Annotated in this window: 54 protein-coding genes, 1 pseudogene and 1 riboswitch (1 of these 56 cut by a window edge); of the genes and pseudogenes, 23 read left to right on the top strand and 32 right to left on the bottom strand. The window is 62.4% G+C overall.

Annotation, left to right across the window (positions count from 1 at the left end):
• Positions 1-119 precede the first annotated feature (119 nt).
• Positions 120-968, top strand: a complete 849-nt coding sequence (locus ASD52_RS15930; RefSeq protein ID WP_025426185.1) for a protein-disulfide reductase DsbD domain-containing protein — start codon at positions 120-122, stop codon at positions 966-968.
• Positions 969-1,107: 139 nt separating this feature from the next.
• Positions 1,108-1,593, top strand: coding sequence for a peroxiredoxin (locus ASD52_RS15925; protein ID WP_025426184.1), 486 nt, complete (start codon positions 1,108-1,110; stop codon positions 1,591-1,593).
• Between the two features lie 46 nt (positions 1,594-1,639).
• On the opposite strand, the gene rnhA is transcribed toward ASD52_RS15925, so the two are convergent.
• The 13 genes from rnhA to coxB form a co-directional block, all read right to left on the bottom strand.
• A complete protein-coding gene (rnhA, locus tag ASD52_RS15920; protein ID WP_025426183.1) occupies positions 1,640-2,104 on the bottom strand; it encodes a ribonuclease HI in 465 nt (154 codons plus the stop codon).
• Positions 2,101-3,081 (bottom strand): homoserine kinase, encoded by a 981-nt coding sequence (locus ASD52_RS15915; RefSeq protein WP_025426182.1) that lies wholly within the window; start codon positions 3,079-3,081, stop codon positions 2,101-2,103. The genes rnhA and ASD52_RS15915 overlap by 4 nt, the downstream gene beginning before the upstream one ends.
• 36 nt (positions 3,082-3,117) lie before the next feature.
• Complete coding sequence (ispH, locus tag ASD52_RS15910) at positions 3,118-4,125, bottom strand: 4-hydroxy-3-methylbut-2-enyl diphosphate reductase (RefSeq protein ID WP_025426181.1); 1,008 nt, start codon at positions 4,123-4,125, stop codon at positions 3,118-3,120.
• 3 nt (positions 4,126-4,128) lie between these two features.
• Positions 4,129-4,494 carry a DUF1304 domain-containing protein gene (locus ASD52_RS15905; protein ID WP_025426180.1) on the bottom strand — a complete coding sequence of 122 codons (366 nt, stop codon included), beginning with the start codon at positions 4,492-4,494 and terminating at the stop codon, positions 4,129-4,131.
• Between the two features lie 154 nt (positions 4,495-4,648).
• Positions 4,649-5,332, bottom strand: coding sequence for an SURF1 family protein (locus ASD52_RS15900; protein WP_239637574.1), 684 nt, complete (start codon positions 5,330-5,332; stop codon positions 4,649-4,651).
• A 52-nt stretch (positions 5,333-5,384) separates the two neighbouring features.
• Positions 5,385-5,768 (bottom strand): DUF983 domain-containing protein, encoded by a 384-nt coding sequence (locus ASD52_RS15895; protein WP_025426178.1) that lies wholly within the window; start codon positions 5,766-5,768, stop codon positions 5,385-5,387.
• A complete protein-coding gene (locus tag ASD52_RS15890; RefSeq protein ID WP_057211512.1) occupies positions 5,765-6,259 on the bottom strand; it encodes a L,D-transpeptidase family protein in 495 nt (164 codons plus the stop codon). Before ASD52_RS15890 ends, ASD52_RS15895 begins: the two co-directional genes overlap by 4 nt.
• A gap of 99 nt (positions 6,260-6,358) precedes the next feature.
• Complete coding sequence (locus ASD52_RS15885; protein ID WP_025426176.1) at positions 6,359-7,237, bottom strand: cytochrome c oxidase subunit 3; 879 nt, start codon at positions 7,235-7,237, stop codon at positions 6,359-6,361.
• A gap of 64 nt (positions 7,238-7,301) precedes the next feature.
• Entirely contained in the window at positions 7,302-7,901 is a 600-nt protein-coding gene (locus ASD52_RS15880) for a cytochrome c oxidase assembly protein (RefSeq protein WP_025426175.1), read from the bottom strand.
• Positions 7,902-7,913: 12 nt separating this feature from the next.
• Positions 7,914-8,054, bottom strand: a complete 141-nt coding sequence (locus ASD52_RS39335; protein WP_025426174.1) for a hypothetical protein — start codon at positions 8,052-8,054, stop codon at positions 7,914-7,916.
• Complete coding sequence (locus tag ASD52_RS15870; RefSeq protein WP_025426173.1) at positions 8,054-9,010, bottom strand: heme o synthase; 957 nt, start codon at positions 9,008-9,010, stop codon at positions 8,054-8,056. Before ASD52_RS15870 ends, ASD52_RS39335 begins: the two co-directional genes overlap by 1 nt.
• 98 nt (positions 9,011-9,108) lie before the next feature.
• On the bottom strand, positions 9,109-10,797 hold the full coding sequence (ctaD, locus tag ASD52_RS15865; protein WP_025426172.1) for a cytochrome c oxidase subunit I: 1,689 nt from the start codon (positions 10,795-10,797) through the stop codon (positions 9,109-9,111).
• Between the two features lie 20 nt (positions 10,798-10,817).
• Positions 10,818-11,702: a cytochrome c oxidase subunit II gene (gene coxB, locus ASD52_RS15860; protein ID WP_025426171.1), complete on the bottom strand. Its 885-nt coding sequence runs from the start codon at positions 11,700-11,702 to the stop codon at positions 10,818-10,820.
• Between the two features lie 355 nt (positions 11,703-12,057).
• On the opposite strand from coxB, the gene ASD52_RS15855 reads away from it, so the two are divergent.
• Positions 12,058-12,588, top strand: a complete 531-nt coding sequence (locus ASD52_RS15855) for an invasion associated locus B family protein (protein ID WP_025426170.1) — start codon at positions 12,058-12,060, stop codon at positions 12,586-12,588.
• A 142-nt stretch (positions 12,589-12,730) separates the two neighbouring features.
• Here the strand turns inward: ASD52_RS15855 and ribB are convergent, their stop codons facing one another.
• The 3 genes from ribB to ASD52_RS15840 form a co-directional block, all read right to left on the bottom strand.
• Positions 12,731-13,831, bottom strand: a complete 1,101-nt coding sequence (ribB, locus tag ASD52_RS15850) for a 3,4-dihydroxy-2-butanone-4-phosphate synthase (protein WP_025426169.1) — start codon at positions 13,829-13,831, stop codon at positions 12,731-12,733.
• 113 nt (positions 13,832-13,944) lie between these two features.
• Entirely contained in the window at positions 13,945-15,045 is a 1,101-nt protein-coding gene (aroC, locus tag ASD52_RS15845; protein WP_025426168.1) for a chorismate synthase, read from the bottom strand.
• 222 nt (positions 15,046-15,267) lie between these two features.
• Positions 15,268-18,447, bottom strand: a complete 3,180-nt coding sequence (locus ASD52_RS15840) for an EAL domain-containing protein (RefSeq protein WP_057221513.1) — start codon at positions 18,445-18,447, stop codon at positions 15,268-15,270.
• Positions 18,448-18,744: 297 nt separating this feature from the next.
• Here ASD52_RS15840 and ASD52_RS15835 point away from each other — a divergent pair, with 297 nt between their 5' ends.
• Entirely contained in the window at positions 18,745-19,005 is a 261-nt protein-coding gene (locus ASD52_RS15835; RefSeq protein WP_025426167.1) for a DUF1344 domain-containing protein, read from the top strand.
• Positions 19,006-19,162: 157 nt separating this feature from the next.
• Here the strand turns inward: ASD52_RS15835 and ASD52_RS15830 are convergent, their stop codons facing one another.
• The 4 genes from ASD52_RS15830 to ASD52_RS15815 all read right to left on the bottom strand — a co-directional run bounded on the left by ASD52_RS15830 (position 19,163) and on the right by ASD52_RS15815 (position 22,544).
• A complete protein-coding gene (locus ASD52_RS15830) occupies positions 19,163-19,747 on the bottom strand; it encodes a histidine phosphatase family protein (RefSeq protein ID WP_025426166.1) in 585 nt (194 codons plus the stop codon).
• Positions 19,748-19,796: 49 nt separating this feature from the next.
• Entirely contained in the window at positions 19,797-20,615 is an 819-nt protein-coding gene (gene fabI / locus ASD52_RS15825; protein ID WP_025426165.1) for an enoyl-ACP reductase FabI, read from the bottom strand.
• Between the two features lie 205 nt (positions 20,616-20,820).
• Complete coding sequence (locus tag ASD52_RS15820) at positions 20,821-21,879, bottom strand: DnaJ C-terminal domain-containing protein (protein ID WP_025426164.1); 1,059 nt, start codon at positions 21,877-21,879, stop codon at positions 20,821-20,823.
• Between the two features lie 212 nt (positions 21,880-22,091).
• On the bottom strand, positions 22,092-22,544 hold the full coding sequence (locus ASD52_RS15815) for an RT0821/Lpp0805 family surface protein (protein ID WP_025426163.1): 453 nt from the start codon (positions 22,542-22,544) through the stop codon (positions 22,092-22,094).
• 140 nt (positions 22,545-22,684) lie between these two features.
• Here ASD52_RS15815 and pdxH point away from each other — a divergent pair, with 140 nt between their 5' ends.
• Positions 22,685-23,305, top strand: coding sequence for a pyridoxamine 5'-phosphate oxidase (pdxH, locus tag ASD52_RS15810; protein ID WP_025426162.1), 621 nt, complete (start codon positions 22,685-22,687; stop codon positions 23,303-23,305).
• A 118-nt stretch (positions 23,306-23,423) separates the two neighbouring features.
• On the opposite strand, the gene ASD52_RS15805 is transcribed toward pdxH, so the two are convergent.
• Complete coding sequence (locus ASD52_RS15805) at positions 23,424-24,473, bottom strand: polysaccharide deacetylase family protein (RefSeq protein WP_025426161.1); 1,050 nt, start codon at positions 24,471-24,473, stop codon at positions 23,424-23,426.
• Positions 24,474-24,797: 324 nt separating this feature from the next.
• Between ASD52_RS15805 and ASD52_RS15800 the strand changes: the two genes are divergently transcribed.
• Positions 24,798-26,063 carry a D-alanyl-D-alanine carboxypeptidase family protein gene (locus ASD52_RS15800; protein ID WP_025426160.1) on the top strand — a complete coding sequence of 422 codons (1,266 nt, stop codon included), beginning with the start codon at positions 24,798-24,800 and terminating at the stop codon, positions 26,061-26,063.
• A gap of 14 nt (positions 26,064-26,077) precedes the next feature.
• Here the strand turns inward: ASD52_RS15800 and tldD are convergent, their stop codons facing one another.
• Both tldD and ASD52_RS15790 read right to left on the bottom strand, forming a co-directional pair.
• The gene (gene tldD / locus ASD52_RS15795; RefSeq protein ID WP_057224828.1) at positions 26,078-27,493 is read right to left on the bottom strand and encodes a metalloprotease TldD; all 1,416 of its coding nucleotides are present in this window, start codon (positions 27,491-27,493) and stop codon (positions 26,078-26,080) included.
• A 77-nt stretch (positions 27,494-27,570) separates the two neighbouring features.
• Complete coding sequence (locus ASD52_RS15790) at positions 27,571-28,770, bottom strand: winged helix-turn-helix domain-containing protein (RefSeq protein ID WP_025426158.1); 1,200 nt, start codon at positions 28,768-28,770, stop codon at positions 27,571-27,573.
• A gap of 113 nt (positions 28,771-28,883) precedes the next feature.
• Here ASD52_RS15790 and ASD52_RS15785 point away from each other — a divergent pair, with 113 nt between their 5' ends.
• The 5 genes from ASD52_RS15785 to ASD52_RS15765 are packed head-to-tail and all read left to right on the top strand — an operon-like array spanning position 28,884 to position 33,441.
• The gene (locus tag ASD52_RS15785; RefSeq protein WP_025426157.1) at positions 28,884-29,564 is read left to right on the top strand and encodes an ABC transporter ATP-binding protein; all 681 of its coding nucleotides are present in this window, start codon (positions 28,884-28,886) and stop codon (positions 29,562-29,564) included.
• A complete protein-coding gene (locus tag ASD52_RS15780; protein ID WP_025426156.1) occupies positions 29,558-30,163 on the top strand; it encodes an energy-coupling factor transporter transmembrane protein EcfT in 606 nt (201 codons plus the stop codon). Before ASD52_RS15785 ends, ASD52_RS15780 begins: the two co-directional genes overlap by 7 nt.
• Before the next feature lie 36 nt (positions 30,164-30,199).
• Positions 30,200-30,763 (top strand): biotin transporter BioY, encoded by a 564-nt coding sequence (locus tag ASD52_RS15775; protein ID WP_025426155.1) that lies wholly within the window; start codon positions 30,200-30,202, stop codon positions 30,761-30,763.
• 4 nt (positions 30,764-30,767) lie between these two features.
• Positions 30,768-32,270 (top strand): class I adenylate-forming enzyme family protein, encoded by a 1,503-nt coding sequence (locus ASD52_RS15770; protein ID WP_057224791.1) that lies wholly within the window; start codon positions 30,768-30,770, stop codon positions 32,268-32,270.
• Positions 32,254-33,441: a thiolase family protein gene (locus ASD52_RS15765; protein WP_025426153.1), complete on the top strand. Its 1,188-nt coding sequence runs from the start codon at positions 32,254-32,256 to the stop codon at positions 33,439-33,441. Before ASD52_RS15770 ends, ASD52_RS15765 begins: the two co-directional genes overlap by 17 nt.
• A 12-nt stretch (positions 33,442-33,453) precedes the next feature.
• On the opposite strand, the gene ASD52_RS15760 is transcribed toward ASD52_RS15765, so the two are convergent.
• Complete coding sequence (locus ASD52_RS15760; RefSeq protein WP_025426152.1) at positions 33,454-33,855, bottom strand: thioesterase family protein; 402 nt, start codon at positions 33,853-33,855, stop codon at positions 33,454-33,456.
• A 16-nt stretch (positions 33,856-33,871) separates the two neighbouring features.
• On the opposite strand from ASD52_RS15760, the gene ASD52_RS15755 reads away from it, so the two are divergent.
• From ASD52_RS15755 to dxs, 5 genes are all read left to right on the top strand, one after another.
• Positions 33,872-34,846 carry a zinc-dependent alcohol dehydrogenase family protein gene (locus tag ASD52_RS15755; protein ID WP_025426151.1) on the top strand — a complete coding sequence of 325 codons (975 nt, stop codon included), beginning with the start codon at positions 33,872-33,874 and terminating at the stop codon, positions 34,844-34,846.
• Positions 34,847-34,909: 63 nt separating this feature from the next.
• A complete protein-coding gene (locus ASD52_RS15750) occupies positions 34,910-35,839 on the top strand; it encodes a histone deacetylase family protein (protein WP_025426150.1) in 930 nt (309 codons plus the stop codon).
• A 2-nt stretch (positions 35,840-35,841) separates the two neighbouring features.
• On the top strand, positions 35,842-36,093 hold the full coding sequence (locus tag ASD52_RS15745; RefSeq protein ID WP_025426149.1) for an exodeoxyribonuclease VII small subunit: 252 nt from the start codon (positions 35,842-35,844) through the stop codon (positions 36,091-36,093).
• A 110-nt stretch (positions 36,094-36,203) separates the two neighbouring features.
• Complete coding sequence (locus ASD52_RS15740; protein ID WP_025426148.1) at positions 36,204-37,127, top strand: pirin family protein; 924 nt, start codon at positions 36,204-36,206, stop codon at positions 37,125-37,127.
• 236 nt (positions 37,128-37,363) lie between these two features.
• Positions 37,364-39,277: a 1-deoxy-D-xylulose-5-phosphate synthase gene (gene dxs / locus ASD52_RS15735; protein WP_057224789.1), complete on the top strand. Its 1,914-nt coding sequence runs from the start codon at positions 37,364-37,366 to the stop codon at positions 39,275-39,277.
• An 84-nt stretch (positions 39,278-39,361) separates the two neighbouring features.
• Here dxs and ASD52_RS15730 read toward each other — a convergent pair.
• Positions 39,362-40,227, bottom strand: a pseudogene (locus tag ASD52_RS15730) (methyl-accepting chemotaxis protein); the annotation flags it as partial.
• Between the two features lie 115 nt (positions 40,228-40,342).
• Here ASD52_RS15730 and ASD52_RS15725 point away from each other — a divergent pair.
• Positions 40,343-41,113 carry a TlyA family RNA methyltransferase gene (locus ASD52_RS15725; RefSeq protein ID WP_025426145.1) on the top strand — a complete coding sequence of 257 codons (771 nt, stop codon included), beginning with the start codon at positions 40,343-40,345 and terminating at the stop codon, positions 41,111-41,113.
• Positions 41,110-42,360, top strand: a complete 1,251-nt coding sequence (locus ASD52_RS15720) for a class I SAM-dependent RNA methyltransferase (protein ID WP_025426144.1) — start codon at positions 41,110-41,112, stop codon at positions 42,358-42,360. Before ASD52_RS15725 ends, ASD52_RS15720 begins: the two co-directional genes overlap by 4 nt.
• 54 nt (positions 42,361-42,414) lie before the next feature.
• Here ASD52_RS15720 and mcpU read toward each other — a convergent pair whose 3' ends face one another.
• The 3 genes from mcpU to ASD52_RS15705 form a co-directional block, all read right to left on the bottom strand.
• On the bottom strand, positions 42,415-44,493 hold the full coding sequence (gene mcpU, locus ASD52_RS15715; RefSeq protein WP_244497471.1) for a methyl-accepting chemotaxis protein McpU: 2,079 nt from the start codon (positions 44,491-44,493) through the stop codon (positions 42,415-42,417).
• A gap of 361 nt (positions 44,494-44,854) precedes the next feature.
• Positions 44,855-45,607 carry a crotonase/enoyl-CoA hydratase family protein gene (locus ASD52_RS15710; protein WP_025426141.1) on the bottom strand — a complete coding sequence of 251 codons (753 nt, stop codon included), beginning with the start codon at positions 45,605-45,607 and terminating at the stop codon, positions 44,855-44,857.
• An 11-nt stretch (positions 45,608-45,618) separates the two neighbouring features.
• Entirely contained in the window at positions 45,619-47,400 is a 1,782-nt protein-coding gene (locus ASD52_RS15705) for an acyl-CoA dehydrogenase (RefSeq protein WP_025426140.1), read from the bottom strand.
• 197 nt (positions 47,401-47,597) lie between these two features.
• Here ASD52_RS15705 and ASD52_RS15700 point away from each other — a divergent pair, with 197 nt between their 5' ends.
• Complete coding sequence (locus tag ASD52_RS15700) at positions 47,598-48,587, top strand: transporter (RefSeq protein WP_025426139.1); 990 nt, start codon at positions 47,598-47,600, stop codon at positions 48,585-48,587.
• A gap of 63 nt (positions 48,588-48,650) precedes the next feature.
• On the opposite strand, the gene ASD52_RS15695 is transcribed toward ASD52_RS15700, so the two are convergent.
• Positions 48,651-49,082, bottom strand: a complete 432-nt coding sequence (locus ASD52_RS15695) for a BA14K family protein (RefSeq protein ID WP_025426138.1) — start codon at positions 49,080-49,082, stop codon at positions 48,651-48,653.
• A gap of 410 nt (positions 49,083-49,492) precedes the next feature.
• On the opposite strand from ASD52_RS15695, the gene ASD52_RS15690 reads away from it, so the two are divergent.
• Positions 49,493-50,560, top strand: coding sequence for a GH25 family lysozyme (locus ASD52_RS15690; RefSeq protein WP_057211590.1), 1,068 nt, complete (start codon positions 49,493-49,495; stop codon positions 50,558-50,560).
• 47 nt (positions 50,561-50,607) lie between these two features.
• Here the strand turns inward: ASD52_RS15690 and ASD52_RS15685 are convergent, their stop codons facing one another.
• On the bottom strand, positions 50,608-51,702 hold the full coding sequence (locus tag ASD52_RS15685; RefSeq protein ID WP_057212461.1) for a hybrid-cluster NAD(P)-dependent oxidoreductase: 1,095 nt from the start codon (positions 51,700-51,702) through the stop codon (positions 50,608-50,610).
• Between the two features lies 1 nt (position 51,703).
• Entirely contained in the window at positions 51,704-52,948 is a 1,245-nt protein-coding gene (locus ASD52_RS15680) for an aromatic ring-hydroxylating dioxygenase subunit alpha (RefSeq protein WP_025426135.1), read from the bottom strand.
• A 105-nt stretch (positions 52,949-53,053) separates the two neighbouring features.
• Positions 53,054-53,256: riboswitch (cobalamin riboswitch) on the bottom strand.
• 316 nt (positions 53,257-53,572) lie between these two features.
• Between ASD52_RS15680 and ASD52_RS15675 the strand changes: the two genes are divergently transcribed.
• The 3 genes from ASD52_RS15675 (at position 53,573) to ASD52_RS15665 (ending at position 56,819) form a co-directional block, all read left to right on the top strand.
• Positions 53,573-54,172: a DUF6656 family protein gene (locus ASD52_RS15675; protein ID WP_025426134.1), complete on the top strand. Its 600-nt coding sequence runs from the start codon at positions 53,573-53,575 to the stop codon at positions 54,170-54,172.
• Between the two features lie 86 nt (positions 54,173-54,258).
• Positions 54,259-55,233 carry an L-threonylcarbamoyladenylate synthase gene (locus tag ASD52_RS15670; protein WP_025426133.1) on the top strand — a complete coding sequence of 325 codons (975 nt, stop codon included), beginning with the start codon at positions 54,259-54,261 and terminating at the stop codon, positions 55,231-55,233.
• Between the two features lie 152 nt (positions 55,234-55,385).
• A complete protein-coding gene (locus ASD52_RS15665) occupies positions 55,386-56,819 on the top strand; it encodes an FAD-binding oxidoreductase (RefSeq protein ID WP_025426132.1) in 1,434 nt (477 codons plus the stop codon).
• 9 nt (positions 56,820-56,828) lie between these two features.
• On the opposite strand, the gene ASD52_RS15660 is transcribed toward ASD52_RS15665, so the two are convergent.
• Positions 56,829-56,858, bottom strand: partial view of a DUF1217 domain-containing protein gene (locus tag ASD52_RS15660; protein ID WP_025426131.1) — the 3' portion only. Its footprint extends 2,421 nt past the window's final position; 30 of the gene's 2,451 nt are visible here — the last part of the coding sequence; its start codon lies beyond the right edge, outside the window; its stop codon occupies positions 56,829-56,831.

Below are 56,858 nucleotides of genomic sequence, written 5' to 3'. Positions count from 1 at the left end.
GCGACCGCCAAATAATGCACGTACCGCGTTTACCCTGTTCTGCTTGATCAAACATTTATGATCTCCACGCCCAAAGGGGCGTCTGGAGCGTTGCCGGCAAAAGCGATATTGCTTTGGCCATGATCAAACGTCCCACATATCAGAACATGGTCCAGCGCATCGGCACGGCAAGCCTTCTCCTCGCATTTTTTCTGCCTGCCAGCGCCCAGGCGGCGACCAGCGAATGGATGACATCAACCGGCGGCATGATCCGCATTGTTGCCGCGCCATTGCAAAAGGATGGCACGATCCCGGCGACGCTCGAGGTCAAGCTGAACCCCGGCTGGAAGACCTATTGGCGCGAGCCCGGCGCTAGCGGCATTCCCCCGCAGATCACGCTTGATCCGGCCGAAGGAGTCGTTCTTGAAAAGATCGGCTTTCCCGTGCCCAAGACCTTCGACGACGGGGTGGTGCGCTATGTCGGCTACGACAAGTCAGTCGCCTTCCCCTTGACGCTGAAGCGCCTGCACGGCAAGGGAGACGTGAAGATCCGCGCCTCGGTGTTCCTCGGGATCTGCGAGGACATCTGCATCCCGGTGCAGGGCGAACTGAATCTGACGCTCAAGCATGACGACTTCGACAACCCGCTCGATGCCGCCCGCATCGACGGTGCAGTCGCCGCCCTGCCGGAACCGCCCTCCGAGGATTTCAAGGTGACAACCGCCGTTTATGACGAGCACAAGGCAGCGGTGCGCCTCTCGTTGAAGCTACCGCCGGACACCGGCAAGGAGCACCGCGAACTGTTTCTTGCCGGCGCCTCAGGCGTCTCCTTCGGCAAGCCGGCAATCACTCAGGCGGAAGGTGCGGAGCTAAAGGCCGAGATCCCCGTTCGGCTCTCCGGCAAGGATAAGACGCTGAAGGGAAAGCCGGTCATCCTCACCGTGCGCGCCGGCGGGCGCAGCATGGAAACGACCCTTGCCTTTGATTGATGCGCCTCTATAGTCTTGCCGGTTTCAGGCGGTTGGGTCCAAAAACAATCGCCGGAGACACCCGGACGCACAACTCAAGCCGCGACAACGCCCTGCCGGAACGCCGGTCTGGCCATGCGCGCAACGCAAGGAGAATGCCGTGACCATTGCCGTCGGAGACAAGCTGCCCGCTGCTACCTTCAAGGAAAAGACCGCCGATGGTCCGGTGGAAGTGACGACCGAACAGCTTTTCAAGGGCAAGCGCGTCGTGCTCTTTGCCGTGCCGGGCGCCTTTACCCCCACCTGCTCGCTCAACCATCTGCCCGGCTATCTCGAAAACCGTGACGCGATCCTGTCGCGCGGTATCGATGATATCGCCGTGGTTGCCGTCAACGACCTGCATGTCATGGGTGCCTGGGCGACATCGTCGGGCGGCATGGGCAAGATCCACTTTCTCTCGGACTGGAATGCCGCGTTCACCAAGGCACTCGGCATGGATATCGATCTGTCCGCCGGCACGCTCGGCGTCCGCTCCAAGCGTTATTCGATGCTTGTCGAAGACGGCGTGGTGAAGACGCTCAATCTTGAGGAAAGCCCGGGCCAGGCGACCGTATCGGGCGCCGCCGCGATGCTGGAGCAGCTCTAGGCTTAGACGTCACTGCGAATGAAAAACGGGCCATGCGGCCCGTTTTTCATTTTGCGAGAGGATCCGGACGGCGCCCCTTCTTGTAGGGCTCCATGCCCTTGCGGGCGAGTTCGTCGGCGCGCTCGTTTTCCGGATGGCCGGCATGGCCCTTAACCCAGTGCCAGGTGACTTTATGGCGGCGGTTGGCCTCGTCCAGCGCCTGCCAGAGTTCGCCGTTCTTCACCGGCTTCTTGTCCGCGGTCTTCCAGCCGTTTTTCTTCCAGCCGTGGATCCACTTGGAGATGCCGTCCATCACATATTTGCTGTCGGTATGCAGGTCGACCTCGCAGGCGTTCTTCAGCGCATCCAGCGCCGAGATCGCCGCCAGAAGCTCCATGCGGTTGTTGGTCGTTTCCGCCTCGCCCCCGCACATATCCTTTTCCACCTCGCCGTAGCGCAGCACCGCGCCCCAGCCGCCCGGCCCGGGGTTGCCCGAGCAGGCGCCGTCCGTAAAAATATCAACGTGTTTCATGCAGAGGTCTCTTCGATCCGGAGGCCGTATTCGGCGCTGGAAACGATCGCCCGGTGGAACCGGATCTTGGTCAAATATTCGAGCGGATCCTTCTTCACCACCAAGGCGCCGGCCGGCGTCATCAGCCAGTCGTAGAGGCGCGTCAGGAAGAAGCGCAGTGCCGAACCGCGGCAGAGCAGCGGCAGGGCTTCGACCTCATCCGCCGTCAGCTTGCGCACGCTCTCATAACCCGAAAGCAGCGCCATGCCCTTGGTGATATTGTAGGAGCCGTTCTTTTCGAAGCACCACGAGTTGAGGCAGACCGCCACATCGTAGGCGAGATAATCGTTGCAGGCGAAATAGAAGTCGATCAGGCCGGAAAGCTGGTCGCCGAGGAAGAAGACATTGTCGGGGAACAGATCGGCATGGATGACACCATCCGGCAGCGATTTCGGCCAATGGCTCTCGAGATGCGCAAGCTCGGCGGAAATCTCGTCCTTAAGGCCGGTCTGCACCTCGTCGGCGCGCGCCTCGGAATTGACCCATAGCGGCCGCCAACCGCCGACCGAAAGCGCATTGGTGCGCCTCAGGTCGAAGCCCTGGCTAGCGACATGCATCTCAGCCAACGCCCTGCCGACCTCGCGGCAATGCTTGGCCTCCGGCTTGCGAAGCCACATGCCTTCGAGGAACGAAATCATGGCGGCCGGACGGCCGGACAATTCGCCCAGCAGTTCGCCGTCGGAGCGCGGCAGGGGCAGCGGACAGGAAAGCCCGCGATCGGCCAGATGATGCATCAGCCCCAGGAAGAACGGCAGGTCACCTGCGTTCACCCGCTTCTCGTAGAGCGTGAGGATATAGGCGCCCTTTGTCGTGTGCAGCAGGAAGTTGGAGTTTTCGACCCCCTCGGCGATGCCCTTGTAGGACGTCAGCTGGCCGACGTCATAGGCCTCGAGAAAGGCGCTCAGGTCGTCTTCCGTGATATCGGTGTAAACTGCCACGGTCGTTCACTTTCAAATGCGGGCAAGATATGCGGGTTATTCGCCGTTGACGAAGGCCATGTCGGCGGCGGTCAGCGGCACGTGCCGGATCTCGCGGTTGACGAGGAAGTTCTCATTTTCCTCGACGGTGTCGGCAAGTTCAACGACGGCGTCGTAGCGCTCGCGGAACGCCTCGATGATCTCGTTGACGATGACCTCAGGCGCCGATGCGCCGGCAGACAGGCCGACGGTCGAGATTTCGCCGATCGAATCCCAGTCGATTTCCGCTGCCCGCTGCACGAGAACGGACTTTTTCGCGCCGGCTTTCAGCGCCACTTCGACCAGGCGCTTGGAGTTCGACGAGTTCGGCGCACCGACAACCAGGAACAGATCGCAGCCGGGTGCCGCCTGCTTGACCGCTTCCTGGCGGTTGGTGGTGGCATAGCAGATCGAGTCCGCAGCCGGCGCAGTCAGATTGGGGAAGCGCTCATGCAGCCGCTTGATGACCCCGGCAGTGTCGTCGACGGAGAGTGTGGTCTGGGTAACAAAACCGAGATTTTCCGGATCCGGCGGCATATAGACGTCCGCATCCTCGATCGTCTCGACGAGCGATACCGCGCCTTCCGGCAGTTGCCCCATGGTGCCGATGACTTCGGGGTGACCGGCATGGCCGATCAGCACCACGTGGCGGCCCAGCCGGTTGTGGCGCATCGCCTGCTTGTGCACCTTAGAGACCAGCGGACATGTGGCGTCGAGATAGAAGAGATTGCGTGTATCGGCATCCGCAGGCACCGATTTCGGCACGCCATGGGCGGAAAACACCACCGGCTGCTTGCGATGCTCCGGCGGGATCTCGTCGAGTTCCTCGACGAAAATGGCACCCTTGGCTTCCAGCCCTTCGACCACATAACGATTATGCACGATCTCGTGGCGAACATAGACCGGCGCGCCGAATTCCTTCAGCGCCAGGACGACGATCTGGATCGCCCGGTCGACGCCGGCGCAGAAACCGCGCGGCCCGCAAAGGCGAATGGTGATCGGGGATTTTGCCGCGGATGATGCCATGGATCAGGATGCCAGTAGAACGAAAACAAGGGCTGCAATCGCCGGGCCGCCCTGGATCAACAGGATGCGCGGCTTGACGGACCACGCGCCATATATAGCGGCAACGATCACGCACACAAGGAAGAACACCTTCAACTCGAAGGCAAATGACGCCTCCGGCTGCAGAAGAGACCAGAAAAGACCAGCCGCGAGAAAGCCGTTGTAAAGCCCCTGGTTGGCGGCGAGCACCCGGGTCGCTTCCGCCTGCTCCACCGTCATGCGGAACACCGAACGTCCCTCAGGCCTCGTCCACAGAAACATCTCCAGCACGAGAAAACCGAGATGCAACAGCGCCGTCAGCGCGATCAGGATCGTCGATATCAAACCCATTCCACATGTCCCCCAACTGCGTCGGTCAGGGATAGCACGGCGCTACAGCCTGTTTCCTTAAGTCCTATTCGATTTAAGGATAAAAACATGCAGCAAATCAAAGTGCTACAGCGACCTTTGCGATAATAAGACGCGCGGCGCTGTAGAGGCCCGCCTATGGCTTGCGCCGCATCAGAAAAACGCCGCTGACGACGACCAGGGCTCCGGCAAGACCGTACCAGGTCAGCGCGTATTGCAGATGGCTGTTCGGCAGGTCGAACTGGGTAACGCCGCCGATCGGAAGCCCACCCGGATTGGGCGTAGCATCGGCGTCGACGAAGAACGGTACGACCTTCTCGGCGGGAAGCCCGACCGAAGATGCCATCGTGTCGAGGTCCTTCCAGTAAAAGATATTCTTGGCGAGGTCATTGTCCGGGACCAGCGACGACGGCTTTTCGGCGAGCTTCGGCCTTGCGAGGCCATGGATGGCCACGGACGCCGGAAGCTCGCCCGCGAGACGGGTCGACGAATCCTTCAGTTCGAAGGGAACGAAACCGCGGTTGACGAACAAGGCACGGCCGTCCTCGATATTCAGCGGCGTAAAGACATAGTAGCCGGTGCGACCGTTGTAGGTCGCGAAGAAGTGCCGCTCCTTGCTGTGGTCGAAGGTGCCGGAAACATTGACGGTGCGATAATCGATATCGCCGCCTTCGGCTGAAATCTTTTCGACCTCGGCAAGCGTCACCGGCGGCGCCGACCGCCGTTCAGCGATCGCTTGAAGCAGGCCCTCTTTCCAGTGCAGCCGCTGCATCTGCCAGGTGCCGAGCGAAATGAGGATGGCGAAGACGATAGCGAGCACGGCGAATGCGCCGAGGCGCGCAACAAGGCTGCCCTTCTTCCTGGTCTCGATCTCAGCCACGGTCGATCTCGCCGGGCCGCGCGTTGTTGCGATACTGCAGGTTGATAAGGATGCCCTTCAGCATGCGCGTCAGGCCGAGGCTGAGCACGATCGCCAGCGGTATCCAGAGCAGGAAATGCAGCCAGAGCGGTGGATTGAGGTTTACCTCCATCCACAGTGCCGCACCGACGACGATGAAGCCGACAATCAGGATGACGAAGACGACAGGACCATCGCCGGAATCGGCGAAACGATAGTCGAGATCGCAGCTGGCGCAGGCGGGCTTTACCGTCAGGAACCCATCGAACAGCTTTCCCTGGCCGCATCGCGGGCAATGGCCTTTGATACCTGCCATGACCGGGTCGACCGGCGGATAGAGGGCTTTGTCGTCACTCACGGATTGATCTCGATCGGGGTGTTGTTGGGAACCAGGTCCCAGATTTCATCCATTTCGGCATTCGTAACCGCAATGCAGCCGTCCGTCCAATCGAACATCTGCGTCATAAACGCCAGCCAGCCGAAATAATTGCGCTGGCCGTGGATCATGATCATGCCACCGGGGTCGACGCCCTTAGCTGCCGCTGCCTTGATATCCTCGGGTCTCGGATAGGAGACGTGCATCGACAGGTGATAGCCGCTCTTGTCGTTGCGCCAATCGAGGACATAGAGGCCTTCCGGCGTTCGCCGGTCACCTTCGCGTTCCTTGTGACCGATGGGATTGCCGCCAAGAGCGACCGAATACTGGCGCAGCATCTCTCCACCCCGGTAGAGCTGCAGGATGCGCTTCTCCTTGTGCACCACCACGCGGTCGGCCGGATCGCCGGCAGAGGCTGAAAAGCATCCTGCCAGAAGCCAGGCCGTCGTCACCGCAGCCACGCGAATATTCATGTCGGCTCGCCCCATCGATTCCGCCGTAATGCAAACAAAAAATAAGGCGGCTGCATGGTCGCAGCCGCCTTATCGAGAAGAGCTTGCGCTCAAATCTTCTTACATGTGAGCGACCGGCGCGCCCCAACCACCCCAGATGTAGATGGAGAAGAAGAGGAACAGCCAGACGACGTCAACGAAGTGCCAGTACCAGGCCGCCGCTTCGAAGCCGAAGTGCTGCTTCGGCGTGAAGTCGCCACGCAGCGCGCGCAGCAGGCAGACGAGCAGGAAGATCGTACCAACGAGAACGTGGAAGCCGTGGAAGCCGGTCGCCATGAAGAAGGTCGCGCCGTAGATCGAGTCCTTGAAGGCGAACGGAGCGTGAGCGTATTCGTAGGCCTGGACGTAGGAAAACAGCACGCCGAGCACGACCGTCAGCGACAGGCCGTAGACGAGGCCCTTGCGGTCGTTGTGGAGCAGTGCGTGGTGCGCCCAGGTGACCGTCGTGCCGGAAAGCAGCAGGATGACGGTGTTGTAGAGCGGCAGATGCCAGGGGTCGAGAACCTCGATGCCCTTCGGCGGCCAGACACCACCGGTGAAGGCGGCGCGGGTTGCCTGAATGGCTTCGCCCGGGAACAGGCTGGCGTCGAAGTAGGCCCAGAACCAGGCGACGAAGAACATCACTTCCGAAGCGATGAACATGATCATGCCGTAGCGCAGGTGCAGCGAGACGACGCGGGTGTGGTGACCCTCGTGCGCTTCCTTCACCGTGTCCGACCACCAGCCGTACATGGTGTAGAGAACGACTGTGAGGCCGATGAAGAAGACCCACGGATTGGCAAGGTCAGCGCCGAACAGCTTGAAGGAGCCGCCCGAGAGATAGCGCATGTAGCCGACACCGCCGAACGCCATGACGAATGCGCCGATCGAGGCAAGCAACGGCCAGGGGCTCGGGTCGATGATGTGGTAGTCGTGATTCTTCTGATGTGCATCGGCCATGTCAGTAATCCCCGATAGGTCTTTCTCTTGTCGCCCTTTCGGCATAGCCGAAACGGGCCTCCAGTCAAAGTTTGTTCTCAGTTTCGCCCGTCTTCACCTGTGCGACCGGCTTCGACGGCTCGCGTGGGTAGAAGGTGTAGGAAAGTGTCAGTGTCTTGATGTCCTTGGTCTCTACCGCCTTGACCATGTCCGGATCGACGAAGAATACCACCGGCATCTCCATCTCCTCTCCCGGCTGCAGTGTTGTCTCGGTAAAGCAGAAGCATTGAACCTTGTTGAAATAGGCACCGGCCTGCATCGGCGTGACGTTGAACGTCGCCTGCCCGGTCGTCGGCTTCGACGAAAGGTTCTTGGCGCGGTACATCACCTGTACCGTCTCGCCGATCCGCACATCGATGTCGCGTTGAACCGGCCTGAACTCCCACGGCAGGCCGCCGGAGGTATTGGCGTCGAAGGTCACCTTGACCTTTTCGTCGAGAATGACATCCGATGCCTGCTCGACGCGCTGCGTCGTGCCGTTATAGCCGGTGACGCGGCAGAACATGTCATAGAGCGGCACGGCCGCATAGGCCATGCCGGTCATGCCGACGACGAAGGCAATGCAAGTACCGACGATAGCGCCGTTGGAGCGCTGCTTCTGCTGAGGGTCCTGAGAGGTCGTCATATCGCGCTTCCCTCAGTTGACCATGCCGTTGCCGAACTTGATCAGCGTGACGACGTAAAAGAGGACGACCAGGCCAGCCAGCACGATACCGAGCGCAATGTTGCGGCCGCGGCGGGACTTCTTCTGGGCTTCGTTCAGCTTGACGGTTTCCATCAGGCAACACTCCCGGCATTCAGCCAGATATTGACGATCAGGTGATCCGCCATCAGGGCGGAGAAGATCACGAACAGATACATGATCGAGAAGGCGAAAAGCTTCTTGGCGGGCAGCATGCGCTCATCCGCCTCAGGCATGCGCAGCACGCCGATCGAATACCAAACGAAGCCCAGGCCTAGTGCCGCTGCAACCGCGCCATACCCGATGCTCGCAAAACCGAGCAAGGTGGGACAGATGCCGATCAGGGCCGTCAGGACTGCATAGATGACGATCTGCTTCTTGGTGGTTGCCTGGCCGCAGACGTTGGGCAGCATCGGCACGCCGACGGCGCCGTAGTCGCCCATCTTGAACAGCGCCAGCGCCCAGAAATGCGCTGGCGTCCACAGGAAGGTGATGAGGAACAGGACGATGCTTTCCACCGATACGCCGCCGGTCACGCACGCCCAGCCGATCATCGGCGGGAAGGCACCGGCAGCACCGCCGATGACGATGTTCTGCGGCGTCGAGCGCTTGAGCCACATCGTATAGATGACGGCGTAGAAGAAGATGGTGAAGGCGAGCAACCCGGCTGCGAGCCAATTGACGGCGAGCCCGAGGATGATCACGGAAAAGGCGGAGAGCGTCAGGCCGAAGGCGAGGGCTTCCTCGGGCAGGATCTTGCCTGCAGGGATCGGGCGCTTGGCCGTGCGGGTCATGACCGCGTCGATGTCGGCGTCATACCACATATTGAGCGCGCCTGAGGCGCCGGCGCCAACAGCGATGCACAGGATGGCGATGAAACCAATGAAGGGATTGATATGTCCGGGTGCAAGCACGAGGCCTGCAAGCGCAGTGAACACAACGAGCGACATGACGCGGGGTTTCAGAAGCTCGAAATAATCGCGTGCAGAGGCCTCGGACAGGCGCGGTGCACCACCCCTGCCAACTGCTTCGTGATTGTCGATGACCGTCATGTCTCGTCCTTGATCGTCTTTTGCCCATACGGGCCGTCTTTTGCCGGTTCTCCGGCGGGGTGAAGCCGCCGGGATCGGCGGCTTCTGTTTCTTTCCCATCACTTGATGCGCGGGAGTTGTTCCCACTGGTGGAACGGCGGCGGCGAAGACAGCTGCCATTCCAGCGTGTTCGCACCCTCGCCCCACGGATTGTCGCCAGCGACGCGCTTCTTTGCGAAGGCTTCAGCGACACAGAAGAGGAAGATCAGCACGCCGACGGCTGCGATGTACGAGCCGTAGGACGACACCATGTTCCAGCCGGCATAGGCATCCGGATAGTCGATGTAGCGGCGCGGCATGCCGGCGAGACCCAGGAAGTGCTGCGGGAAGAAGATCAAGTTCACACCGATGAACATGACCCAGAAGTGCAGCTTGCCGAGGAACTCGGAGTACATGTAGCCGGTCATCTTCGGGAACCAGTAGTACCAGGCAGCGAAGATCGCGAACACGGCGCCGAGCGACAGAACGTAGTGGAAGTGAGCAACCACGTAGTAGGTGTCGTGCAGCGAACGGTCGAGACCGGCGTTGGCGAGCTGAACGCCCGTGACACCACCGACGGTGAACAGGAAGATGAAGCCGATCGCCCAGACCATCGGGGTCGTGAAGCGGATCGAACCACCCCACATCGTCGCGATCCACGAGAAGATCTTCACGCCGGTCGGAACAGCGATAACCATCGTCGCGAAGACGAAGTAACGCTGCGTGTCGAGCGACATGCCGACGGTGTACATGTGGTGCGCCCACACGATGAAGCCGACGGCGCCGATCGCGACCATGGCGTAGGCCATGCCGAGGTAGCCGAAGATCGGCTTACGCGAGAAGGTGGAAACGATGTGGCTGACGATGCCGAAGCCCGGCAGGATCAGGATGTACACTTCCGGGTGACCGAAGAACCAGAACAGGTGCTGGAACAGGATCGGGTCGCCGCCGCCTTCAGGCGCGAAGAAGGCCGTGCCGAAGTTGCGGTCGGTCAGCAGCATGGTGATGCCACCTGCCAGAACCGGCAGCGAGAGCAGAAGCAGGAAGGCGGTGATCAGAACCGACCAGGCAAACAGCGGCATCTTGTGCAGCGTCATGCCCGGAGCGCGCATGTTCAGGATCGTGGTGATGAAGTTGATCGCGCCGAGGATCGACGAGGCACCGGCGATGTGCAGGCCAAGGATCACAAGATCCATCGCCGGCCCGGGCATGCCTGATGTCGAGAATGGTGGATAGATCGTCCATCCGCCCCCCGCACCATAGGCGCCTGCCGGACCTTCGACGAACATCGAAAGCAGAACCAGCAGAAAGGCCGGAATGATCAGCCAGAAGGAGATGTTGTTCATGCGCGGGAACGCCATGTCCGGCGCGCCGATCATGATCGGAACCATCCAGTTGGCGAAGCCCCCGATCAGCGCCGGCATGACCATGAAGAAGATCATGATGAGCGCGTGCGCGGTCGTGAACACGTTGAACATGTGCTTGCCGCCGTCGATGGCAGCATCGCCCTCGAAGCCGTAAACCATCTGCGCCAGACCGTGGAAGATCTGGATGCCCGGTTCCTGCAGCTCGGCGCGCATGAACACCGACAGCGTGCCGCCGATGATGCCCGCGATGATCGCGAAGATCAGGTAGAGCGTGCCGATGTCCTTGTGGTTGGTTGACAGAAACCAGCGCTGAAAGAAGGTCAACGGCTTGTGCGCGTGGTCTGCGTGACCATGATCGGAGTGATCATGGCGTTGGTCGTGATGAGCGGCTGTTCCAGCCATGGGTCGAGCTCCCCTTCCGATTACTGTGCGGCGTTGGCAGCGACGTCAACGGCCTTGGCCGCGCCGTCGATGGACGCCATGAGCGCCTTGTTCGCATCGCCGATATTGGTTGCGGCGGCAGCGAGCCAGGCGTCGTATTTTTCCTGCGAAACAACGCGGATGGCGATCGGCATATAGGCGTGGTCCTTGCCGCAGAGCTCGGAACACTGGCCGTAATAGAGGCCTTCGCGGTCAGCCTTGAACCAGGTTTCGTTCAGGCGGCCGGGAACGGCATCGATCTTAACGCCGAAGGCAGGCATTGCGAAAGCGTGGATGACGTCGGCAGCCGTGACGAGCACACGAACGGTCTTGCCGACCGGAACGACGACTTCGTTGTCGACGGCGAGCAGACGCGGGTATTCGGCCTTGTCTTCCTTGCCGAGACCCGCACGATCTTCTTCCTTCATCAGCAGACTGTCGAAGGAGAGCGGGCTTTCGCCGACTTCATATTCATAGGACCAGTACCACTGGTTGCCCGTCGCCTTGACCGTCAGGTCCGGATTCTGCGGCGGCGTCAGCTGCGCGGTCAGAAGCTGGAAGGACGGGATCGCCAGGAATAGCAGGATGATGACCGGACCAACGGTCCAGACAACTTCGATAGCGGTGTTGTGGCTGGTCTTGGAGGGAACCGGGTTGACGCTCTCACGGAATTTGACCACCACGACAATCAGCAGCAGGAGGACAAAAAGAGTGATCGGAATGATGAACCACAGGGTATAGTGCTCAAACCACGTGATCTCTTCCATAATGCCCGTCGCAGCCGTCTGAAAGTTCGTCTGCCAATCGACAGGCTTGTCAGCGAAGGCGCTCGAAGCAAAAAGCAGACAGGCAAGCGCTGCCATAACTGCATAAGCCTTATTTTTCACAATATGTCTCCCCAATGCGCTTGATCAGGATCAAACCGGAACGCAGAATCCCTGCGATACTGCAGCGCTTCAAACCACAGTTTGCCCAACGCCGCAACATCTGTGCAATCAACCCCATGCGGCATTTTTGCACAAATGCGACTTTTCTCACAGGCACCCCTCGGAACCCCCAGCGAATCGACTTATATGTCCCGGTCTGCGCCACTGACGGCGCTATCACGCCACATCAGCGCGACAATGGCGCTCCGCGAGCCCAATTTCCGCCATATGGCGCTGGAATGTACCCCACAGGGCTTTTCATTTTCTCCCGCGCGCTTCAAGAATAGCCCTGATGATTCGACGTTTTGAGGTTTACATGGGCCTGCCCCTTTTCTCCCGACTGTCGGCTCTTGCCGCTCTCGGATTTGCCGTCCTCGCCCTTCCTACGGCGAGTGCTGCCCAACAACCCGCTGGCGCGCCCGGAACGGTCAAGTCCAACCATGGCGCATGGTCGATCGTCTGCGATCAGCCGGCAGGTGCGTCAACCGACCAATGCGCCCTGATGCAGAACGTCATCGCCGAGGACCGGCCGGAAGTCGGCCTCTCGGTCGTCGTGCTGAAGACCGCCGACCGCAAGGCGAAGATCCTGCGCGTTCTGGCGCCGCTCGGCGTGCTGTTGCCGAACGGCCTTGGCCTCAACGTCGACGGCAAGGATATCGGCCGCGCCTATTTCGTGCGCTGCTTCTCCGACGGCTGCTATGCCGAGGTCGTGCTCGAAGACGAACTGTTGAAGACCTTCCGTTCCGGCGCGACGGCAACCTTCATCGTCTTCCAGTCGCCGGAAGAAGGCATTGGCATTCCGGTCGACCTCAAAGGCTTCGGCGAAGGCTACGACGCCCTGCCGTGATGGCACTCGCCACAGACCGATTTTCAAAGCCGCGCCTCGTGCGCGGCTTTTTCGTTTCGAACACCAAGAACCGCGCAAAAAAAGCAAAAGCCCGGATGTTCGTCCGGGCTTGCGAGGTGTGCAGACGTGCAATCGCTCAGCGTCAGATGATGTCTGTCGCGGCGATCTTGATGCCGAAGCCTTCGAGGCCGACATAGTGGCGCTCGCGTGAGGCGATGAGCCGGATGGAGCTGATGCCGAGATCCTTCAGAATCTGTGCGCCGAGGCCGATCTCCAGCCACTCGCTTTCACGAGCCTGCGCCTCGTCATGGGCTTCGCGTTCATGCTTGCCCTTGCGGGCGGTCTGCGACACGCCGACGCCGACCGAGCCTTCGCGCAGATAGACGATGACGCCCCTGCCCTCTTCGGCCATGCGCTTCATGATCCGGTCGATCTGGCAGTCCTTGCCGAAAACGTCGGCACCGACATTTTCAAGGTGCAGGCGAACCGGAATGTCGACGCCGTCGCGGATGTCGCCGAAGACGACGGCGAGGTGTTGCATCGGATCCCAGGGGAGCGAGTAGGAATGTCCCTTGGCCATGCCGTAGGGTGTCTCGATGTCGAACGAACCGCCCTGCTCGATCAGCGTTTCCTTGCGCTGACGGTAGGCGATCAGGTCGGCGACGGAAACCTGCTTCAAACCGTGCTTTTCGGCAAACGCGCTGACCTGCGGGCCGCGCGTGACGGTACCGTCGTCATTGACCAGTTCGCAGATGACGCCGATCGGCGGCAGGCTTGCGAGCTTGCAGAGATCGACGGCCGCCTCCGTGTGGCCCGAGCGCATCAGAACGCCGCCTTCGCGGGCAACCAGCGGGAAGATGTGGCCCGGCCGCACAAAATCGGTCGGGCCGACATTGGGGTTGGCAAGGTTGCGCACCGTCAGCGTGCGATCGTCAGCGGAGATGCCGGTTGTCGTGCCGTGTTTGAAGTCGACCGAGACGGTAAAGGCGGTGGTGTGCGCCGAGTCGTTCTCTGCCACCATGGCATTGAGATTGAGGCGCTTTGCCTCTTCGCGCGGCATCGGCGTGCAGACGATGCCCGAGGTGTGGCGCACGATGAAGGCCATTTTCTCCGGCGTGCAATGGACCGCGGCGACGATCAGGTCGCCTTCGTTCTCACGGCCGCCATCGTCGGTGACGACGACAATCTCGCCGGCTTCGAAGGCACGGATGGCATCAACGACACGCTTCTGGTCATAGGACATCTTGTTCTTCCCGAATTACTTACAGCGGCGCGCCTGTCTAGGAGCGCAAGGGTCGCCGTAACACTTTGAGTTGCTGCATAATTTTGCCCTTAAATCGATCCCGATTTAAGGAGTTATGCAGTAAGCCGGCCGGTCTGGCCGCGGTCACGCAGGTAGTGATCCGCAATCGTGCAGGCAACCATTGCCTCGCCGATCGGCACGGCGCGGATGCCGACACAGGGGTCATGACGTCCCTTGGTGCGCACATCCACCTCGTTACCGTCACTGTCGATCGAACGACGCTCGGTGAGGATAGAAGAAGTCGGCTTGATCGCAAAGCGGGCGATGACCGGCTGGCCGGTCGAAATGCCGCCAAGGATGCCGCCGGCATTGTTGGACAGGAAGACCGGCTTGCCGTCTTCGCCGATGCGCATCTCGTCGGCATTTTCCTCGCCGGTAATTTCGGCGGCGCCAAAGCCGTTGCCGATCTCGACACCCTTGACGGCGTTGATCGACATCAGGTTTGCAGCGATGTCCTGGTCGAGCTTGGCGTAGATCGGCGCACCGATGCCGGCCGGCACGCCCTCGGCCACCACTTCGACGACGGCGCCGATGGACGAGCCGGACTTGCGGATGCCATCCAGATATGCCTCCCAGACGGGCACGATCGCCGGGTCCGGTGCAAAGAACGGATTGTTGTTGACCTCGGCCCAATCCCAGTTGGCGCGGTCGATCTTGTGCTTGCCGATCTGGACGAGTGCAGCGCGCACGACCAGCCCCGGCACCACCTTGCGGGCGATGCCGCCGGCAGCAACGCGCGCCGCCGTTTCGCGCGCCGACGAACGGCCGCCACCGCGGTAATCGCGAATACCGTATTTGACGTCGTAGGTGTAGTCGGCATGCCCCGGGCGATAACGCTTGGAGATCTCCGAATAATCCTTCGAACGCTGGTCGGTGTTTTCGATCAGCATCGAGATCGGTGTGCCGGTGGAAATCATCGTCTCACCGTCCTCATCCAGCATCACACCGGAGAGAACCTTGACGAGATCGTCCTCACGGCGCTGCGTGACGAAGCGTGACTGGCCGGGTTTGCGCTTGTCGAGCCAGGCCTGAAGTTCGCCGAGCGTGAAACGAATGCCGGGGGGGCAGCCGTCCACCACACAGCCAAGCGCCGGGCCGTGGCTTTCGCCCCAGGTGGTGACGCGGAAGAGGTGACCGAAGGTATTGTGCGACATAAGGCAACCGAACTCTGAGAAGCAACGGACGTACATGTTTCATGTACGGGCGCCCCTCTCTTAGTGCAAAGCCGGGACAGGGGGAAGTCTTTCCGACCACCGCTTAGGCACGTCGCGATCTTTCAGATCAACCCGTTGCGCTTCAGTTCTCTTGTTCCTGGGCGTGTCGCGCGAAACCGCGGCATATTTTTGCGGGACATATATCGGGAATTTGCAAGCGCCTCAGGAAGCGAGTCTCAACCCCCGATCTGTCGCAAATGCCAAGAAGTTCTCTGCGCTCAGCGGCTTCGAGAAGGCATAGCCCTGCAGCAGATCGCAGCCGAGAATGCCGAGCATCTCGGCATGTGCCATGGTCTCGACCCCTTCTGCCACCGTCTCGATGCCGAGCGAGCGAGCGATATCGATGATCGACCGGATCAACGCCTGTTCGGTGCGGGCGCCGAGAACCGGGACCACGAGCTGCCGGTCGATCTTCAACCGCTTCGGCTTGATCTTGAGCAGGCTGACGATAGACGTATGGCCCGTGCCGAAATCGTCGATCTCGATGTCGATACCGAGCTTCTTGATACCCTCGATATTGGCGGTGACGATGTCGTCGCTTTCATCGAGGAAGATCGACTCCACCAGCTCGAAGGAAATCTGCCCCGGCACGATGCTCAAGCCTTCGAGCGAGGCGAGTAGCCGCTCGTCCTGCAGGCGCTTGGCCGAGACATTGACGGAGATCTTCGGCACCCGCAGACCGGCAGCCGCCCATCGCATCTGGTCGGCCAGCGATTTCTCCAGGACGAGGCGGTCAAGCGCCGCGGTGACGTTCAGTTCATCGGCGATCGCCAGGAACTTGTCCGGCGTCAGAATGCCCTGGCGCGGATGGCGCCAGCGGATGAGCGCTTCCACACCGGAGAGTGCCAATGTCGAGGCGTCGAACTGCGGCTGGTACCAGGGCACGAACTCGTCGCGCTCGATGCCTTCGAGGATTTCATCGGCGACGCGCTTGGCGGTGACGACTTCAGCCTGGAGCATCTGGGTAAAGAACTGATAGCGGTTGCGGCCGTTTTCCTTCGCCCGGTAGAGCGCCATGTCGGCATTGACCAGCAGCTTGCGTGCGTCGGCATGCGCCTGGCGGGCCACGGCGACGCCGATGCTGACGCCGAAGCGACAGGGAAATCCGTTGTAATCGACGGGCTGGCGCATTTCCGCGATGATCCGATCGCAGAGCGCCGCAAGTTCGGCAGCGCCCGGCGCGCCGGTGACGACGACGACGAATTCGTCGCCCCCGATGCGCGCCACCATGTCACCCGGCGCCATGTTGGAACGCAGGATCTCCGACGCATGAACCAGCATCGCATCGCCGGCCGCATGGCCGAGCGTGTCGTTGATCTGCTTGAAACGGTCGAGGTCGATGTGAAGGATGGCAATGCTCTGGAGCGCATCGGTGTTCTGGCCGGTCAGACGCTCAAGCGCCTTGTCCAGCATCCGGCGATTGCCCAGGCCCGTCAGCGGATCGTGCAGCGAATTGTGCTCGATGCGGATGCGTGCCTGTTCGAGCTCGGCATTCTTGGCGTCGGCCATCGCCTTGGCGGCGCGCAATTGCTCGGTCATCACCACGTCGTCGGTCACATCAAGCGCGATGCCGACCAGTTTCCTGCGCCCCTCCGGCGAGACATGCAATTTGCCGACCGAACGAATGTGGCGGACAGCGCCCTCCGTCAGCACCACGCGGGCCTGGTGTACATAGGTTTCGCGCGCGCCGATCGCCGTGTTGACCGCCGATAGCGCGGATCCGCGATCGTCGGGATGCAGCGCGTTGAGCCATGTCGCTTCGTTCGTTGCGCCGTCGGTGTAGACCAACCCGTAGAGCTGGTGCATGCGCTCGTCCCAATAGGTGACGTTGCTGTCGAGATCCGCTTCCCACATGCCGCAGCGATAGCTGTCGAGCGCCAGATCGAGCCGACGCGACAGCTTTTCCAGATCCTGCTCGCGCTCGTAAAGCCCCATGAGGGCCTGCTCGAGCTCCAGGTTCTGCTGGTCAACCTGGGCCTTGGCAGCCCCAAGCCTTTCATTCTTGAGCACGTCATCGGTGACATCCCAGCTGATGCCGGTGATCTTGGACCGGCCATCAACCCCCTGATGGCCGGAGCCGACATTGCGGATATGGCGTATGCTGTCGTCGGCCAGCACGACCCGATACTGCGAGCGGTACTCCAGGCCCTCATCAAGGCTGCGGAAGAGCGCGTTGGCGGCGATACCGACATCATCCGGGTGCACGGTCGAGCGCCATTCATCGTAGGTCGGCTCGTCATCATGGACCGTAAGCCCATGCAGATGGAACATGCGATCGTCCCAGGAGCGCTCCTGCGTGGCCTGGTCGATCTCCCATATGCCGATCTTGGAAGCTTCGAGCGCCAGGTTGAGACGATGCGAAAGCGTCATCACCTCGCCTTCGCGCGCCCGGAGCTTGGCGATGTTGCGCTGGCGCTCGTTGACCAGCCCGCCGGCCAGCAGAATAGGAATGACAACGACGGCGACCGCCGCCGCGATCGCCAAGCGCAGGTCCCTGCTGTTTTGGGGCAACTTTTCCCAGCCGCCGATCGGTGTCGCCGCCAACTCCCAGACACCACCAGGCAGAGTGAGCTGGCGTTTGGCCGGTGCCATTCGAAACACACTGTCGTCACCGAAGAAGGCATCCTGGATACGCTCCGGTTCCGACACGTCGCGGATTGCGAGATGCACGTCGACATGACGGTGGTCGCCGGTGAATTCCGGCGTTTCGACACCTTCCTCAAGCAGGCGGGCGGATCGGTAGAGAGCCCTTTCATCGAGGATTGCTTCAACGTAGCCCCATCGCTCCATGCGCCCCTGGATCTTGGCGAAGACCGGCAGGAAGAGTTCAAAGCCGTTGCGCCCGCTCGGCAAACGGATCGGCCCGATCATGACCGGTTTTACCGTGGACGATGCGCGCTCAACGGCGCGGCGAGTCGCCCCGAATTTGTTGAAGTCGGTGCCGACGAACCATTGCTGGCTTTCGCGCGGAAAGGCGATGCGAACAACGCCGCCCGGGGCCGCCGACGCACGCACCATTTGCGGATTCTGCAGCAGCAATTTGGTCGACATGATGGTGAAATCATCGGCGGTCATCTCGGGATGGACACCAATGCTGTTGGCGAAACCGTTGAGGGCCGCAATATTGGTATTGACCTCCGACTGGAGGCGATTGGCAATGAGGTTCAGTTCATTCTCGACGTCGATCCTGAGATCACTGCGGGCGTTTTCGCGGTTTTGGCGCTCATAGACATGGCCGCCGCTAAAGACGACGATGCCCGCGATGGCGGCCGGTATCAGCGACGGTTTCGCAAATCTGGCTGCCGCCCGAATGCGTTGGCGCAGAACGTCAACAATCTTCACTCTATTCCCCTCGATCCCCAACCGAAGGTAGCGATCGAGTCTTAAGATTGGCTTTCGTCACATTTCTTTGGAAAACCCTACAATTCATGGGGATACAGTGCTGATGCACCGCCGGCTCAGCCGGCGGAATGCTTGAAAACTGCACGTTTGGCGTTCAGTCTCCATCAACCGGCCGGGCATCCCCGAAATGGAGGGAAAGCCTGTCAAAAGCTACGGTGCAAGGCAATTTTTGCCACAATCGGGGATCAAAGGGTGATGACAAGAATAATCGCAGATACATTGAAAAGGGCAAGAAAGATGCGTTTTGTCATTGCCGCGCTCATGGCTACCGCCGGCTTGCTTGCGCCTTTGTCGGCCGTTGCCGAAAGTGCCGATGTAGAGGCCGTTATTACCGGGGTCGATACCGATCGCCTCAGCCTTCAGCTCGACGACGGCAAAAGCTATCAGGCGCCTGAAGAATTCAATTTTGAAGGTCTCACCGCCGGCGTCAAAGTTCTCGTGTTCTACACTGAGGTCGACGGCAAGCGCGTGATCAACGATCTGGAAATCGTTCAGTAAGACTATTTAAGAACCCAAGTCCCGCCCCTTGAGGGGCGGGTGTGCTGACCCGGCTTCGTCAGAGCTTTCCAGGAAAGGTGCGAAGCGGTTTTCCGTCAGGAAATGCGTGGAAACAAAAAGGTAGAGCATTTCTACCGGTCCGTTCAGGACGGAAGCCTCAGATCCAGCCGATGGAATTTCCGGCAATCCGCAACAGACGATCCTGCGGGATGGCAGCAGAAGCCGCCTCATCTTCGTCCATCTCACCAAAAAGCTTGAACAGCGCACGGATGACGCCGCCATGGCTGACGCAGACCGTCGGCTTGCTCACGTCCTTGAGCCATGCGGCAATCCGCCAGGACAGGATCTCGTAGCTTTCGGCATCATTGCCGGGCGGGATGAAATCCCATTTCACTTTGCGTCGCTCGGCGATGCGCTCCGGCACGGACCGTTTCAGCTCCGGTAGCGTAAAACCTTCCCAATCGCCGAAGGAGACTTCCTTCAGCCGGTCGTCGGTGCGGTAAGCGGTGGGATCAAGACCCATGGCCCGGCGAAGGCGCTCCATCGTTTCGCGGGTGCGACCGAGGGGGCTCGCGACGAAGTCGAACTGCGCGGCGTCGGCGCCGAGGATGGCACCAAGCGCAAGCCCGTTTCCGGTCGCCTGCTGGCGGCCGGTATCGTTGAGAGGGATGTCCTTCTGCCCCTGGAGGCGGCTTTCCGCATTCCAGTCCGTTTGTCCGTGACGGATCACATAGATCAGCACAACATTTCGCTCCGGGCAGGAGGCTGTTCGGGCCGGTCGGCGGCGCCGATCAATCCTTGATGACGGAGATATCCGGAGCGTCTACCGCCTTCATGCCGACGACATGGTAGCCGCTGTCGGCGTGGTGAACCTCACCCGTGACCGAGCGCGACAGGTCGGACAGCATGTAGAGGCCGACATCGCCGACTTCCTCGATGGTGACGGTGCGACGCAGCGGTGCGTTGTACTCGTTCCACTTCAGGATGTAGCGGAAGTCGCCGATACCGGAGGCGGCCAGTGTCTTGATCGGGCCGGCAGAGATCGCATTGACGCGGATGTTCTTCGGGCCAAGGTCGACCGCCAGGTATTTGACGCTCGCTTCGAGCGCGGCCTTGGCGACACCCATGACGTTGTAGTTCGGCATGACCTTTTCGGCGCCGTAGTACGTCAGCGTCAGCATCGAGCCGCCGTCCGTCATCAGCTTTTCAGCGCGCCGGGCGACCGAGGTGAAGGAATAGACCGAGATCTGCATCGTCTTGGCGAAGTTTTCCGGCGACGTGTCGACGTAGCGCCCGGTCAGTTCGTCCTTGTCGGAGAAACCGATCGCGTGAACGACGAAGTCGATCTTGCCCCAGTGCTTTTCAAGCGTCGAGAAAACCTCGTCGATGGTGGCTTCGTCGCTGACATCGCAGTGGCCGGCCATGAAACCGTCGATTTCCGCCAAGAGCGGCTCGACGCGCTTCTTCAGTGCATCACCCTGATAGGTCAGAGCAACTTCGCCGCCCTGGCCATGGATGGACTTCGCGATCCCCCATGCAATCGAACGGTTGTTCGCGACGCCCATGATGACGCCACGCTTGCCCTTCATCAAACCCGATGCCTGAGCCATGCATTGTCCCCAATACTATCTGCCGGCATCGACGATGGCCGACGCCAGACTTCACAAAATTCAAAAACGCCAGATCTGCGCTGTCAGCGCGCGTGCGGCAAATTGTCGAGAATTGCCTATGGCATAGCCGCTCCGGTGGTTCAAGCGCGGCCGGGATCAGGAACTGTTAGTCCCCGTAATATTGGTTCAGTGTGTCAGCAAACCGTCACAAATAAAAGCCGTCGCGCAGCGATTTCATGAGGTCGGTGACCTTGTCATCAGGCGTGTCGCGCAAAATGAGCCGCAACTCGACCAGCAGATCGCCGCGCGCGCCATAGGCACCCGGCAGCCCGAAGCCGTCGACGCGAATGACCTTGTCCGACCCGGACCAGGCCGGAACGACAACGGTCGCCTCACCGATCGGCGTAGCGATGACATGCTCGCAGCCCAGCACGGCGCTCTGCAGATCGACGGACAGTGTCGTGAACAGATCGAGTCCACTGGTTCGGAAATCGCCGCTCTGGTCGACGCGCAGGGTGACGACGACGTCGCCGCGTGTCATGCGGGTGACGCGATAGCCCTGCTCCGCCAGGCGGATCGTCTGTCCGTCGACGGCACCCGGCGGTATCTGGACCTTGAAGGTTTCACCGTCGGGCAATTCCAAGGACAGGCGTTGACGATCGATCAAGTCCTGGATGGTGACGGTCAGATCGACAGCGAGATCTGGAACCTTGTCGGCGGGTTTGGCCGCCCGGCCGCGAATGCGTCTGACGATGGCGGCCACCAGCTCGGCGGCGGGTGCTGCGGCACGCTGCATCAGCGGCGGCTCCGTCTTGGCGACCGCCTCCTGCTTCGGCTCAGTGACAGGCTCGGGTTTCGGCTCGGGGGCAGCGGCTGGCCTTTCGGGTGCTTTGGCCGCTGCCGGCTTCGGCGCGGGCCTGGCGGCGCTGGTACGGCTCTCTGTGCCGAAGATCCGCGAGACCGCCTCTTCGGCGGTTTCCGCATCGACCGGCTGCTCCTCCGGCTCGGGGCCGCGCATCTTCGCCTTCATCGCCTCCATGCGGCGCAGCTCGGCTTCGCGCCGGGCATAGTCGTAGCGGCTTCTCAGCTTCGGGTCGCGCAGCAGCTCGTAGGCCTTGCCTGCTTCGGCAAAGCGCTCGGCGGCAGTCGGGTCGTCCTGATTGTGGTCGGGATGGATGGCCTTGGCGACCGAGCGCCACGCCGCCTTGATTTCGTCCTGACCGGCGGTGCGCCGGACGCCGAGAATTGCATAGGGATCACGCATGGCTTGCTACCATCTTCTCTGATCGGCGGCCTCTCCCGGATGCCCGCCTTATGCCTCAAACCGGGGATCAAGTGCTGTGGCACGTCCCGTTCAGCGGCGAGGATGGGCAGAACTTGCTAAATATCGGTTAGCCGGGGCGACGACGGAGCAGGTCAAAACGACGATCGAACCGTTCCTGCCGCGGTTTGCCGAAACGTGGTTAACGCAGGATTTCAGGAGCGCGGACCGAAGCTGGTGAGATACCACTCGCCATCGCTGAGCTTGCAGGTGCTGCCGTCGAACTTGGCAATGCCCTCATAGGAATGGCGGGTCGTGGTGAAACGACGGCAAAGCATGCCGCTGGCGTTGTCTTCCTGAATGCTGCTGATGACGCCGGCGCTGCCGGACGTGGCGTTTGCCCAGGGAATAGGGTTGAGCGACCCCTGCCCGAGTTCGGCTGAGGTCACGGCGTTGCGAATCAGGACCGCATCGGAAAGGCCGTCGGAGGTTTTGGCAACGGGAACGGTACCGGTTGAAACGGTGCGATCGACACCACTGCCGAACATGTCGAGGCCGGCTCCCATGCAACCGGACATAATGAGCACGGGCAGGCAAATTGCCGCGCCACGCATCACCGAGAAGGAATACCCCTTCTTGCCATCGATCCACTTTGCTATGTCTTGCACGGCAATCCTGTCAGACTCGCAAGAGCCGCACGTTTCCCGAGGAAGTCAACAAGCAGGCTCTGACATTTTCGATGCGGAAACACCGCTCGGGCTCATCCCGAAGCGTTTCCGCGCCAGACATCACGGCGTTAGAAGGCAATATGGCGGTGAATGAGTTAACAAGCGGTGACTTCACGGAAGCAAATGAGCCCTTTTCCCTTTTCGGCACATGGCTGAAAGACGCGGAAGGCAGCGAGATCAACGACCCGAATGCCGTGGCGCTGGCGACCGTCGACCCCGACGGGTTGCCGAATGTGCGCATGGTTCTGCTCAAGGATTTCGACGAGCGCGGCTTCGTCTTCTACACCAATTTCGAAAGCCAGAAGGGCCGCGAAATTCTCGGCGCCCGCAAGGCCGCCATGTGTTTCCACTGGAAATCGCTCCGGCGCCAGGTACGGCTGCGCGGGCCTGTCGAAATCGTCTCGGAGGCCGAGGCGGACGAATATTTCAAGTCGCGACCGCGCGGCAGCCGCATCGGCGCCTGGGCTTCGAAACAGTCCCGTCCGCTCGAAAGCCGCTTCGCGTTGGAAAAAGCGGTTGCCGAATACACGGCCCGCCATGCGCTTGGCGAAATCCCCCGTCCGGAATACTGGTCCGGCTTTCGCATCCGCCCGACCTCGATCGAGTTCTGGCACGACCGGCCATTCCGACTGCACGACCGCCTGGAGTTCCGTCGCGAGACACCGGAAGGTGGCTGGGAAAAGGTGCGGATGTACCCATGATGGACGCGGTAGGCGGCGGCTGGAGCATTTCCAGGAAAAGTGTGCAGCGGTTTTCCGCCCGGAAATGCGCAAAAGTGAGAAGCTTGAGCGCTTCCGTTTCGTCTAAAGCGGAAAGATTCTAGCTTCGACCGAGCCGAAATGGAATGCCCGAGGCGAGCGCCGAAACGTAACGGGCACGCTGGAAATGGCCGTTAAGTGAAATGCGCGGCAAGGCGTCTAGCGGCGTCGCCGCCGCGACCGTGCCCGGCATGGTGGTGACCGCAACCGTAAAGCCGAGATCGGCTGCAAGCCTTTGATCGCGCGGCGAGACAGCCGGGCGATCCCCATAGGGATAGGCAAAGCTGCGCGGCCTTTGGCCGACAATGGCTTCGACGCGGGCGGCGGATGCCTCGATCTCCTGGCTTGCCTGTTCATCACCGAGCCGCGCGACGGCGCGGTGGCTTATGGTGTGCGCCCCGAGGCTGGCGAGCGGGTTTTCAATCAGGAGACGGAGACCGGCTTCGTCGAGCGTCAGCGTTTTGGTGATAGCCAACGCATCGATCCCATGTTCCAGCGCCGCCGCGTCGAGCTCGGCAACCGAAACAATTTCCTCGCGACTGTGGATGTAGGCGGCCATACGGCCAAATATCGCGTGCTTGTCGGCGCTACTTTCAGCCTTGAGTACCTCCACGCCGCTACCGAAATCAAACCGGAACTGCGTGGTTGCCGAGAGCAGATCGGCCAGCGTTTCCCACCAGAGCGTATGGGTGCGGTCGACGAACCCGCCGGTCACGAAAACGGTGAACGGCACGCCGTGCCGCGTAAAGACCGGCTGGGCATGGTCGAGATTGTTGCGATACCCGTCGTCGAGGGTGAAGCAGGCGAAGGGCGCTGCACCCTCGTCGGCAAGCGCCGTCGGCAAATCGTCGAGCGCAATGAAGCGATAGCCGTCCCGCTTCAGCCGGGTGATGGCCCTATCGAGAAACTCCGGGGTGATTTCGAGATGGGCGTTCGGATCAAAGGCCCGGGCAACCCGCGGGCGGACGTGATGCAGGGTGAAAATAGCGCCGCGCCGACGGGCATCAGGCATCAGGCCAGCGCGGCTTAGACCGTGCGCCAACTCAAGCCCACCGGCGATTGCCGCGCGCCGCGCCCTCGTCCTGATGCTTGCCGTGATCCCACCCGCCATATCAGTCCATTCAAATCAGCCTGTATCGATCACTGCAGAACTCCTTGCGCCTCGGTCGATTTACGGAGAAGATCGTCTGGAGGGTTTCAAGCGTTACAGTGTCCCTGGCGCGCCAGACCTGGTGCACCACCATGGAGGTTAATGGCGGGAGCGTTAAACCTTGCTGAAGGACGTCGGCGTTAATTTCTGGTTTACCACCCCGACGAAAGTCGCAGGAAGAAATCGCATTCTGCCTCAAAGTTGCAGCAAAGACACGGCCTTGTCACAAAAAGGCACAGCGCGCCTGTCCGACGGCGCATTTCGATGGGGACTGACATGAAAGCTATCCGCCGCCTCCTTTTGGCGATGTGCGCTCTCGCTCTGGGGTCTGCGACGGCGTTTGCCGGCAGCGCTTCGTTGGTGCTCGATGCGCGCACGGGCAAAGTCCTGTCGTCGGAGAATGCGGACACGCTGAACCACCCGGCATCGCTCACCAAGATGATGACGCTGTACCTCACCTTCGAGGCGCTCCGGCGCGGCGACATGAACTGGGACAGCAAGATCAAGGTATCGAGGGCGGCGGCGGCCCAGCCGCCGATGAAACTGGGCCTGAAGCCGGGTAGCACGATCACCGTGCGCGAAGCAGTCTATGCCATGATCGTCCGCTCGGCGAACGACGCAGCCGCCGCGATGAGCGAAAGGCTCGGCGGTTCGGAGCAGAACTTCGCCAGGAAAATGACGGCCAAGGCGCGCCAACTGGGCATGAGCCGCACCGTCTTCATCAACGCATCCGGCCTGCCCGCAAGCAGGCAGGTGACCACCGCACGCGATATGTCGACGCTCGCGGTGGCGCTGATACGCGATTACCCCAGGGAATACCGGCTGTTTGCCACGCCGAGCTTCACGTTTCGCGGTCGCAAGATTCGCGGCCATAACAACCTGATGTACCGCTATGACGGCATGGACGGCATCAAGACCGGCTACACCAATGCCTCCGGCTTCAATCTCGTCAGTGCCGTCAGGGACGGCAACCGCCGCGTCATCGGCGTGGTGATGGGCGGGCGCACGGCGCGCAGCCGCGACGACAAGATGGCGGCATTGCTCAACCGCCATGTCGGCAAAGCCTCCAATGGCCGCCAGTTGGTGGCCGCTGCCAAGACGCGGAGTGCTGCTGCAGCTGAGGTCGAGGTCGCATCTGCCGCCACGATGTCGGACGTGCCGCTGCCCTTCACGGCAGCCCATCGTGCCAAGGGCGACAGCGTTGCGGCATTGATCGCCGCGTCATCCACGACGGTCGTGCCGGCCGAACGGCCGACGGCCATGGTCGAAGAGGAAAACGCCGCTGTCGTTCCAGCCGCCGGCCGCTGGCAGATCCAGATCTCGGCGGCACCTTCGGCTGAAGCGGCCCGCGCGCTTCTGGCACAGGCGCAAGCAGCCGGAGGCGACATGCTGGCGGAGGCGTCTCCCTATACGGAAGCGGTGGGCGAAGGCGCCGGCACCATCTATCGCGCCCGCTTCGTCGGCTTCAGCAGCCGTGATGCTGCCGCTTCCGCCTGCAGCGCGCTGAAGAAGCGCTCCTACGACTGCGTGCTGCTGCCCTCGCGAGGCTAAGGGAGCCATCGGCCTTAGGCCTGCGTGCCGCCGACGGTGATCTGGTCCATGCGCAGATGCGGCTGGCCGACGCCGACCGGCAACCATTGCCCGGCCTTGCCGCAGTTGCCGATGCCGGTGTCGAGCTTGGTGTCGTTGCCAACCATCGTCACGCGCTTCATCGCGTCGGGGCCATTGCCGATCAGCATCGCGCCCTTGACCGGCGCGCCGATCTTGCCGTTCTCGATCATGTAGGCCTCGGTGCAGCCGAAGACGAACTTGCCGGAGGTGATGTCCACCTGGCCACCACCGAAGGAGACGGCATAGATGCCCTTCTTCACCGAGGCGATGATTTCCTCGGGCGTCCGGTCGCCGGACAGCATGTAGGTGTTGGTCATGCGCGGCATCGGCACATGGGCATAACCCTGGCGCCGGCCGTTGCCGGTCGGCTGCATGCCCATCAGCCGGGCGTTCTGCCGGTCCTGCATGTAGCCAACGAGCTTGCCGTCCTCGATCAACACGTTGTAGCCCGATGGCGTGCCCTCATCATCGATCGAGATCGAGCCACGCCGGGCCTCGATCGTACCGTCATCGACGACTGTCACACCCTTGGCAGCAACCTGCTCGCCGAGCAGGCCGGCAAAAGCGGAGGTCTTCTTGCGGTTGAAGTCGCCTTCAAGGCCGTGGCCGACGGCTTCGTGCAGCATCACACCCGGCCAACCCGAGGCCAACACCACGTCCAGGGTACCGGCCGGCGCATCGATCGCGTCGAGATTGACGAGCGCCTGGCGTAGTGCCTCGTCGGCACCCTTCTTCCAGTTCTCCTCGGTGATGAAGTCGCCGAAGCCGCGGCGTCCGCCGATGCCGTAGGAGCCGCTTTCCTGACGGTCGCCATCGCCGGCAACCACGGAGATGTTGATGCGCGTCATCGGCCTGATGTCCTGAACCCGGTGGCCATCGGCGCGCAGGATATCGACCAGCTGCCAGCTTGCGGCGATCGAGGCCGTCACCTGCCTGACCTTGGGATCGCGTGCACGCAGATAGGCGTCGATTTCCTGCAGAAGCGCGACCTTCGCCTCAAAGCTCGGCTCGCCGATCGGGTTTTCGTCGCCATAGAGCTTCGTGTTGGTGCGTTGCGGCGCTGCGGCATAGGAGCCGGCATAACAGCGCGTCACCTGGCCGACTGCATCGGCGGCACGGCGAAGTGCTGCCAGCGACAGCTCACCGGCATGGGCATAGCCGACCGATTCGCCGGCGACCGCACGCAGACCAAAACCCTGGTCGGTGTTGAAGCTGCCGCCCTTCAGCCGGCCGTTGTCGAAGGAGAGCACTTCGGCCTGGGCATGTTCGAGAAACAGCTCACCATCGTCGGCGCCGGCAAGCGTCTCCGACAGAACCTTGCGGATCGCTGCCTCGTCGGCATCGAAGAGGCTCATCAGATCGGTGTTCATAGTCGTGCGCTCCCGCGTCATAAGTTCGATGGCCTCCATTTAGGAAGGCGAGCGGTTCAAGCCAAGAAAAATATCGATCAGGAGAGCGAAGCGTTCCAGCCATCGAGGCGTTCGATGCGCTCGACCCCGGCGAAGCGGGCGACGCGTTCGAGTTCTGCATCTATGCGCTCCATGCGCCCAGAGGACGGCTTGACGCCACGCTCCAGCCAGAGCCGGCGCACATCGAGACTGCCGCGCTTGCGGTCGGCCTTCATGTCGATGCGGCCGATCAGGCGATCGCCTTCGATCAGCGGGAAGACATAGTAGCCGTATTCCCGCTTCGGCTCAGGCACGAAGATCTCGATGCGATAGAAGAAGCCGAACAGCCGCTCGGTGCGATTGCGGTCGCGCAGCAACGGATCGAACGGGCTCAGCACGCGCACGCGGCCCGGCGGGTCGGGAATATCGCCAAGCTCGTCAGGAAAACCCGCAAGCGCATAGGACGACCGTGGCTTGCCGCCGTCGATCGGCTCGATCGACACGTCGATCAGTTCGTCGCGATGTTCCGCCACCCAGGCCTTCGCTTCGTCCGGAGAGACCAGATCCCAGAACGCGGCGATTTCGCCGTGGGTGGCAAAGCCCAAGCGTTCAAGGGCGCTGCGGCAGGCCCAGTCTATGAACTCGTGATGCTCCACCTCGCCATCCTGGTGGTGCGGCGGGATCACCCGCTCTGTCAGGTCGTAGACCTTCTGGAAATTCTCGCGCCTGGCGATCGCCAGCTTGCCGGTGCGCCACAGCACCTCAAGCGCAGTCTTCGACGGATGCCAGTTCCACCAGCCGCCGGACTCGTGTTCGGCCTCCTTGAGGTCGCGGGCAAGCACGGGACCGCCCTTGGCGATGCGCTCGTAGGTTTCGTCGCAGCCTTTTTCAAATCCCTCGCCGCGCCACTTGCTCCAACGGTCGACGATGGTCTCGCCTTCCCATTTGAAGCGGTGCTTCCAGTAGCGGTAGAAGCTGCTGGGGATGATCGAAGCGTCATGGGTCCAGTGCTCGAACAGTTCGCGGTCGTCTTCAAGCAGCGATGTCAAATGTTCGCGGCGATAGGTCTGGTTGCGCGAGAACAGGATCTGATGATGGGCGCGTTCCACCGTCGCGATGCTGTCAACCTGAACGAAGCCGATGTCATGGATCAGCTTCAGTAGGCCATCCTTGCCGAGCGCGCGGTGCGGCGCGCCGGAAAGGCCCTGCTTTGCGAGGAAGATGCGCCGGGCATCGCTATTGGAGAGCCGAATCGTCATGGGAGAAAGAGTAGGCTTTTATTCCCATATTTCAAACGGAACCTTGGCGCAAAGCGCATTGCCCTTGTCCGCCGACTTGGCCTATAGAGCAACCGCAAACCGCGAGGGACGGGATGGACATCCGCTTTACCGATTGCTCGGTCCGCTTCGGCGAACGGGTGGCGCTGCAGCCGCTGACGCTGACGATCACCGAAAGGCGTGTCGGCATTATCGGCCTCAATGGCTCCGGTAAGACAACCTTCGCGCGGCTGATCAACGGTCTAGTCAAACCTTCTGCCGGCAGCGTCACCGTCAATGGCCTCGATACGGTCAAGGACGAGCGCGCCGTGCTTTCCGAAGCCGGCTTCATCTTCCAGAATCCGCAGCACCAGCTGATCATGCCCGTCGTTGCCGATGACATCGGCTTCGGCCTGAAGAACCGCGGCCTCAAAGGCGAGGAAATCGACAAGCGGACGCAAGCGGTGCTGTCGCGCTTCGGCGTCGAGCACCTGGCGCGGCGCCGGGTTCACGAACTCTCCGGCGGCGAGACCCAGCTGATCGCCATGGCCAGCGTCGTCGTCACCGATCCCAAAATCCTGATCCTCGACGAGCCGACCAACCAGCTCGACCTACGCAACCGGCGGCGCGTCGCCGACACGATCGCGACACTTGACGAAGACACGCTGGTCATCACCCACGACCTGCCGCTGGTCGAAAATGTCGAGCGCCTGCTGCTCTTCCACGAAGGACGGCTTGCCGCCGATGGCGCGCCGCAGGAAACGATCCGCCACTACCACGAGATCGCCGGATGCTGACGAGCCTGCACATCGAGGGCAACAGCTGGCTGCACCGGCTGCCGGTGCGTGCGAAGCTTTTGGCACTGGTGGCGCTCAGCATCCTGCTTTTCCTCACCAGCTCGCTCGTCGTGCAGCTGATCGCCTTTGTGATTTCCGGCGGGCTCTATCTCTCGGTCGGCCTTTCCTGGCGCGAAGCGCTGAAACGCGTCGGCTTCGTCTTCTTCACGATCTTCTTTCTCGCGGCCGTGAACCTCTTCCTTCTCCCCTTGAACGAAGTCGCCGTCTTGACCCTGCGCCTGATGGCCCTGGTGCTTTTCGCCGCTGCCGTGACCGCAACGACGACGATCGGCGGCTTCATGGACGAGATCACGGTGCTGCTGACGCCCTTCGAACGCCTGGGCTGGGTGCGCGCTGCCGATGTCAGCCTGGCGCTTGGGCTCGTCCTGCGCTTTGTGCCAGACATTTTCACGCGCTATCAGGCCATTCGCGAAGCACACCGGGCGCGTGGGCTGCCGGTGCGACCGTTGACGATCATCGGACCACTGATCATCCTGACGCTCAAAGATGCGGATACGATCGCCGCGGCGATTGACGCGCGTGGTTTTCGCCGTCAATAAATTCGCGCATCCTAATAAGCAAGGAACCGGAACAGCATGAACACCAGAGATCTCGTCCTTATCGCCCTCTTTGCCGCGATCGTCGTCGTGCTCGGCCTCATTCCGCCGATCACGCTCGGCTTCATTCCCGTGCCGATCACCGCGCAGTCCATGGGCGTGATGCTCGCCGGCTGCATTCTCGGCGCCAAGCGCGGCGCTTTCGCCTTCCTGCTCTTCATTCTGCTCGTCGCCATTGGTCTGCCGGTGCTATCAGGCGGTCGTGGCGGTCTCGCCGTCTTTGCCGGCCCGTCTGGCGGCTTCATTCTCGGCTGGGTCGTTGCCACCTTCGTCACCGGCCTGATCGCGCAGCGCTTCGTCCGGGAAGGCCAGGCTGAACTGCACCAGTTCGTCGGCTTCTTCCTCGCCTCGGTAATCGGCGGCATCGTCGTGCTCTATGCGATCGGCATGCCCTGGGTATCGGCCGTCACCGGCACGCCGCTGCTCGCGGTTGCCACCGGTTCGCTCGCATTCCTTCCCGGCGACCTGCTGAAGGCCGCCATCGCGACGCTTGCCGCACGCGCCGTCTTCGCCGGCTATCCGCTGCTGCCGGTTCGCGCCTGAACCGATGCCGTTTGCCGCCGCCATTGCGCGCCACGCGGAACAAATCCCGCAAGTCCCGGCCTTCCGCATGGAAGGCCGGGTTTTCACATTCCGGGAGCTTGCGCTTTGCGCCGGCCAGCTCGTTTCCGCGTTCGGGAGATTGACGGCAGACTCCGGGAATAAAAACGTCCTGCCCGCCACCACAAAGCTGATCGCACTGGAGATCGGCAACCATCCCCTTTTCGCTGCCGCATTCGTCGCCGCAACATCAGGCGGGCATTGCGTTGTTTTGATCGACCCACATCTGCCGGAGACAACGCGGGCGGCAATGCGTGAGCAATTGCGCCCCGACATCACGGTTCGCGCCGACGGCGAGGGGCTGCGGCTCGATGCGACCGCTTCCGGTCAAAGCCTGCTTTTCGCCGCCGGTTCAGACGAAGACATGACGCCGATCGCCATCGGCGCCGATGACGAGCCGTTTCTCGTCGTCTTCACTTCCGGTACCACGGGCATGCCGAAAGCGATCGTGCGCGATCGCGGGTCCTGGCGGCGCAGCCTGAAGATGGGCCAGGATTTTTTTGGCATTAACAGCGACACGCGCACCTTCGCCCCCGGCCCGCTCGCCCATGGGCTGACGCTCTATGCGTTCGCCGAAACGCTTGTTGCCGGCGCCGAATTCGTCGGCATGGCGCATTTCGATGCGGCGCGTGCGTCCGAGACCATCGCCTCGCAGGATGTCAGACGGCTCGTGCTGGTACCGACGATGCTGAGGCGGCTCTGCGCATCGCCTTCCCATGCGGCATTGGCGTCGGTGCAGAAGATCACCGTTGCCGGCGCCAAGCTGACACCCGCCGATCGCGCAGCCGCTGCGACACCGTTTTCGCAAGCTGACATCGTCGAGTATTACGGAGCATCCGAACTCGGCTTCATCAGCGTTGCCGGTCCCGGCGACACAGCATCGGCGACCGCCGTCGGACGCGCCTTTCCCGGTGTCGGCCTAATCGTGCTCGACGAGAGCGAAAAGCCGCTACCGTCAGGCGAAGCCGGCACGATCTTCGTCAACAGCGACCTGATTTCGAGCGGCTATATCGGCACCGGAGATGGTGCGGGCCTCAGGCGTGTCGGCAGGCTCGCAACCGTCGGCGACCTCGGATTCCTTAGTGCCGACGGCACGCTGCATCTCGTCGGGCGCTCCGGCGGCATGGTGCTTTCCGGCGGCAACAACATCTATCCGCAGGAGGTCGAGGCGACGCTTGTCGGGCATGCCGATGTGCATGCGGCGTTCGTTCTCGGACTGGACCATCCCGATCTCGGCAGCGAACTCGTCGCCGTCATCGAGCCGAATGGTGCAACAATCGACCGAGCGGCGCTCGACCGTCATCTCGACAGCCATCTGCCGCGCTATAAACATCCACGACGGATCTGGCTTTGCCATACCTTACCGATGACGCAATCTGGTAAGGTGGCCGCCGGGACTCTCAAGCAATGGATTGTGGACGGACATGACGCCCTTGAGCCCTTCGTCTGACCCATCGCGCACACCGGTGATCGTGGCGGCCCTGCGTACGCCTGTTGGGCGCGTGCGCGGCGTGCTCGCGGAGGTCGAGCCGGCACGGCTCGCTGCGCCGTTGATCACCCGCATCCTCGCCGATGTCGGCCTGGCGGCGGAGGCGCTCGATGACGTCATCCTCGGCAATGCCGCCAACTGCGCCGGCAACCTTGGACGGCTGGCGGCACTTGAGGCCGGACTTCCGGTATCGACACCCGGCCTGACCATTGACCGGCAGTGCGGCGCCGGGCTCGAGGCCATCACCCTTGCCGCCCGTCTCATCCAGTCGGGCGCCGGTCGCTTCTACCTTGCCGGCGGCACCGAAAGCGCCAGTCGCGCCCATATTCGCCTGAGGCCGCCGACGACCCCTGGCGAAGAGCCTCAACCGATCAAGCGTTCGCGCATGGCACCGGACGAGATCGGTGACCCTGACATGGGCGTTGCCGCCGAAAACGTCGCCACAGCCTGCAGCATTTCCCGCGAAAGACAGGATGCGTTTGCGCTCGAAAGCCAGCGACGCGCCGTCGCCGCCCAGGGCGCGGGCCGGTTTACGCGCGAGATCGTACCGATCGAAACGACTGCGGGGATCGTCGAGGCCGACGAATGCCCGCGCGCCAATGCATCGCTCGAAACCCTGCAGCGGCTGAAACCCGTCTTCGTCCAGGACGGCACGGTGACCGCCGGAAATGCCTGCCCGATCAACGACGGCGCAGCGATGGTTCTGGTGACCAGCCTTGCCGAAGCGCGACGCCTGGGGCTTTCCTTTGCGCTCGAATTCATCGATGCGACGACCGCCGGTGTGCATCCCGATCTGCTCGGGCTCGGCCCGGTGCCGGCGATGGAAAAACTGAAAGCGCGCAATCCGGCGCTTGATGTCGATGCGATTGATTTCATCGAATTCAACGAGGCCTTCGCCTCGCAGGTGCTCGGCAGCCTAGATCAACTCGATATTTCGCCGGAACGGGTCAATCTCGACGGCGGTGCCATCGCCCTCGGCCATCCCTATGGCGCATCCGGCGCGATCCTCGTGGTGCGGCTGTTCACGCAGATGCTGGCAGTCCCGCGCGAAACGCAGGCACTGGCGATGATGGGCATCGGCGGCGGCATGGGCGGCGTCGCGCTGTTCCGCAGCCTGCGGCCTACCGAATAGGTTCGTGATGGTTCAGAGAATGTAGCTGCCGAGCCATTCGCGCGTTGCGGCCGGCACCGGCAGCGGCGTGTGCCGTTCGCGATCGACGGCAACCCAGACAATCTCGAGTTCTGCCGCAAGCTGGCCGGCCGCCTCGACGCGCACGGCAAAGCTCACCGAGCTTCCGCCGATCTTGGCGACAGTAACGATGAAGCGCGCCGGCTCGTCATAGCGCAGGCCGCGATGGAAGACACAGGCCGAGCGGCGAACGAGATAGGCAGGCTCATGGACGACCGACGGCCGGTGCCGCCAGAGTTGGGAAAGTGCCGCTTCGGCATGGGCATAGTAGGCGGCATTGTGCATGTGGCCATGCATGTCTATATCGCGAAACGGAATGCGGATTTCCGTGACGTTTTCCCGCTCCCTGCCGTCCATGCGAGGTCCTCTTAGAATGCGCTCCACCCTCGTTAGCCAGTTCGGCGATCCGCGACAAGTGATTGCGCTCGTCGATGCCGAGCGAATCCCGCCGGGGCACGGCGGGGTCGAGATCGCGCTCTCCCTGTCGGCCATCAATCCCTCCGACCTCATTCCCGTCACCGGCGCCTATAGTGCCCGGACGACCCTGCCCTTCGTGCCCGGCTTCGAGGGCGTCGGCACCGTCAGCCGCATCGGCGCTGGCGTTACGACCTTGAAGCCCGGCGATCGCGTGATCCCGATCGGCGCAAGCGGCCTTTGGCAGCAATATCTGGTACGGCCGGCCGAATGGTGCTTTGCCGTGCCTGACGATATCGACGACCGCCAGGCGGCCACCAGCTACGTCAACCCGCTGACGACGATCCGGCTCATCGAAGCGCTCAAGTCCCATTTCGGATCGGTGAACGGCCAGAGAATCGGCGTGACCGCAGCGGGTTCGGCCATCGGCGGCATGCTGCTGAAGCTCATGTCGGGCGAAGGCGCAAAACCGATAGGGATCGTGCGCAGCCAACGCAGCGCCGAGCGGCTTGCGTCCGACACACCCGGCAAAATCGTCATCGCCGATAAAGGGCATATCCCTTCGGGCCTTGCCTTCGACGCCATTGTCGACGCGGTCGGCGGCCCGTTTGCCGGCGAGCTCATCGGCCAGACGCTCCAGCTCGGCGCCGCATTCATCCAGTATGGCGCGCTTAGCGGTGTGCCCGTGCCGATACCGGCAATCCAGGCTCGGCCGGATGTACGCTTCTCCTTTCTGTGGCTGAGAACCTGGGTGCACGCCGCCGGTCGGCCAGCGATCGAAGCGGCTTTTGCGCAGAGTTTTGCCGGTCTGCGCACCGGGCTTTTCTCAAGCCGGATTGCGCAAACCTACCCGCTCAGTTGCCTGGATGAGGCCTTGGCGCATCAGGCGGATCCTCGCCGCGACGGCAAGCTGCTGCTTGATACGCGCTGTTGAAAATCAGTGCTTTCGCTTGGGCGCGCCATGGACGTTGGCAGGTTGGAGCACTAGTTTCGGCGCATGACCACGCTGCTCTATGAAAATCCGATCTTCCTGGAACACGAGGTTCCGGAAGGTCACCCTGAAAGGCCGGACCGGCTGAAAGCGCTGAACCTTGCGCTCGAGCACCCGAATTTCGCCGACCTCAAGCGCATAAAGGCGACGAAGGCGAGCGAAGACCTGGTGCTGCTCGCCCATCCGGAGGAGCATCTGCGCACCGTCAAGCGCGCCATCCCCGAAGAGGGCATCGCCAATCTGGAAGCTGACACCTATGCCAGCCCGTTCAGCCTCGAGGCGGCATTGACCGGCATCGGCGGTGCGGTTGAGGCGGTCGATGCAGTTTTCACGGGCAAGGCCGACAACGCTTTCGTCGCGGCGCGTCCGCCCGGCCACCACGCCGAGAAGAACAAGGCCATGGGCTTCTGCTTCTTCAACACCGTCGCGATTGCCGCCCGCCACGCACAGGTGGCGCATGGGGCAGAGCGCGTGGCGATCGTCGACTGGGACGTGCACCACGGCAACGGCACTCAGGACATCTTCTGGGACGATCCGTCGGTGCTTTTCTGCTCCACTCATCAGATGCCGCTTTATCCCGGCACCGGGGCCAAGGACGAAACCGGCGTGAAAGGCAACATCGTCAACGCGCCGCTCTCGCCCAATGCCGGCAGCGAGCATTTTCGCGAGGCGTTCCGCTCTCGTGTGCTGTCGGCGCTGACGAACTTCCGGCCGGATTTCATCCTGATCTCGGCCGGCTTCGATGCCCACTACCGCGATCCGCTGGCGCAGATCAACCTTGTCGCCGAGGACTTCGACTGGGCGACGGGCCGCCTGCACGAGATCGCCGACCGCAGCGCCGGCAACCGCATGGTCAGCCTGCTCGAGGGCGGCTATGACCTGCAGGGACTGGCCGAGTCGGCCGGCATGCATATTTTGAGATTGATGAGAGGGTAACCATGACCACCACCACGCAACCGGACGTTTCGGCCCTCTCCTTCGAGCAAGCCGTCGAAGAGCTGGAGCGCATCGTCTCGGCACTGGAACGCGGCGACGTCGCGCTCGACAAGTCGATCGAGATCTATGAGCGCGGCGAAGCGCTGAAGAAGCACTGCGAGGCGCTGTTGAAGGCTGCCGAAGACCGGATCGAAAAAATCAGGCTCGACCGTGCCGGCAAGCCGCAGGGCGTGGAACCGCTCGACGCGGAGTAAACGACGGGGGATTGGTCAACGTCCGGAAACGCTGCGTCTTCGCCTAGCGCCTACCCGCAACGTGCGTTAGGCGCTAGGCTCAGACCATACGAACAACGGGAGCGTGCACCATGTCCTTCTTTCCAGGCCCCGACCCGCTCGCCGGCGACAAGCCCGCCTGCGACGCCATCGAACACCTGATCATCCCGCGCACCAGCGACATCGGCGGATTGCAGGTTCGCCGCGCACTACCGACAGCGAAGCGGCGGCTTGTCGGGCCGTTCATCTTCTTCGACCGGATGGGACCGGCGCTGTTGCGTGCCGGCGAGGCGATCGACGTTCGGCCGCATCCGCATATCGGCCTTTCGACCGTGACCTATCTGTTCGACGGCGAAATCAAGCATCGCGACAGCCTCGGCACCGAAATGGTCATCCGCCCCGGCGACGTGAACCTGATGACCGCCGGCCGCGGCATCGTTCACTCCGAGCGTTCACCGGAAAACCAGCGCGGGCATGAACGCTCGGTTTCCGGGTTGCAGACCTGGCTGGCGCTCCCCGACCACAAGGAAGAGATCGACCCGATCTTCGACCATACCGAACGGCACATGCTGCCGCAGCTCAATGACGGCGGCATAGATGCCCGGGTGGTGATCGGCAGCTTCGAAGGGCAGAAGTCGCCGGTCTCGGTCTTTACCGACACGATCTATGTCGACCTCAACATCGCGCCCGGCAAAAGCGCGCCGTTTGCCGCCAATTGGGAAGAGCGTGCGATCTATATCCTCTCAGGCGAAGCGATCATCGCCGGCGACCACTTCGCCGACAATCAGCTGCTGGTCTTCCGGCCTGGCGACGAAATCACCGTCACCGCCGGTCCGCTCGGCTGTCATGTCATGCTGTTCGGCGGCGCAGCACTCGGCTCGGCCCGCCACATCTGGTGGAATTTCGTGTCATCGTCAAAGGACCGCATCGAGAAGGCCAAGGAAGAATGGCGCACCGGCCGCTTCGACATCGTGCCCGGCGACGAGGAGGAATTCGTGCCCCTTCCCACCGGTTGAGGGCATCGAACAACCGCGACCGCTTGCCGCTTCCAGTTGCCGCATGCTTCCTTAAATCGATTTCGATTCAGGGAATCATACGGTAGTGTCTAGGACAACGACGCAGGAAAGCCTAATTTTGCATTCAGCAACAATTGCGTCTAAAGAGCCGCTTTAACGGTACCACCAACTATCGCGCACCCGATCCGTGCGGTGCGCATGAGGCATGCAGCGTGACACAACTGCCAACGAACCCGATGCCGGCAACCCCCTTGCTCGACAAGGTGACCTTTCCCGACGATCTGAAGAAGATCGACGACAAGGATCTGCCGCAGCTTGCCGGCGAAGTTCGTGCAGAGATGATCGATGCGGTCTCGCGTACCGGTGGCCATCTCGGCGCGGGCCTCGGCGTCGTCGAGCTGACGATCGCCATCCACAAGATATTCAACACGCCGCATGACCGGCTGATCTTCGACGTCGGCCATCAGTGCTACCCGCACAAGATTCTGACCGGCCGTCGCGATCGCATCCGCACCTTGCGCCAGGAAGGCGGCCTGTCCGGCTTCACCCGTCGCGCCGAAAGCGAATACGACCCCTTCGGTGCCGCGCACTCCTCGACGTCGATTTCCGCCGGCCTCGGCATGGCTGTCGCCGCCGACCTCGACGGCAAGAACCGCAATGTCATCGCCATCATCGGCGACGGTGCGCTTTCGGCCGGCATGGCCTATGAAGCGCTCAACAATGCGGGCGCGCTCGATGCCCGCCTGATCGTCATCCTCAACGACAACGACATGTCGATCGCGCCACCGACCGGCGCGATGAGCGCCTATCTGGCGCGCCTCGCTTCCGGCCGCACCTACATGGGCATCCGCGAAGTCGGCAAGAAACTGACGGCCTATCTCGGCAAGACGGTCGACCGGGCGATCACCCGCGCGGTCGAGCATGCCCGCGGCTACGTCACCGGCGGCACGCTGTTCGAGGAAATGGGCTTCTATCATATCGGCCCGATCGACGGTCACTCGTTCGAGCACCTGCTGCCGGTACTGCGCAACGTTCGCGACAACGCCAAGGGGCCGGTGCTGATCCATGTGGTGACGCAGAAGGGCAAGGGCTATCCGCCCGCCGAAGCCGCTGCCGACAAGTATCACGGCGTCAACAAGTTCGACGTCATCACCGGCGCGCAGGCCAAGGCAAAGCCGAACGCGCCCGCCTACACCTCGGTCTTCGCCGAAGCCCTGACGCAGGAAGCCGGTTTCGACGACAAGATCGTTGCGGTCACCGCCGCCATGCCATCCGGCACCGGGCTCGACAAGTTCGCCCTCGCCCACCCCAAGCGCTGCTTCGACGTCGGAATCGCCGAACAGCACGCGGTGACCTTTGCGGCCGGTCTGGCATCTGAAGGCTACAAGCCGTTTGCCGCACTTTATTCCACCTTCCTGCAGCGCGGCTACGACCAGGTGGTCCACGACGTGGCGATCCAGGGCCTGCCTGTGCGTTTTCCGATCGACCGCGCCGGTTTCGTCGGCGCCGACGGGCCTACCCATGCCGGCTCCTTCGACACGACCTATCTCGCGACCCTGCCCGGCTTCGTCGTCATGGCAGCCGCCGACGAGGCAGAGCTGAAGCACATGGTGCGGACCGCTGTCGCCTATGATGCCGGCCCGATCTCGTTCCGCTATCCGCGCGGCGAAGGCGTGGGCGTCGAAATGCCGGAGCGCGGCCAGATCCTTGAAATCGGCAAGGGCCGCGTGGTCAAGCAAGGCTCCAAGGTGGCGCTGCTTTCCTTCGGCACGCGCCTTGCCGACTGTTTGTTGGCCGCCGAAGATCTCGACGCGGCGGGTCTTTCGACGACGGTTGCCGACGCGCGCTTTGCCAAGCCACTCGACCACGACCTCATCCACCAGCTTGCCCGCCATCACGAAGTGCTTGTGACCATCGAGGAAGGCGCAGTCGGCGGTTTTGCCAGCCACGTGCTGCAGTTCCTCGCAGAAGACGGCCTGCTCGACGGTGGCCTGAAGGTGCGCCCGATGGTGATGCCTGACATCTGGATGGAGCAGGCAAAGCCCGAAGCGATGTATGCCTTGGCCGGCCTCGACCGCGCCGGCATCGTTTCTACGGTGTTCAAGGCACTCGGCCAGAAGCAGGATATCGGCATCGGCGCTGCCGGCTAAGGCTACGCGATCGAAGGCAGTCCGAAACACCAAAGCCCCGGCGATGAACCGGGGCTTTTGCTTTCTTGTGTGTCGTGGCGACGATCAGAATTCCTGCCAATCGTCCTGCGCCACCGCCGCATTGCCGTAAGACACGGGGCGGGCGGCACTCGCCGAGCGTATCGGTGCAGATGGCGCCGCCATAGTGGTGCCATGGTGCGCAGATCGCTTGGGGCGGTCATGCTGTTCGTGCGGCCCGGCAGCGTGAAGCGGGCGATGAGCTCGCGCAGACGGCCGGCCTCGCTGGCGAGCTGGGCGCTGGCGGCATTGGCCTCTTCGACCATCGCCGCGTTCTTCTGCGTCACCTGGTCCATCTGGTTGACGGCGGTGTTGACTTCGCTGAGCCCCACCGACTGTTCGCGCGCCGAGATGGCGATCGCGTCCATGTGCTGGTTGATGGTGGCCACATGGCCGCCAATCGCCTTCAGCGCCTCGCCGGTATCGCGCACCAGCTTGACCCCGCCTTCGACCTCGACGCTGGAATTGCGGATAAGCTCCTTGATCTCCTTGGCGGCCTTTGCCGAGCGCTGGGCCAGCTCGCGCACCTCCTGGGCAACGACCGCAAAGCCTTTGCCGGCCTCGCCCGCCCGCGCCGCTTCGACACCGGCATTGAGCGCCAGGAGGTTGGTTTGAAAGGCGATCTCGTCGATAACGCCGATGATGTTGGAGATCTGGCCGGAGGAGCTTTCGATCCGGCGCATCGCTTCCACGGCACTCGCCACCACGACGCCGGATTTGGCAGCGCTTGAATTCGCCTCTCCGGCCACGATGCGCGCCTTTTCGGCCCGCCGCGTCGAGCTCGTGACGTTGGCGGTGATCTCGTCGAGGGCCGCCGCGGTCTGTTCCAGCGATGCGGCCTGCTGCTCCGTGCGCCGCGACAGGTCGTCAGCACTTTCGCTTATTTCGCGTGATGTGATTACTTCCCTGTCTCCTTGGGGGTTTTATCACCACGTCTTACCCGCTCTGCCGAGCAGCCGTGCAGCGAGGGGGCTTGCCAATAGGCCGCCAACCCTCCATGAGAAACACATGTCAGAAGAACGCCAGAATGAAGAACACAAGAACAGAGTCCGCCTGGACCAGCTGCTGCTCAACACAGGACTGGTGGCTAGCCGTGCCCGTGCCCGCGACGCGATCCAGCGCGGCACCGTCAAGGTCGACGGCCGCACGGTCACCAAGCCGTCGTTGGCCTTTGCCGAGAGCGTGACCATCACCATCGATGACCCGGCGCAGGACTATGTTTCGCGCGCAGCGCTGAAGCTTGCCGCAGCGCTCGATCATTTCGCGCTCGATCCGACCGGTGAAAGCTGCGTCGATATCGGCGCCTCCACCGGCGGTTTCACCGAGGTGCTGTTGAAGCGCGGTGCCGATCACGTGGTTGCCATCGATGTCGGTCATGGCCAGATCCATCCGCGGATCTCGGGCGATCCGCGCGTCACCAGCATCGAGGGCCTCAACGCCCGGGCGATGACCGAGGACGACATCGACAACCGTGAAGTGACCTTCATCGTTTCCGACGTCTCCTTCATTTCGCTGAAGCTCGCCTTGCCGCCGGCACTCGAGATGGCGCTTCGCGGTGCGCACTGCATCCTGCTGGTCAAGCCGCAATTCGAGGCCGGTCGCGATGCGATCAGCAAGGCCGGACTGCTGAAGGATCCCGACAGCGCGCCGGCGGTTGCCGCCGAACTCGAGCGCTGGCTGGTCGAAGACATGGGCTGGCAGAGCCTCGGGCTGATCCCCTCGCCGATATCAGGCGGCGACGGCAACGTCGAGTTCCTGCTGGCCGGGAAAAAGCCATGAGCACGCAGACCCTGACCATCGCCCGTCTCGGCGCGCAGGGCGACGGCATTGCCGAAACCGAGGCTGGTCCGGTCTATGCGCCCTTCACGCTGCCGGGCGAGAGCGCGGCCCTTGCGGTCAACAAGTCTCAGGGCACGCTGATCTCGCTGCGCGAAGCATCGCCTGACCGGGTCGAACCGCACTGTCGCCACTTCGGCCCGGACGGTCAGAACGGCACCTGCGGCGGCTGCACGTTGCAGCACGCGGCCGACGGCCTCTACCAGACCTTCAAGCGCGACCTGGTGATCAACGCCTTGAAGTCGAAGGGATTGAAGCCTGATGTCGCGCCGCTGATAACAGCCCAACCCGGCGAGCGCCGCCGCGCCGTGTTCACGGCGCGCAAGACCGAAAAAGACCTGCTCCTCGGCTTCAACCAGGCGGAAAGCCACCACATCGTGGCGATTTCGGAATGTCCCGTCACGAGCCCGGGCATCGTCTCGCGGCTCGCCACCATCGGCAAGATCGGCGCGGCCATGGCCGTCAACGCCGAACCGTTCCGCATCACCGTTCTCGAAACGCTTTCCGGTCTCGACCTTTCGGTCGACGGCATCAAGGGATTTGGCGATCGCGAGCGCCGGCGCACCGTCGAGACGGTTCTCGGAGAACGCGGCATTGCCCGCGTCAGCCTCAATGGTGAGATCATCGTCGAGCCGACGAAGCCGGTGATCGAATTCGGCGGCGTCTCCGTCTCGCCGCCGCCCGGCGGCTTCACCCAGGCAACGCTTGCCGCTGAAGAGGCGATGGCAGCACTGGTGCTCGATCATATCGGCAAGGCAAAGCGGGTTGCGGACCTCTTTGCCGGCAGCGGCACATTCGCCCTGCGCATCGCCCGCAAGGCCCGCGTGCACGCGGTCGAAGGCGAGGACAAGGCGCTGAAGGCGCTCGACTTCTCCGCCCGCAACACGCAAGGGCTGAAGCCGGTGACGATCGAGAAGCGCGATCTCTTCCGCCGCCCGCTCATGGCGCAGGAACTGAAGGTTTACGATGCCATCGTCTTCGACCCGCCACGCGCGGGCGCGGACGTGCAGTGTCAGGAAATCGCCCGCTCCGGCGTCAAGAAGATCGTCGCCGTCTCCTGCAATCCGACAACGCTTGCCCGCGATCTCGCGATCCTCGTTGCTGCCGGCTACCGCATCACGTCGGTCACGCCGATCGACCAGTTCCTCTGGTCGGCCCATGTCGAGGCAGTCGCAACGCTCGAGAAATAGAAAAAGGCCCGGATGTCCGGGCCCTTTCTCATCGTTCAGACCGATGCACCCGACCTATGCCGCCCGCCGACGCGACGTTGGTGTCGGCGCATAGGCGCTCTGGGTATTGCCGAGGTTGAACTGGGCCAGAAGCGCATTGAGCGAAGCGGCTTCCGAAGCCAGGCCATGGCTTGCCGCCGTCTGCTCTTCCACCATTGCCGCGTTCTGCTGCGTGCCCTGGTCCATGGTGTTGACTGCCGTGTTGATCTCCTGAAGGCCGGTCGACTGTTCGCGCGTCGCCGTGACGATCGCGCTCACATGCTTGTTGATCTCCTGCACTTCGGCAACGATCGTCTCCAGCGCCTTGCCGGTGTCGCCGACCAGCGTCACGCCGCTGCGCACCTGGTTGCCCGAGGTGGTGATCAGCGCCTTGATCTCCTTGGCGGCATTGGCCGAACGCTGTGCCAGTTCACGCACTTCCTGGGCAACGACGGCAAAGCCCTTGCCGGCATCACCGGCACGGGCCGCCTCGACGCCGGCATTCAGCGCCAGCAGGTTGGTCTGGAAGGCGATGTCGTCGATGACGCCGATGATGTTGGAGATTTCGCCCGACGATTTTTCGATCGCATGCATCGCCTCGACGGCGTTGGCAACGACCTCGCCGGACTTTTCGGCACCGGCCCGGGTGCGGGCGACCAGCACGCCGACTTCCTCCGCCCGGCGGGCAGAATCCTTGACCGTGGTGGTGATCTCTTCAAGCGCAGCTGCCGTCTCTTCGACCGAGGCTGCCTGCTGCTCGGTGCGGCGGGCCAGATCGTCGGCGGCCGAACGGATTTCCGTCGCACCGGCGTCGATGCCGCGGGCATTGGCACCAACGGCGCAGAGCGTGTCGTGCAGCTTGGCGACCGAGTTGTTGAAGTCGGCGCGCAGACGATCGAGACGATCGGCAAACGGATTGTCGATGCGGTAGGCGAGATCGCCGTCGGCCAGGCGGCCGAGACCGCTTGCCAGGCCATCGACGGCCTGCTGCACTTCGGCAGCATCACGGGCATCGCGAGCCTGGCGTTCCAGGCGCTCGCGCTCCGACAGTGAACGGTTGGCGTCGGCCTCGTCTTCGAGGCGGGCACGCTCGACCGCATTGGAACGGAAGACGGCGACTGCGGCGGCCATCGAGCCGATCTGGTCGCGGCGATCTTCGCCGGGGATTTCGACGTTGAGATTGCCGGCGGCAAGCTTCTCCATCGCGCCGGTCATGTCGGTGACGGGGCGGATGACAAGGCGGTTGAGGAAGGTTGCGAGGAAGACGAGCATGACGCCGACGGCGAGAATGGTCGCGACGGTTGCGGCAATGCGGAACTGGTCGATCGCGGAATAGGCGACATCGGCGTCGATGACGAAGCCGACATACCATTCGACCGAGGGCAGGCCCTGAACCGGTACGAAGCTGACGATCATCGGCTTGCCATCGAGTTCGGTGTTCATGATGCCGGAGCTGATCGTCGGGGTGTCGATCGGGAAGGCGTCGGCAAGCGTCTTGGTGACGAGCTTGGAATCCGGGTGAACGAGGATCTGGCCGTCCTTGCTGGCGAGGAAGGCGAAGCCTTCGCCGCCGACGTCGATGCCCTTGACCATCGAGACCAGCGTTTCCAGTGAGAAGTCGCTGCCGGTGACGCCGTAAAGCTTGCCGTCGCGCTTGACCGGAACGGCAGCGCTGATGATGAGGTCGCCGGTCGAGGCGTCGACATAGGGCTCGGTGAGAACACGCGCGTCGGCTTTGACGGCCTGCTGATACCACGGGCGCTGGCGCGGATCGTAGCCCGCCGGCATCGGATTGTCCGGCCAGGTGATGAACTTGCCGCTCTCGTTGCCGACATAGGTCGAGATGAACTCGTTGGTCAGCACGTCGTTCTTGAGGATCGGCTGGACGCCGTTGTCATCGGTCGTCCGACCGGCGGCGTCGGCCACCATCGCCGTCAACGTGACGCGACCGTTGAGCCACTTGGCGACGCTCTGTGCGGCCTGGACGCCGGAGGACGAGATGTTTTCTTCGACCGCCTTGGTGGTTGTGTCGTACTGAAGCGTGTCGATATAGACGGAAAAGCCGGCAAAGGCGGTAACAACGACACCGGACGCGGCGACGAGAATGCGCGTCATGAGGTTCGATCGCTTGGACAAGATGGGCTCCTAACAGGGGCCGGCGTGCTTCGCCGGACATGAGCTCTCGATGATTTTCACGCGCAGCATCGCTCAGCCGCCGGAGTGGCGGTTGGTCAAGCCTCGGGAAAACGTTGAACATGCCAAAAAGGCGGGGCCAGCCATGCCTCATGCGGCCGGGGCCACCCTGGTGAGGGTAGGCCTATCGCGCCGCACGCTAGCGATCGCTATTTAAGAAGCGATTAAAATTGTCATATGCAAGTTCGGGATGCCGGCGGCAACGCGATCTTCACACAGGGACGGTTAAAGGACCGCCCCGACTTTGCTTGTCCGGCACCGAAAGGGATGCCGGGAAAACGTCCTAGCGACGCATGAAGGCCTCGAAAGCAGCCCTTGCCTCGGCGCTTTTCAGCTGCGCTGCGAAGTGCTTCGCCTCTTCGTCGATACGCGTGAGCACATCACTGCGGTCACCGCGGACGAGATCACGGGCGATGCGCAGCGCCTCCGGCGGCTTCTTGGCAAGGCGGGCGGCGAGCGAAAGCGTCTCTTCCTCGACGGCATCCTGGCCGACGATCTTCCAGATCAGTCCGGCTTCGAGCGCGTCGCGCGCTTCCAAGGGTTCGCCGGCGGCAAGCAGAGCGAAGGCACGCTGATGCCCCATGATGCGCGGCGCAATCAGGCTCGACGCCGCTTCCGGCACCAGGGCCAGATCGACGAAGGGCGTCTTAAACACCGAGCGGGCGGAAGTGATGGTCAGATCACAATGCAGGTGGATCGTCGTGCCAATGCCGATGGCAAGCCCGTCGACACCGGAGACGACCGGCTTGGCCGCACCCGCGAGCGCCTTCAGAAAATCGATGACCTCGGTGCCCATGCTGCCGCCCATGGCAAACGCCAGAAAGTCGGCCATGTCGTTGCCGGCGGAAAAGCAGCCTTCGGTGCCGAGGAACGCGGTCACGCGAACGGCCGGATCGCTGCCGGCAACCGTCAGCGCATTGGTCATCTTCGCGTACATGTCGCGCGTGATGGCGTTCTTCTTTTCCGGCCGGTTGAAGCGGATGACCTGCACGCCCGGATAGGCTTCCGGACGTTCGACAAGCACCTGGTCGGTCATGATATTTCCCCTCAACCCAAGACGGCGCGCGCGGCAGCAAGGCTGTCGGCACCGGTAACGACACGATCCTTCAAGGCGGAGGTTTCCGCCAGCATGTTTTCCGCGGCGAACCGACTGAGCGCGATGCGTTGCTCGTCCTTACCGTCAGACGCTTCGGCCAGACCGCCCTTGGCGAGGTAGGCGCCGGTCAAGGCGAGACCGAACAGGCGCTGACAGGCCGTGGCTCCTGCCAGTGCCTCGGAGAGTTTACCGGCCGAAACAGCAGCAATCAGCCATTCCGTCGCCTCGGAGAGATCGTCGAGCGCAGCATCTAGTCGCGCCGCAGTTTCGCCGAATCCCTCACGGTTGGAGGCGCGGACCGCGCCACCTATCTCGCGCAATTCGGCAATGAAGCCACGGACGTGTTCGCCGCCCGAAAGCGGCAGTTTGCGCGTGACGAGATCGATCGCCTGAATGCCGTTGGTGCCCTCGTAAATCGGGGCGATGCGGGCATCGCGCAGGTAACGAGCGGCACCGGTCTCCTCGATGAAGCCCATGCCGCCATGAACCTGGATGCCAAGCGAGGCAACGTCGACGCCGGCATCGGTCGCAAACGACTTGGCGATCGGCGTCAGCAGGCTGGAGCGCTCCTGCCAGAACTTCGCCTTGTCGCCGTCTGCCGCATGGCCCATGTCCACCGCATGCGCACAGGCATAGGCGATGGCGCGCGACCCTTGTGTCAGGGCCTTCATCGTCAGCAGCATGCGGGCAACATCCGGGTGCTCGATGATCGGGCTCATGCCCTGGCCGGACCAGCCGGGCGCCTTGCCCTGCGTGCGTTCCTTGGCAAAGGCGATTGCCTTCTGGGTGGCGGCGTCGGCAATCGCGACGCCCTGCATGCCGACGGCAAGACGGGCGTTGTTCATCATCGTGAACATGCAGGCAAGGCCGCGGTTTTCTTCGCCGATGAGGTAGCCGATCGCGCCTTTCTCTGCGCCGAACTTGCCGTCGCCATAGATCATCGTGCAGGTCGGCGAACCGTGGATACCGAGCTTGTGCTCGAGCGAATGGCAGAACAGATCGTTGCGCTCGCCGAGCGAACCGTCGGCGTTCACCAGGAACTTCGGCACGAGGAACAGCGAAATGCCCTTGGTGCCTGCAGGCGCATCCGGCAGCCGCGCCAGGACGAGGTGGACGATGTTGTCGGTGAAATCGTGTTCGCCCCAGGTGATGAAGATCTTCTGGCCGAAAATGCGATAGGTGCCGTCGTCGCGACGTTCGGCCCGGGTCTTGAGAACGCCAAGATCGGAGCCGGCATGCGGCTCCGTCAGGTTCATGGTGCCGGTCCATTCGCCGGATACCATCTTCGGCAGGTAGGTTGCCTTCAGAGCCTCGGAGCCATGCTTCTCCAGCGCGTCGACGGCGCCCATGGTAAGCGTGGGCCCGAGCGCAAATGCCATCGAACCGGCGTTCCACATTTCCATGGCCGCGACATGCAGCATATGCGGCAGGTTCTGGCCGCCGAATTCTTCCGGAGCCGTCAACCCGTTCCAGCCGCCGCCGATCCAGCTGTGATAGAGATCGCGCCAACCGTCAGGCGTCTGAACCTTGCCATCGACGAGACGGGAACCCTGCTTGTCGCCGACGTCGCCGAGCGGCGCCACTTCCTCGGTCGCGAAACGTCCTGCCTCCGACAGGATCGCATCCACGAGATCCTCGCCGAGGTCGCCGAGAGCGCCGCTTTCCAGCGCCCCGGCCATTCCGGCCACGTGCTTCAGCGTGAATGCAATCTCGTCAACGGGTGCCTTGTACATGATGATCCTCCCAGATACCGGGCGCTTTCGCAGCTGCCGGCGCATCTTCGTTTGGCCGAACACTATTGATTTTTACGTAAACGTCAACGTCAATTCAGCCCGCGTTGTGATGGTTGCCGGTGCGGACGGCATCGTAACAAAACTGTCATCAACGGCGCATAGAAGCCAGTAACGATGGCCCTCGCCAAGGCGTTCAAATGAACCTGATTTCCCCCGAGATACCCGGCCTGGTCTGGGCCTACCGCTTCCTGCCTGGCGAAAGCCGATGCCAGCGCATCGCCAACGATGCCTCGATCGACGGTCTCATCAAGGGCGACGGCTGGGTCTGGCTGCATCTGGCGCTTTCGGACGCGCGAACGCCGGCGCTCATCGAGCGGATCGGCAACCTGCCGCCGGCAGCCGTAACGACGCTGACCAGCCACGACACCCAGGCGGCCATCACTGTCTCCGACGATATCGTGCACGGAACGCTGGTCGATTTCGAGCGCACTTTCGATGCGGTGACGAAGACGATCGGCTGGCTGCATTTTGCCGTCAGCGACAGGGTGATCATCACGACGCGGCTGCACCCGCTGCGCAGCATCGACCGGGTAAAGGCCGCAGTCGAAAAGAGCACCAAATGCGCGCGGCCGATCGACCTCTTCGAGATGCTGGTGGTCGAATTCCAGCGCACGCTGATCTCGCTGGTGCTCGAACTGACCGAAGAGCTGAATGTCATCGAAGATCACGTCTATGGCGAAGCCGGTCACCGGCAGCAGCCGGGCCTGGCGCCATTGCGCCGCACCGTGGTTCGCCTTCACCGGCACCTGCGCACGATCCTTGCTCTCCTTCGCCGCGCCGGCGCGTCGGACGAAGACGAGGTGCCGCCCGGTTTCATCGACGTCACCGAGCGCCTCTACGATCGGCTCGAGGCCGTGGATCGCGACGTCTTCGCACTCCAGGAGCGCGCCCGATTGCTGCACGAAGAGATCGACAGCAAGATTTCCTCCGAAACCAACCGGCACCTCTATATTCTGTCGCTGATGACAGCCTTCCTATTGCCGCCGACGCTGGTCACCGGTTTCTTCGGCATGAACACCGGCGCCCTTCCCTTCGCCGATGGCAGCGGCACGCTGTATGCCGCGCTGTTCATCGCGCTTTCCATGGGCCTTGCGTGGTGGATCCTCAGGCGGATCGGCATTCTCTGACCTTGCCGGCATCAGAAAAGGCCGGACAATGCCCGGCCTTTTTGCTGTCTCTTCCTTGCCCTCTTAGCTATTGGGCGAGTAGCACTGCCGGCGCGCCGCGCCGTAGGGCTGGTAGGTGTTGTCGTAGGCCCGGTAGGAGCGGTAGCGGTCGTAGCACCATTGCACATGGCGGCTGCCATAGGCAGGCGCAGGCCGCGTGTAGCGCGGCGGCTGGGCAACGGCTCCGCCGATGATCACGCCGGCGCCGAAGGCCGCCATCGGGTACCACCAGCCATTATAATAACGATAGCCCGGACGGCGATAGTTATAGCCGCGATAGCCATTGTAATAATAATATCCGCCGCGCCGTTCGTAGCCGGGGCGGTGATACTGGACCTCGGTGGCATCACTCTGCCGTTCAACACGCAGCGGAGCCGGCATGAAAGCCTGGGACGGCACAGCCGAAGTCATCAAGACCGCGGCAGCAATCGCTGCGGCGAACCACTTGCCTGTCATTGTTCTCATATAACTCTCCATACGAGCACTTGCGCCGCTTCCGACGCCAGCGAGCCACCTTCACAACCGCCAGTTTGCGCGATTTCAGCCGCGTGTCGATACGTATCCTGATTACGGTCCGATCGAAAACGGTCGCCGGCTAACGTCTAAGTGACGGGTTTTGTTCCATGTTCCGGCATACAAAGTTGACTCGCCTGCCGCCTCGACGGACGGCGAAAGAGACTGGCTTCACGCCTGTGACAGTACACATGGAGCTGCAGATATCGGACCGACAAGGGACAGCGACAGCAATAGAAGCACCCTCTGATATACAGCCATAAGTCTCTATACATTCGCCACCGTCTCAAGCACAGTCGGCTCGGGGACTGGGATTTACGATCAATTAACTGTAGAGTCGGCAATCTCACTGAATGGCAAAGCGGTATATCTCCACCTTACGGATGATTCTGCGCCTCGCGACCCTCCTGGGTCTGGCTTTCGCGGCGGTGAACGCACGCGCCGGCGAACTGGAGCCCTGGAAGTCGAAGTCCAACGCCATCATCGTCGACGCTTATGAAATGAACAGCATCGACTGGGAGACAATGCTTTCCGACAAGCGTATCTCCGGCTTCATCGCCAAGGCCTCCGACGGCCTGCCGGAAAGCTTCTCCTGCACCGGCGATCATGGCGGCGACACTGTCGCCCACTGCAAGACGATGTGGCGCAAATACGCCGTCAGCCGCGAGCTCTACCAGACACGGCGGATGATCGCCCGCTCCCATGGGCTGCTGTGGGGCGCCTATCATCTTGCCCGCCCCGGCAACCCGGTCGATCAGGCCAACCATTTTCTCGATTATGCGAGCCCGCGCGACGACGAGTTGATGGTGCTCGATCTCGAAGGCATCGACCCGGACAAATTCATGTCGCTCGAAGACGCGGCGATCTTTGCCGGACATATCAAGACCCGCACCGGCCGCTACCCGATGCTCTACACCAATCATGTCACGGCCAAATACATCGCGGCCAACCGCGCGAAGCACCGACTGCTGTCGCGACTACCCCTGTGGTATGCCCGCTACAAGCCGGATATCCGCAATGTGTTTCCGATCGGCAACTGGGACAGCTATGCGCTGTGGCAATTCTCGTCAGGGATCAATTGCGGCAAACGCCGCTGTCCCTATCGTGTGCCCGGTACACTTGACGACATCGACGTCAATGTCGCGGCTATGAGCAGCGCCACCTTGCGACCGATCTGGGCCGGCGGCGCCCTGTTGCCGGAAAAGGCACTGCCGCTCGTTCTCATTGCCAGAGCCGACGACGGGGTCGGCGCCGCCAGCGCTGCCCAGGCGACGGCGAAAATCGAAAGCCAGCCGTTGCTTATCAGCCGCGCCGAAGCTGCCAGCGCCGCCGGCGAAGGCGTCGACATGATGGCGACCGGGTCGATCGATTTCGGTCGGCACGACCGCGCCGTGCGGCTGGCGGCCGCGGCCAGCCGCTGACGGGTCGGTCGCGGAAAGAACACGCTCCCCGCGACCATCAAGCATTGTCAGGCTTCGATCTGTACATCTCCAAGCGGCCGCGAGCAGCAGGCGAGGATGTAGCCCTCATCGATTTCGTCGTCGAGAATACCTCCGTTGTGGTTCATCTCGACCTCGCCGGCGACTTTCATCACCCGGCACGTACCGCAGATGCCGCCTTCACAGGCCGCACCGATCCTGACGCCGTTGGCCCGCGCCGCCTGCAGGATCGTCTGGCCGGGCTTGGCCTCGATCTCCTTGCCGCTCATGGTGAAGACCACCTTGGCGCCTTGCGCTTCGGCGTCGGCTGCCGCCCCTGCCCTGACTGCTATCTCCTCGGCTGCCGGTGCTGCCGCCGGCTGGAAGCTTTCCTCGTGATAGCGGCTCATGTCGAAACCGGCCGCCTTCAGCAACTCGCGCACGCCGCGCATGAACGGCTCCGGACCGCAGCAAAACACTGTGCGCTCCATGAAGTCGGGTGCAAGCAGCGGCAGCTTGGCGCCGTCGATGCGGCCGCGCAGCCCGTGCCATCCGTGCCTTGACTCATGCCCCTCGACCACGAAGCCGAGGTTTAGCCCGGACATCTGGCGCGCCAGCACTTCCAGTTCCGAGCGGAACAGAAGGTCGTCTGGCCGGCGGGCGCAGGAAATGAAGGTGACGTCGGTCTCGGGAACGCAGTCCGCCATCCAGCGCGTCATCGACATCATCGGCGTGACGCCGGAGCCTGCCGATATGAAGAGATATTTTTCGCCGGGATGGCGCACGAAGCTGAAATCGCCGAGCGGACCGAACGCCTTCAGCCGCATGCCGGGCTTCAGGTGATCGAACATCCAGCGCGTGCCGATGCTATCGGCTTGCGCCTTGACGGTGACGGCGATCGACAACGGCCGGGAGGGCGTCGACGACAGCGTGTAGGTGCGCATGACCGGCTCGTCGGCGACCGGCAGCTCGAGCGTGACGAACTGCCCAGGCAGATAGCGGAACCAGGCCGGCTTTTCCGCCCGGAAGGTAAAGGTCATCACATCGGCGGTCTCGATCACGGCCGATGTGCATTCGAGCATGTTCTGCCTGTCGATCCAGACATGAAGCTCGTCGAAATGATGGAACGAGGATGCCATCTGCATGTCAGGCGACCCGGGAAAGCGGAGCAGCCTCGCCCTGCAGGCGCTGTTCCATGAACTTGCAATACCACTCGACGAACTGCATCACGCCGCCTTCGTGTTCGGGCGAATAGGGGCCTGACTGGTAGGCCGGCGAGCGAATACCAAAGGCGTTCTCCTCGACGATCTGGCGGTCCTGATCGTTGGTCTCGGTCCAGACATGCGTCAGTTGCTCGAGATTGTAGTCGACGCCTTCAACCGCGTCCTTGTTGACCAGCCACTTGGTCGTCACCTGCGTCAGCTCCGGGCCGAGCGGCAGGACGCGGAAGGTGATGGCGTGGTCGGCCAGCACATGGTTCCAGGTCGAGGGATAATGGAAGAGCAGGAGCGTGCCGATATGCTTCTGGCTAACGTCTGCCGACAGTTGCCGCCGCACGGCGCGGGCGCCGGACATGGTGTAGCTCTCGGCGTCGTCGATCAACGGCATGCGCGCCGAGCGGAACTGGCCGGTCTCGGACATCCGGAACTCGCTCGGCAGTCCGGCTGCTTCGCATTTCGCCCAATGCGCGGCAATGACGGGATCATCCTTGGCGCCCTGCACACCGGTCGCCGTCGGCGCTTCGGGATAGGTGCGGCAAAGTTCGGGGTGGTTGGCGGCACAATGGTAGCACTCCCGGTTGTTTTCCCAGACGAGTTTCCAGTTGCCCTTTTCGATGATCGTGCTTTCGAAGGCGACCTTGGTTTCACCCAGGCGGTGCGGCGCAAGATAGGGCGCGACCATGTCGCGGAACGGGCCGAAATCCATCGGCTGCTCGGACAGGTTGATGAAGATGTAACCGCCGACGGTCTCGCAGTGGATCGGCTTCAGGCCGTGGGCCGCCTTGTCGAAATCCTCGCCCATCTGGCGGGCAAAGAGCAGCGCGCCGTCGAGCTCATAGGTCCATTGGTGATAGGGACAGACGAGCTTGGCCGAAGAGCCCTTGTGCTGCGCGCAGACGCGAGAACCGCGATGACGGCAGGAATTGTGCAGGGCGCGGATCGTGCCCTGTCGGTCGCGAACGATAATGACAGGATAATCGCCGACCTGGACGGTGAAATAGTTACCGGCACGCGGGATCTCGCAGTCGTGGCCGATGAACAACCAGTCCTTGTACCAGATGCTTTCGAGATCCTGCCTGTAGTAGTCGGGGTCGATGTAGAAGGCCCGGTCGAGGCTGTAGCCGTCGCGTCGACCCTTCAGCTTGCGGAGCATATCGCCCTTGATGTCCATGTCCTGTCCTCGTTCGCCTTGTTTCGGAGAGGCAGGACTGGAACCCGCACGGGCGCATTGCCTGTGCGATGACGGCTCCGATCCGGCTGCCCGCCGCAACCCGTTACGGTCTGTTCGCGTCAAGGCTGGTTTCCGGGCTCAGGAGCCGTCCGCAAGGACCAGCCCGGCGCCTTCCCGGACGGAACCGTCCAGTGGCTTTGTGCCGTGGCTTTCGCTCCACCACCGTTGCGGGGGCAGCGCCGGGTTTTGACCGGCTTCCCAATTCTCCGCCTTCCCTAAAAGACAGCACCTTGAGTAGGCATATCTAATCGCGGAAGCCATCGTCGTAGCTGCCGATTAACGACATCCGATTCCAGAAAGACGACACAGCACATCAAGCGCACCAAACGCCCTGTGATTGATCATTTTTCATTGTAAACAATAGGATAGCTCAAGGATTGAGCAATTGTCGCTTTTTCCGGCAAGGCTTGCGAGAAAGCGCGGATCCTTCGCCATTTTGCGACATGTCTTCCCGTGACGCGGGGCAAGGCCCACCGACGCGAGTGAAATCTTCCATTAACCATAATGCATTAGCGTCGCCTGACGGAGAAACCGGCCGAACCGGCAAACAGCGCATTGAAGTTCATGGCAAAGCTCAAATACTACGACGCCGCAGCCGAGAAGCTGCCAACGATCGCTCCGAAGACAGCGGTCCACACCGAGTTCCTGCGCACCGGCCGCATAGAAAGGCGTCAATGGTCGCAGCGCGAGCGGCGTTATCTGAGCTATGACGAGGTTGCCGAGCGCACCGCCCACAAGCTGACGACCGCCGGCGAAACGACGCACAAGCGGATGAACGGCTTCCATACCTCGATCCAGTTTCCCAAGATGATCTTCCACCGCACGCTCACCGGTCGGCCGCATCTCGGCTATTGCCATGTCACGGCGGCGAGAACACATCTCGCCCCGTCCAAGGACGTCACCTGGTCGTTCTATTTCGCCAACTTCTTCTGTGACCTCGGCGACGAGAAACACTTCTTCGAACGCATCCAGACCGGCTATTCCCGAATGTACTTCGCCGTTGCCATCGAGCCCGATGCGCCAGAGGGGCAGATGACCATCAATCGCAGCGTTCGCGACAACGGGCTGCTCTTTCGTACCGACGACCCGAAAGTCGCGCTCAAGAACGTGCTGATGCTCGGCGCGCGCGACGAGGCATTGAAGCGCATCATTCGCAGCCTCTGAAGCGCAGACCCGGTTGCCTGAAGAAAATCGTTCTGTTTTCACCGTGGCTCCTTTAAGGAAGCCTCGGAAAGGGAAACGGAAGCGACATGGCCGAAATCATCGATACACGGACCGAGCCGGAACGGGCGATCGAGCGTGCCTGTGCGGTGCTTGCCGAAGGCGAGCCCGTCGCGATTCCGACCGAGACGGTCTACGGCCTGGCAGCGGACGCCACCAATCCCGATGCGATCAGCCGTATTTATGAGATGAAGGGGCGTCCACGCTTCAACCCACTGATATCGCATGTGTCAGACATGGCGATGGCTGAAGCCCATGTGACATTCGATTCGTTGTCGCGGCGCCTGGCCGAAGCGTTCTGGCCCGGCCCGCTGACGTTGATCCTGCCCCAGCGCACAACAAGCACCGTGCACGCGCTTGCCTCGGCCGGCCTCGACACGCTCGGCATCCGCATGCCTGATGGCTTTTCACGTCGGGTGATTGCCCGCTTCGGCCGCCCGCTCGCCGCACCGAGCGCCAATACGTCGGGCAAGATCAGTCCCACAAGCGCTGCCCATGTGGAAGCCGATCTCGGGCCGCGCCTCAAGCTCATTCTCGACGCCGGCTCTGCGGAGATCGGGCTTGAATCGACGATCATCAAGGTCGAGGACGGCGCGCTGCGCCTGCTGCGTCCGGGCGGTCTCGACGTCTTCGAAATCGAAAGGCTGACCGGCCTTACCGTCTCGAGGCCGCAGAGCGCCGGAGCGACTATCGAGGCCCCGGGCATGCTCGCCTCGCACTACGCGCCGGGCGCAGCTGTCCGGCTCGACGCCGCCGACGTGCGTCCGGGAGAAGCGCTGATCCGGTTCGGCAATGCGTCGCTCCCCGGCGAAGAGCACGCCGCGATCGTACTCGACCTCAGCCCGGCAGGCAGCCTGCGCGAGGCAGCTGCCAATCTTTTCGACTATATGAAGAGGGCGGATGCCAGCGGCTCCGCAACCATCGCCTTCGGCCCCATCCCTTCGGAAGGGTTGGGAGAGGCGATCCTCGACCGGCTGCAGCGTGCTGCCGCCCCCAGAGACTGACCGACAGGCACTTTTACAGCGCCGTGCGTCAAATATGACGCGCAAAGGACGCTGTAACGCTCTAAACCCGCTGCATAATTTTGTCCTTAATTCGATTCCGATTTAAGGAATTATGCAGTAGCGCCGTCGGGCGCATTTGCGAAGGCAGGGCCATGACGACGACGCTCCCCTCTCCCGAACTGATCGCCTCCTTCATCGACATCGTCGGCAGCGCCAATGCCTTGACGAACCCGGCGGACCTCGCGCCCTACCTCATCGAATCCCGCGGGCTCTACAAGGGCACCACCCCGATGGTGCTTCGCCCCGGTTCGGTCGAAGAGGTGTCGCGCATCATGAAGCTTGCAAGCGCGACCCGAACGGCAATCGTTCCGCAAGGCGGTAACACCGGCCATGTGGCGGGTCAGATCCCGCGCGAGGGCAAGGCCGATATCGTCCTGTCGCTGCAGAGGCTGAACCGGATTCGCGACATCGACCCCGTCGGCAATGTCATCGTTGCCGACGCCGGCTGCATCCTTGCCGATATCCAGAAGGCGGCCGATGATAACGATCGACTGTTTCCGCTGTCGCTCGGGTCGGAAGGCTCGGCCCGCATCGGCGGCAACCTCTCGACCAATGCCGGCGGCACCGCAGTGTTAGCCTATGGCAACATGCGCCAGCTTTGCCTCGGCCTCGAAGTGGTTCTGCCGACCGGCGAGATCTGGGACGGGCTGCGCCGGCTGAAGAAAGACAATACCGGCTACGACCTGCGCGACCTGTTCATCGGCGCCGAAGGTACGCTCGGCGTGATCACCGGCGCGGTGCTCAGGATGTTTCCGAAGCCCCTTGGCCATCAGGTGGCCTTTGCCGGCGTCGGCAGCGTCGAACATGCGCTGGCCCTCTTCGACAAGGCCTCGAGCCTCTGCGGCACTGCGCTCACCGGCTTCGAACTGATGCCGCGCCTCGGCGTCGAGTTCACGACAAAGCATATTCCAGGCGTGCGCGACCCGATGGAAACCGTTCACCCGTGGTATGTACTCATCGACATTTCCACCTCCGATTCCGCCGAGAGTGCCGAACGCATGGTGCACGAACTGCTGGAGCAGGGCATCGTCGCCGACCTGGTCGAGAACGCAGTGATTGCGACCAGCGAAGAACAGCGCAAGGCGCTGTGGCACATGCGCGAAAGCATGTCGCCAGCGCAGAAGCCGGAAGGCGGCTCGATCAAGCACGACGTTTCCGTCCCCGTATCGAGCATCCCCGCCTTCATGAAGGAGGCCGATACGGCCGTCATGCAGGCGATGCCGGGCGCACGCATCTGCTCATTCGGCCATATGGGCGATGGCAACATTCACTACAACATCTCGCAGCCCCTCGGCGCCGACAAACAGGCATTCCTCGACCGTTGGCGGGAAATGAACGCCATCGTTCATGGCATCGTGCTGAAGTACAACGGCTCGATCTCGGCCGAACACGGCATCGGGCAGTTGAAGCGCGACGAGCTCGCCGAGGTCCGCCCCGAGATCGAAATCGAGTTGATGCGCCGCATCAAGCACGCGTTCGACCCGGCGGGCATCATGAACCCTGACAAGGTGTTGCGGGCAGACTGACGACGCTTTTTACCGGCCGCCGGCTCTCAGCTGTGCAAG

Origin of the sequence: Ensifer sp. Root142, from assembly GCF_001426785.1 — a bacterium.
GTDB classification, from domain to species: domain Bacteria; phylum Pseudomonadota; class Alphaproteobacteria; order Rhizobiales; family Rhizobiaceae; genus Ensifer; species Ensifer canadensis.
The sequence above is the reverse complement of the archived record's forward strand: the minus strand, read 5'-3'. Positions and strand labels throughout refer to the sequence as shown.

Coding starts and splice junctions, on each gene's coding strand:
- ASD52_RS15930 (WP_025426185.1), top strand. CDS start 120: ATGATCAAACGTCCCACATATCAGAACATGGTCCAGCGCATCGGCACG.
- rnhA (WP_025426183.1), bottom strand. CDS start 2,104: ATGAAACACGTTGATATTTTTACGGACGGCGCCTGCTCGGGCAACCCC.
- ispH (WP_025426181.1), bottom strand. CDS start 4,125: ATGGCATCATCCGCGGCAAAATCCCCGATCACCATTCGCCTTTGCGGG.
- ASD52_RS15905 (WP_025426180.1), bottom strand. CDS start 4,494: ATGGGTTTGATATCGACGATCCTGATCGCGCTGACGGCGCTGTTGCAT.
- ASD52_RS15890 (WP_057211512.1), bottom strand. CDS start 6,259: ATGAATATTCGCGTGGCTGCGGTGACGACGGCCTGGCTTCTGGCAGGA.
- ASD52_RS15885 (WP_025426176.1), bottom strand. CDS start 7,237: ATGGCCGATGCACATCAGAAGAATCACGACTACCACATCATCGACCCG.
- ASD52_RS15880 (WP_025426175.1), bottom strand. CDS start 7,901: ATGACGACCTCTCAGGACCCTCAGCAGAAGCAGCGCTCCAACGGCGCT.
- ASD52_RS39335 (WP_025426174.1), bottom strand. CDS start 8,054: ATGGAAACCGTCAAGCTGAACGAAGCCCAGAAGAAGTCCCGCCGCGGC.
- ASD52_RS15870 (WP_025426173.1), bottom strand. CDS start 9,010: ATGACGGTCATCGACAATCACGAAGCAGTTGGCAGGGGTGGTGCACCG.
- ctaD (WP_025426172.1), bottom strand. CDS start 10,797: ATGGCTGGAACAGCCGCTCATCACGACCAACGCCATGATCACTCCGAT.
- ASD52_RS15855 (WP_025426170.1), top strand. CDS start 12,058: ATGGGCCTGCCCCTTTTCTCCCGACTGTCGGCTCTTGCCGCTCTCGGA.
- ribB (WP_025426169.1), bottom strand. CDS start 13,831: ATGTCCTATGACCAGAAGCGTGTCGTTGATGCCATCCGTGCCTTCGAA.
- aroC (WP_025426168.1), bottom strand. CDS start 15,045: ATGTCGCACAATACCTTCGGTCACCTCTTCCGCGTCACCACCTGGGGC.
- ASD52_RS15835 (WP_025426167.1), top strand. CDS start 18,745: ATGCGTTTTGTCATTGCCGCGCTCATGGCTACCGCCGGCTTGCTTGCG.
- fabI (WP_025426165.1), bottom strand. CDS start 20,615: ATGGCTCAGGCATCGGGTTTGATGAAGGGCAAGCGTGGCGTCATCATG.
- ASD52_RS15820 (WP_025426164.1), bottom strand. CDS start 21,879: ATGCGTGATCCCTATGCAATTCTCGGCGTCCGGCGCACCGCCGGTCAG.
- pdxH (WP_025426162.1), top strand. CDS start 22,685: ATGGCGGTGAATGAGTTAACAAGCGGTGACTTCACGGAAGCAAATGAG.
- ASD52_RS15805 (WP_025426161.1), bottom strand. CDS start 24,473: ATGGCGGGTGGGATCACGGCAAGCATCAGGACGAGGGCGCGGCGCGCG.
- tldD (WP_057224828.1), bottom strand. CDS start 27,493: ATGAACACCGATCTGATGAGCCTCTTCGATGCCGACGAGGCAGCGATC.
- ASD52_RS15790 (WP_025426158.1), bottom strand. CDS start 28,770: ATGACGATTCGGCTCTCCAATAGCGATGCCCGGCGCATCTTCCTCGCA.
- ASD52_RS15785 (WP_025426157.1), top strand. CDS start 28,884: ATGGACATCCGCTTTACCGATTGCTCGGTCCGCTTCGGCGAACGGGTG.
- ASD52_RS15780 (WP_025426156.1), top strand. CDS start 29,558: ATGCTGACGAGCCTGCACATCGAGGGCAACAGCTGGCTGCACCGGCTG.
- ASD52_RS15775 (WP_025426155.1), top strand. CDS start 30,200: ATGAACACCAGAGATCTCGTCCTTATCGCCCTCTTTGCCGCGATCGTC.
- ASD52_RS15770 (WP_057224791.1), top strand. CDS start 30,768: ATGCCGTTTGCCGCCGCCATTGCGCGCCACGCGGAACAAATCCCGCAA.
- ASD52_RS15760 (WP_025426152.1), bottom strand. CDS start 33,855: ATGGACGGCAGGGAGCGGGAAAACGTCACGGAAATCCGCATTCCGTTT.
- ASD52_RS15755 (WP_025426151.1), top strand. CDS start 33,872: ATGCGCTCCACCCTCGTTAGCCAGTTCGGCGATCCGCGACAAGTGATT.
- ASD52_RS15750 (WP_025426150.1), top strand. CDS start 34,910: ATGACCACGCTGCTCTATGAAAATCCGATCTTCCTGGAACACGAGGTT.
- ASD52_RS15745 (WP_025426149.1), top strand. CDS start 35,842: ATGACCACCACCACGCAACCGGACGTTTCGGCCCTCTCCTTCGAGCAA.
- ASD52_RS15740 (WP_025426148.1), top strand. CDS start 36,204: ATGTCCTTCTTTCCAGGCCCCGACCCGCTCGCCGGCGACAAGCCCGCC.
- dxs (WP_057224789.1), top strand. CDS start 37,364: ATGCCGGCAACCCCCTTGCTCGACAAGGTGACCTTTCCCGACGATCTG.
- ASD52_RS15725 (WP_025426145.1), top strand. CDS start 40,343: ATGTCAGAAGAACGCCAGAATGAAGAACACAAGAACAGAGTCCGCCTG.
- ASD52_RS15720 (WP_025426144.1), top strand. CDS start 41,110: ATGAGCACGCAGACCCTGACCATCGCCCGTCTCGGCGCGCAGGGCGAC.
- mcpU (WP_244497471.1), bottom strand. CDS start 44,493: ATGACGCGCATTCTCGTCGCCGCGTCCGGTGTCGTTGTTACCGCCTTT.
- ASD52_RS15710 (WP_025426141.1), bottom strand. CDS start 45,607: ATGACCGACCAGGTGCTTGTCGAACGTCCGGAAGCCTATCCGGGCGTG.
- ASD52_RS15705 (WP_025426140.1), bottom strand. CDS start 47,400: ATGTACAAGGCACCCGTTGACGAGATTGCATTCACGCTGAAGCACGTG.
- ASD52_RS15700 (WP_025426139.1), top strand. CDS start 47,598: ATGAACCTGATTTCCCCCGAGATACCCGGCCTGGTCTGGGCCTACCGC.
- ASD52_RS15695 (WP_025426138.1), bottom strand. CDS start 49,082: ATGACAGGCAAGTGGTTCGCCGCAGCGATTGCTGCCGCGGTCTTGATG.
- ASD52_RS15690 (WP_057211590.1), top strand. CDS start 49,493: ATGGCAAAGCGGTATATCTCCACCTTACGGATGATTCTGCGCCTCGCG.
- ASD52_RS15685 (WP_057212461.1), bottom strand. CDS start 51,702: ATGCAGATGGCATCCTCGTTCCATCATTTCGACGAGCTTCATGTCTGG.
- ASD52_RS15680 (WP_025426135.1), bottom strand. CDS start 52,948: ATGGACATCAAGGGCGATATGCTCCGCAAGCTGAAGGGTCGACGCGAC.
- ASD52_RS15675 (WP_025426134.1), top strand. CDS start 53,573: ATGGCAAAGCTCAAATACTACGACGCCGCAGCCGAGAAGCTGCCAACG.
- ASD52_RS15670 (WP_025426133.1), top strand. CDS start 54,259: ATGGCCGAAATCATCGATACACGGACCGAGCCGGAACGGGCGATCGAG.
- ASD52_RS15665 (WP_025426132.1), top strand. CDS start 55,386: ATGACGACGACGCTCCCCTCTCCCGAACTGATCGCCTCCTTCATCGAC.